The following is a 57,141-nucleotide window of genomic DNA, read 5'->3' as shown; positions in this document are numbered from 1 at the left end:
GTAATTCCAGTTACCGATCATGGATTGGCCTCCTTAGATTTCCAGCGCCTTGGGCTGCTGCGCTTCGTGCGGATGCTCGGCTTCGGCGTAAACCTTCAGCTTCTTGATCATCGCATAGCCCAGCGGACCCTTCGGCAGCATGCCCTTGACAGCCTTTTCCAGGGCACGGCCCGGGAAACGCTGCTGCATCTTGCCGAACGTCGTTTCGTAGATACCGCCCGGGTAGCCCGAATGGCGATAGTACTTCTTGTCCGTTTCCTTGGTACCCGTGACACGCAGCTTGGCTGCATTGACGATGATGATGTAATCACCCGTGTCGACGTGCGGAGTGAATTCCGGCTTGTGCTTGCCGCGCAGACGGCGTGCCACTTCGCTGGCAACACGGCCGAGGACTTTGTCCGTCGCGTCAATCACGTACCAGTCGCGCTTTACCTCATGAGGCTTGGCGGAAAAGGTCTTCATGATTTTTCCTGACTATTGGTTCGTGCCCGTAATCCGACTCGCGAAGGCTTGTGCTCGCCCCTGCAAGTCTTGTGGCCGCCACGGGGGTGGCCGGGTCCTGCTGTCTTCTTCTTCCGCGGGCATGACGGAAAAGCCCTCGATTATACTGGCGGCCGTGGCGAGCGCACAAGCAAAGACTAAGATTTTCGTCAAGATCGACGCCGATGGGCAGCGGTCCCGGGCCGTTCAAAGCACTTGTGAGGCGGGCGCGATGTGTTCAGGCGAAAAAAAACCCAAGCGTTTGAGCTTGGGTTTGAATCCACCAAAGGAGGAGGGTGGAGGAGACACCTGGAGATCGACGGAGGGACTTGCGGGCGGTGCGGCGGGCTTGGCCGGGGGCTTCGCTTTCGCACTCTGGCGCGCTGTCTGCGCCGTCGTTCAATGATTGGAATTATACCTAGGGTTTGTCCGGATGCAAGGGAAATTTGCACTGCGAAATGTGATTCCGTATTACGAAACGTTACCGGGGCTGATCCGTTGTGAATCTATTCTTTAAAAATCAACAGCTTACAGAACAAACGAACGTATCATCCCGACCACATATTAGAGGAAACCCTCAGGTTTTCTAAGGTTATCGGCCTCAATGCCCCGAACTTGACGTTGCCATATACTCGGAAAAGCAAGATTCGTGATCACGCGCTTGTGATCGCAAACCGACAAAACACAGCACAGGAACGAACAAAATGGAATGCAAAGTAACATGGATGGGCGCCGACGGCATGAGCTTCGTCGCCCAGACCGGCAGCGGCCATATCGTTGCCATGGACGGCGCCCCCGAAGGTGGTGGCCACAACCTGGCCCCGCGGCCCATGGAAATGGTACTGCTGGGCACGGGCGGCTGCACCGCCTATGACGTGGTGCTGATCCTCAAGCGCGGCCGCCAGGACGTTACGGGCTGCAGCGTGCAGCTGCAGGCCGAACGCGCCGGCGAAGATCCCAAGGTGTTCACCCGCATCAACTTCCATTTTGTGGTCACCGGCAAGAATCTCAACCCCGCCACGGTCGAGCGCGCGATCAAGCTGTCGCATGAGAAGTACTGCTCGGCGTCGATCATGCTGGCCAAGACGGCCGAGATCACGCACACGCTGGAAATCGTCGAAGGCTGAGGGAAGTTTGGACGGCCCGGTGCGCCGCGCGGGCGCCGGGCCGTGCCGATGACTGAAGCAAAGCAGGCCGATAAGCCGGATTCTGTGCGCCCCGCCCGCCTTGCGGCGCGCGGCGCGTGACAACCATTCCTCTAGGCCGGCTGTTACCAGCCGGCTCCAGCTCCCTACCCGCAGACTCAGCGGGCCGCTTCATCGCCTGCCTATTTGGGATTGCTCCAGGTGGAGGTTACCGCGTTTCACCCTTCCCGCCGGGCGAACCCGGCGGCAAGACTCGTCTCTGTGGCCCTATTCCGCACGTTGCCGTGGATGGCTGTTAGCCAACACCCTGCCCTGTGGAGTCCGGACTTTCCTCCCCCTGCACCTTGCGGTGCAGGCAGCGGTTGCCTGGCCTGCTTTGCGGCCCGCAGTCTAACACCGATTGCGCCCGCTTGCCGGGGCGTCAGCCGGCCTCCCGGTCGCGGCGCCGGCCGGGGCGGAATACGGTGGCATCGGCATAGAAGTCCGGGTCCGCGTTGTCTTCGCACCAGCCCGGGATGCCCATCACCGGCAGCGGCGCAAAGCTGCGTCCGCCCCGCAACGCGCCGGCATCGGCCGCGGACAGCAGTGACCCGGCAAGCACCGCATCGAGCGCAGGATCGCCGGGCACCAGCGGCATTGGCCAGGCATGCGCCGTCACCGACTTGTACGGCTGCACCAGCTTTTCGAGCAAGGCGTGGCCGAACGGCACCACCGCGCAGTCCCTGTCCCATCGGGACCGACCATCGACGAACAGCCGCCCCCACGCGAACCCCCTGAGCGCCGCGGTCATGCCCTGGTCGGTGCCGAGGAACAGCACCGCGTTCTCGTCGAACAGCGTCGCCGCATCGCGCACGCCGCCGCGCGTGGTCGTTACGCCATGGCGGGCGATGACATCGGCCTGGATCTGGTTGAGGGCGCGTTTGGCCTGCGGGAAATGCAGCCAGACCAGCGCGTTGAAGAAGTCGTGGAGATTGTGGCGGGTAGGGACTTCGCCAGTGGCATGGATATGCGCTTCATAGGCGCTGCCGTCCGGCAAGGCGTGCTGGGCGACAAAGCGCAGCGGCAGCCCGCGCGCATTGCGCAGGTCCAGTGCCGCGGCGCGTGCATCAAGCCCGCTGCGCAGGTCGGCACCGCCCTGCACTGCCGCCGCCAGCGCGGCGCCGTGTGCGGCAAAAGGCTGGAACCACGGCCGGGACCAGTCGATCCCGGCCAGCGCGGCGGCGAAGTGCTCGCCGGCCGCGGTCTGCTGTTTGCGCAAGGCTTCAGCGTGCCTTCCAGCGCAGCGTTTCGCCGCCGCGCAGCGGCACCAGCGTGGCGTCGCCGTAGGGCAGCTCGGCCGGCAGTTCCCAGTCCTCGCGCTCCAGCGTCAGCGTGCCGGTGTTGCGCGGCAGGCCGTAGAATGCCGGGCCGTTGAAGCTGGCGAAGGCTTCCAGCTTGTCGAGCGCGCCGGCGGCGTCGAAGGCTTCGGCATACAGCTCCATCGCATGCAGCGCGGTATAGCAGCCGGCGCAGCCGCAGGCATGTTCCTTCAGGCCACGCGCGTGCGGGGCGCTGTCCGTACCCAGGAAGAAGCGCTCGCTGCCCGAGGTGGCGGCCGCCACCAGCGCCTCGCGGTGGGTTTCGCGCTTGAGCACCGGCAGGCAATAGTAGTGCGGGCGGATGCCGCCGGTGAAGATGGCGTTGCGGTTGTAGAGCAGGTGGTGCGCGGTGATGGTGGCGCCGACCGGGCCGCTCGCGTCGCGCACGTACTGTGCCGCATCCTTGGTGGTGATGTGCTCGAAGACCACCTTCAGTTCAGGCATGTCGCGGCGCAGCGGCGTCATCACCTGTTCGATGAACACGGCCTCGCGGTCGAAGATATCGATGGCCGGGTCGGTCACTTCGCCGTGCACCAGCAGCGGCAGCCCTTCGCGCTGCATCGCTTCCAGCGCCGGATAGCAGCGGCGGATATCGGTCACGCCGGCGTCGCTGTTGGTGGTGGCGCCTGCCGGGTACAGCTTGACGCCGTGCACGAAGCCGCTGGCCTTGGCCGCCGCGATTTCCTCGGGGCTGGTGTTGTCGGTCAGGTACAGCGTCATCAGCGGCTCGAACTGCATGCCGGCCGGCAGCGCCGCCAGGATGCGGGCGCGATAGGCCTGTGCCTGCGCCACCGCGGTCACCGGCGGCTTCAGGTTGGGCATGATGATGGCGCGGGCGAACTGGCGGGCGGTGTCGGGCAGCACGGCGGCCAGCGCCGCGCCGTCGCGCAGGTGCAGGTGCCAGTCGTCCGGGCGGGTGATGGTGAGCTTCTGGGTCATGGCTAGCTTGGGGCCGGCCGCGGCGGCGGCCGGCGTTCGTCGAAATCAGAGAATCAGGATGGCGCGGTAGTCGTTGACGTTGGTGCGCGTGGGGCCGGTGACCACCAGGTCGCCGATCGCATCGAACAGGCCCCAGGCATCGTGCGCGTCCAGCTGGCGCTGGCCCGGCAGGCCGGCGGCCTCGGCGCGCGCCAGCGTGGTCGGGTCGGCCAGCGCACCGGCATTGTCTTCCGAGCCGTCTATGCCGTCGGTGTCGGCGGCGATGGCGTACACATCGGGCATGCCTGCCAGTTCGACCGCCAGCGACAGCAGGAACTCCGAGCAGCGCCCGCCGCGCGCCTTGCTGGCGCCGCCGCCGGCCGGCAAAGTGACCGTGCACTCACCTCCGGAAATCAGCGCCACGGGCGTGGCGAACGGCGCATTGTACGCGCGAATCTCGCGCACCAGCGCGGCATAGACGCGGGCCACTTCGCGCGCCTCGCCGGTCACGGTATCGCCCAGCACCACCGGCGTGATGCCGCGCCGGCGGAACAGCGCGGCGGCCGCCTCGAGGCTGCCGTGGGCGGTGGCGATCATGATGTTGTCGACCCGATCGAACAAGGGATCGCCGGGCTTGGGCGTCTCCGCCACTTCGCCACGCGCGCCGCGTTCCAGGTGCGACTGCACGCTGGCCGGCACCTCGGCGCCGTAGCGGCGCAGGATCTGCAGCGCGTCGTCGAACGTGCTCGGGTCCGCCACGGTCGGGCCCGAGGCAATCGCGCTGGGATCGTCGCCGGCCACGTCCGAGACGATCAGCGTGGTCACCGGCGCCTGGCTCGCCTGCGCCAGCCGGCCGCCCTGGATGCGCGAGATATGCTTGCGCACGATGTTCATGTCGGTGATCGGCGCGCCACAGCGCAGCAATTCCCGGGTGGTCGCCTTCAGGTCGGCCATCGGAATGCCCTCGGCCGGCAGCGACAGCAGGCTCGAGCCGCCGCCCGAGACCAGCACCAGCAGCCGGTCCTGCGGCGTCAGCGATTGCACCGCGGCCAGGATCTCCGCCGCGGCCTGCTCGCCCGACTCGTCGGGCACCGGGTGGCCGGCCTCGATCACGCGGATATGGCCGGTCGGCATGCCGTGCGCGTAGCGCGTGACCACCAGCCCTTCCAGCGTTGCCTTGCCGGCGTAGGCGCGCTCGACCGCCGCGGCCATCGACGCAGCGGCCTTGCCCGCGCCCACCACCAGCGTGCGGCCGCCGGCGTGGGGCGGCGGCAGGTGCTGCGCGACGATCTGCAGCGGGTCGGCCGCCGCCACCGCGGCGTGGAAGGTCTCGAGCAGCAGTGCGCGGGCGTCCCCCGCGAACCCGGCGGTCACAACGCCTCCGCGATGGCGCGGCCCAGGTCGGCGGTACCGGCCTTGCCGCCGATGTCGCGCGTCAGCGGCGCGTGCTCCGGCCCGGCCGCCAGCACCTGCTCGATCGCGCCGAGCACGGCGGCGCCGGCCTCGTCATGGCCCAGATACTCCAGCATCATGGCGCCGCACCAGATCTGCCCGATCGGGTTGGCCACGCCGCGCCCGGCGATATCCGGGGCCGAGCCGTGCACCGGCTCGAACAGGCTGGGGAAGGTGCGGTCCGGATTGATGTTGCCCGACGGCGCAATGCCAATGGTGCCGGTGCAGGCCGGCCCGAGATCGGACAGGATGTCGCCGAACAGGTTGCTCGCCACCACCACGTCGAACCAGTCCGGATGCTGGACGAAATGCGCGGTCAGGATGTCGATGTGGTACTTGTCGACCTTGATGCCGGGGTAATGCGCCGCCATCGCCTCGACCCGCTCGTCCCAGTACGGCATGGTGATCGAGATGCCGTTGGACTTGGTCGCCGAGGTCAGGTGCTTTTTCGGGCGCTTCTGGGCCAGTTCAAAGGCGAACTTCAGGATGCGGTCGACGCCGGTGCGGCTCATCACGGTTTCCTGCACCACGATCTCGCGCTCGGTGCCGGGGAACATGCGGCCGCCGATGCTGGAATACTCGCCTTCGGTGTTCTCGCGCACCACGTAGAAATCGATATCGCCGGGCTGGCGGCCGGCCAGCGGGCTGCGGATGCCCGGCATCAGCCGCACCGGGCGCAGATTCACGTACTGGTCGAAGGAACGGCGGAACTGCAGCAGCGAGCCCCACAGCGAGACGTGATCGGGCACCGTGTCGGGCCAGCCGACCGCGCCGAAGTAGATGGCGTCGTACTTCACCAGCGTGTCGAACCAGTCGTCCGGCAGCATCTTGCCGTGGCGGGCGTAATAGTCGCAGCTGGAAAAATCGAAGTGATCCCACTGGAAGTCGATGCCGAAACGGCGCGCCGCGGCGTCCATCACGCGGATGCCCTCGGGCATGACTTCCGTGCCGATTCCGTCTCCGGGAATCACGGCAATCTTGTATTGGCTCATCGTTCTCGGGATTGCTAGCAGGTATGGTGGCGCCATGGCTGGCGTCATTGGCACCGCGGGGGAGCGTCCGCGGTTGCTTGGCAGCGGCGCGGGCGCGCGGGATAATGCCTGCATTCTATTGCAAAGCGGCAGCCCCCTGCCGACCGGTGCCCCGACATGTGCCAGCTGCTAGGCATGAACTGCGCCACGCCGACCGACGTGACGTTCTCCTTCACCGGCTTTGCCGCGCGCGGAGGCCTGACCGACCACCACGCCGACGGCTTCGGTGTCGCCTTCTTCGAAGACAAGGCCTGCCGCCTGTTCATCGACAACCAGTCCGCCGGCACCTCGCCGGTGGCGGACCTGATCAAGCGCTATCCGATCAAGTCCAAGAACGTCATCTCGCATATCCGCAAGGCCACGCAGGGCACCGTGCTGCTGGAAAACTGCCACCCCTTCATGCGCGAGCTGTGGGGCCGGCACTGGATCTTTGCCCACAACGGCGACCTGCACGGCTTTACCCCGTTCCTGTCCGGCGTCTACCAGCCGGTGGGCGATACCGACAGTGAACTGGCCTTCTGCACGCTGATGCAGGGCCTGCGCAAGCGCTTCCCGGGCTCGCAGCCGCCGCTGAACGAACTGGGCCACGCGCTGGCCGACATCACCCGCGAAATCACGCTGCACGGCGTGTTCAACTACCTGCTGTGCAACGGGCAGGCGCTGTTTGCCCACTGCTCGACCCGCCTCTACTACATCGTGCGGCAATGGCCGTTCTCGACCGCGCACCTGATCGACGCCGACCTGTCGATCGACTTCGCGCAGGTGACCACGCCGGACGACCGCGTCGCCGTGATCGCCACCGCGCCGCTGACCGACAACGAGACCTGGACCCAGTTCGCCCCCGGCGAGCTGATCATGTTCGAGCACGGGCGCCCGACCATGACGCTGACCGTGCCGATCCCGCCCGAGGTGCAGGCCAAGAACGCGGCCAATACGGCCTGCACCTGAGCCATCCGGCACAACGAAAAAAGGGACGCCGAGGCGTCCCTTTTTATATGGCTGCCAGTCAGGCTGCCAGTCCGTTCAGTGATGCAGGATCTTCGACAGGAACTGCCTGGCGCGCTCTGAGCGGTGCTCGATATCGCCGAAGAACTCTTCCTTGTCGGCATCCTCGACGATCTTGCCCTGGTCCATGAAGATCACGCGGTTCGCCACCTTGCGCGCGAAGCCCATTTCGTGGGTCACGCACATCATGGTCATGCCTTCCTGCGCCAGCTGCACCATCACGTCCAGCACTTCGTTGACCATTTCCGGATCCAGCGCGGAGGTCGGTTCGTCGAACAGCATGCAGATCGGGTCCATCGACAGCGCGCGCGCGATCGCCACGCGCTGCTGCTGTCCGCCCGACAGCTGACCGGGGTACTTCTCCGCCTGGCTCTTCAGGCCCACGCGCTCCAGGTACTTCATGCCCTTGGCCATGGCCTCGTCCCTGGAGCGGCCAAGCACCTTCATCTGCGCGATGGTCAGGTTCTCGGTGATCGACAGGTGCGGGAACAGCTCGAAGTTCTGGAACACCATGCCGACGCGCGAGCGCAGCTTGGGCAGGTTGGTCTTGGGATTGCCCACCGAGGTGCCGTCGACCAGGATGTCGCCCTTCTGGAACGGCTCGAGCGCGTTGACGGTCTTGATCAGCGTGGACTTGCCCGAGCCCGACGGGCCGCACACCACCACCACTTCCCCCTTGGCAACCTTGGTGGTGCAGTCGGTCAGCACCTGGAAGGAGCCGTACCACTTGGAAACGTTATTAATTTCGATCATACAGCCACCTTTTTCTGATAACGCTTGACCAGCAGCGAAGCGGAGAAACAAATGATGAAGTACACCAGGCCGGCGAACAGCAGCATCTCGACGATGCGGCCATCCCGCTCGCCGATGCCGTAGGCCTGGCCGAAGAAGTCCGCCAGCGCGCTCACGTACACCAGCGACGTATCCTGGAACAGGATGATGCCCTGCGTCAGCAACAGCGGCACCATGTTGCGGAACGCCTGCGGCAGGATCACCAGCCGCATCGACTGCCCGTAGGTCATGCCCAGCGCCTGCGCGGCATACATCTGCCCGCGCGACACGCTCTGGATCCCCGCCCGGATGATCTCGGAGTAGTAGGCGGCCTCGAACAGCGCGAACGCCACCAGCGCCGAGGTCATGCGCAGGTCGGTCGCCGGCGACAGGTTGAAGATGCCCTGCAATACCTGCGGGATGATCAGGAAGAACCACAACAGCACCATCACCAGCGGGATCGAGCGGAAGATGGTCACGTACCCCTGCGCGAACCAGTTCAGCAGCCGGAACGACGACAGCCGCATCATCGCCAGGATGGTGCCCCAGACGATGCCGACCACCACCGCGGTGACGGTGATCTTGAGCGAGACCATCATGCCCTCGCCCAGCACATGCAGCGTGGCCGGGTTGATCGAGGTGAAATCGAAGGAATAAGCCATGGCGCCCCCTTACTTGCCGCCGATGAAGCCAGGCACGCGCGTGCGGGCCTCGACCCAGCGCATCACCAGCATCACGGTGACGTTGATCAGCGCGTACATCAGCGTGACCGCGATGAACGATTCATACGGACGCGCGGTGTAGTCCACCAGCTGGCGCCCCTGCGCGGCCAGCTCCAGCAGGCCGATGGTCGACGCCACCGCCGAGTTCTTGAAGATATTCAGGAACTCGGAGGTCAGCGGCGGCACGATCACGCGGAACGCCATCGGCAGCAACACGTGGCGGTACGTCTGCGGCAGCGTGAAGCCCATCGCCAGGCCGGCGTTCTTCTGCCCGCGCGCCAGCGAGTTGATGCCGGAGCGCACCTGCTCGCAGACCCGCGCGGCGGTAAACGTGCCCAGGCACAGCATGGCGGCCAGGAACTGCTGCGCGAACGGGTTCATCTGCTTGATCGCCTCGCCGCCGGGCAGCAGCTCGGGCGCGACGAAGTACCAGATAAACAGCTGCACCAGCAGCGGGATGTTGCGGAAAATCTCGACATAGGTGGCGGCGATGCCGGCCAGCCATTTGTTCGGCACCGTGCGCAGCACGCCGAGCACCGAGCCGATGGCCAGGGCAATGACCCAGGACGAAAGCCCCAGCGCGAGCGTGACCTTGAGACCGGAGATCATCCAGTCCAGGTAGGTCTCGTTCTGGGCGGCCTGTTCGAGGAAAACTCCCCAATGCCAGTTGTAGTTCATGTTGCGTCCTCAAAAAGAAACGGAAGGACGAGCCTTCCGTTTCGCAGTACTGTCAACGGCAGGTCAGTCCAGCGCCTTGTCGTTAGGCGCCTTGATCAGCGTCTTCATGTCTTCGGACAGCGGGAAGTCCAGGTTCAGGCCCTTGGGCGGAACCGGTTGCATGAACCACTTGGTGTACAGGGTGTTGACCGAGCCGTCCTTCATCATGCCGGAGATCACGTTGTCGGACAGCTTCTTGAACTGCGGATCGTCCTTGCGGATCATGCAGCCGTAGGACTCGCGCGATTGCGGCTTGCCCACGACGATCCAGTCGGCCGGGTTCTTGGCCTTGGCGCGCTCGCCGTACAGCAGCGCGTCGTCCATCATGAAGGCGACCGCGCGGCCCGATTCCAGCGTCAGGAACGACTGGCCGTGGTCCTTGGTGCTGATGATGTTCACGCCCAGCTTCTGCTCGTCGTTCATCTTGCGCAGCAGGCGCTCCGACGTGGTGCCGGCGGTGGTGACGACGTTCTTGCCCTTCAGGTCGGCCCAGTCCTTGATGCCGGCGTCCTTCTTCACCATGATGCGCGTGCCGATGATGAAGATGGAGTTGGTGAAGGCGACCTGCTTCTGGCGTTCCAGGTTATTGGTGGTCGAGCCGCACTCGATATCGATGGTGCCGTTCTGCAGCAGCGTGATGCGGTTCTGCGAGGTGATCGGGATTTCCTTGACCTGCAGGTTCGGCAGCTTCAGCTGGTCCTTGATGGCTTCCACGATCTTCATGTTGATATCGTAGGAATAGCCGACCTGGCGCACGCCGCCCAGGTTGTAGTTGAACGGAATCGACGATTCGCGCACGCCGAGCGTGATGACGCCGGTGTCCTTGATCTTTTTCAGCGTGCCCGTCAGTTGTTCGGCTGCCTGTGCCGTCCCGCACATTACACCCCCGGCAATCATCAGGGCAGCCAACTTGGCGAAATTCATAACATCTCCTTGACCATGAAGAGAAAGCGGGATTCTAAGAATAAAACCCCCACTGGTGAAACAGTATTGCGCAGCATCCGCCGCAATACAACTGGGTTTTCTCCTAGAACCCCACTTCGGGGCAATCCGTGCGCAGCGCGTCCGGATACGACAACGCGGTCTCCGGCGCTTGCCGGAGACCGCGTCTGACGGTCATGAAGCCGGGGGTCCAGGGCGATTTATTGCACTGCACCATACGAGTGCCTCGCCCCGGGCCTGCCTGCCCCGATCAGGGGTACAGGCCGCGCATTTCGCGCGCCTGCAGGATCCGCGTACAGGCCACGATGAACGCCGCCGTGCGCAGCGTCACCTTGTTTTCCTGTGCCACTTGCCAGATTGCCCGGAAGGCTTCTTGCATGATCCGTACCAGGCGCTGGTTGATCTCTTCCTCGGTCCAGAAGAAGCTGGAGAAATCCTGCACCCACTCGAAGTAGGACACGGTCACGCCGCCGGCGTTGGCAATCACGTCCGGGCAGACCAGGATATTGCGCTCGCGCAGGATGTCGTCGGCCTGCGGCGTGGTCGGGCCGTTGGCGCCCTCGATCACCAGCTTTGCGGTGATCTTCGGCGCGTTTTCGGGGGTAATCTGGCCTTCCAGCGCAGCGGGGATCAGGATGTCGCAGTCGACTTCCCAGAACTGCTCGGTACGCAGGACTTCGCCGCGGAACCCGTCGATGGTGCCGCTGTGCGAGGCGTATTCCATCATCGCCGGCACGTCCAGGCCGGCCGGGTCGAACAGCGTGGTGCGATGGTCCTGTACCGCCACCACCTTGGCGCCGGCCTCATGGAACAGCTTGGCGGCCACGGCGCCGACGTTGCCGAAGCCCTGCACCGCCACGCGCGCGCCCTTGACCTCGAGGCCGATATTGCGCGCGGCCTCGGAGCCGACCACGAACACGCCGCGGCCGGTGGCCTCGTGGCGGCCCAGCGAGCCGCCCAGCGAGATCGGCTTGCCGGTCACGACGCCGGTCGAGGTGCTGCCCGAGTTCATCGAATAGGTGTCCATCATCCACGCCATCACCTGTGCGTTGGTGTTGACGTCCGGCGCCGGGATGTCCTTGCTCGGCCCGATGATGATGTTGATTTCGCTGGTGTAGCGGCGCGTCAGGCGTTCCAGCTCGGCCTGCGACAGCGTGCGCGGGTCGACGCGGATGCCGCCCTTGGCACCGCCGTACGGCACGTTGACCGCCGCGTTCTTCACCGACATCCAGGCCGACAGCGCCATCACCTCGGACAGCGTCACGTCCTGGTGGAAGCGCACGCCGCCCTTGCCCGGGCCGCGCGACAGGTTGTGCTGCACCCGGTAGCCCTCGAAATGGGCGATGGTGCCGTTATCCAGCTCGATGGGAACGTCGACGATCAGGGCGCGCTTGGGGCGCTTCAGGGTCTCGACCCAGCGCGCCAGCGAGCCCAGGTAGGGCGTGACGCGGTCGACTTGCTGCAGGTAGATACCCCAGGGGCCGAGGTTGTCGGCGTTGAGGTAGGACGGAAGTGCGTGCTTTTGGCCAGCAATGTTGGTCGGTGCTGCGGAAGACATCGGGTGGGTTCCGGGGTGGAAGATGGGCGCAAGCTTAGGCCTGGCGGCCGCTCGGAATCCAATGCCGTTTGTTCATCGGGTTATGCAGCATACGCATAACGCTGGCTGTTTGCTCCCTCTCCCGCTTGCGGGAGAGGGTTGGGGAGAGGGCCGGAGCATCAACGAAGTGAGGGTGTCGGTATGCCAGTGCCTACCCTCTCCCCCGCCCCTCTCCCGCAAGCGGGAGAGGGGAGAAAACCATCGCTAGACCGAAGTCAACGTCCCCCACACCTGGTCCACCAGTTGCCGCTTGCGCCGTGCCCCGGCGCGCCGTTCCCCGCCGTTCTCGCCCGGCTTCTCCCGATACAACCGGATTTCCATGTCGATCGACAGCGGCAGGCCGCGCGCCGACTCGGCCCGCACCAGCCGTCCCGCCGCGACGTCTTCGCGTACCGCGCTTTCGGGCAGGAAGGCCATGCCGTGGCCGGACAGCGCCATCACCTTGAGCGCCTCGGCCATATCGGTTTCGTAGCACTTGTCGAGCTTGAGCGCCTCGGCGGTTTCGGCCAGCAGCAGGTCGACCATGCGGCCAAGGAAGGCGTTGGGCGTATAGCTGAGGAACGGCACCGGCTTCTTGTCGGTGCCCGGCAGCCGGAACAGGGGCTTGCCGGCGGCGTCCGGCACGCTGTAGGGCGACAGCCGTTCGGTACCGAGCACCAGCATGTCGTACCGCGCCGGATCGAGCTGGATGGCCTGGCGCGCGTGGTGGTAGACCATCACCAGGTCGCAGCCGCCTTCGACCAGCATCAGCACCGCGTCATGGACATTGAGCGCACGCAGCCGGCACGGCAGCGTGCCGAGCTTGCGCTCCAGCGCCTTGAGCCATTCCGGGAAAAAGGTCAGCGACAGCGTGTGCGGCACCGCGAATTCCAGCACCTGCGCGTTGGCCGAGCGCTGGCCGCGCATCAGCGCGCGGGTCTCGCTGACCTGCGCCAGCATGGCCAGCGCCTGCTCGTAGAACACCTTGCCGGCCGGCGTCAGGCTGGTGGGATAGCTCGAGCGGTCGATCAGTTCGGTGCCAACCCATGCCTCCAGCGACTGGATCCGGCGCGAGAACGCCGGCTGCGTGACATGGCGCAGCTCGGCCGAGCGCGAGAAGCTGTGCGTCTCGGCCAGGCTGACGAAGTCTTCAAGCCATTTGATTTCCATGACGCGGATTATCCACCGGCGCGCGGCGCTTCGCCAGCCGCCGCCTAGCCCCGGTGGGCCCAGCCGGTCATGCGCTTCTCGACCACCGCGAACAGCTCGTACATCGCCATCGCCATCACCGCGATCACCACCAGGCCGGCAAACGCCAGCGGCATCTTCATGGCGGAGCCGGCCGACACCAGCAGGTAGCCGATGCCCTCGTTGGCGGCATTCATCTCCGACACCGTGGTGCCGACAAAGGCCAGCGTGATCGCAACCTTGAGGGAGGCGAAGAAATACGGCAGCGCGCGCGGCAGGCCGACCTTGAACAGCACGTCGCGCCGCTTGGCGCCGAGCACGCGCAGCACGTCTTCCAGTTCCGGCTCGAGCGTGGCCAGCCCGGTGGCGATATTGACCATGATCGGGAAGAACGAGATCAGGAACGCGGTCAGGATGGCCGGGCCCGCGCCGAGCCCGAACCACACCACCAGGATCGGCACGAAGGCGGCCTTGGGCAGCGCGTTGAAGGCGGTCATCAGCGGGTAGCTGGCGGCGTAGAGCAGCCGCGACGAGCCCATCGCCAGCCCGAGCAGCACGCCCACGCCGATGGCCACGCCGAAGCCCACCATGGTGGTCCAGAAGGTGCGCCAGGCATGGCCGGCGATCACGTCCGCGTAATCCACCAGCGCGGCCACGATCGCGGACGGCGTCGGCAGGACGAAGTCGGATACGTCAAAGGCCATGCACGCGCCCTGCCATAGCAGCAGCACCGCGGCCAGCAGCAGCCACGGCACCACGCGCTGCACGCGGCGCTCCTGCGCGGAAGTCAAGGTCATCATCATCGTCGGGTCTCGGTGTTTGCCTCAGTGTTGGCGCACATGGCCGATCTTCTCGCGCAGCGCGTGCACCAGCTCGGCGAAGGGCTCGGTATAGGTCAGTTCCAGATCACGCGGCCGCGGCAGGCCGATCTCCTTGCGCATCACGATGCGGCCGGGGCGCTGGCTCATCACGTAGACCGTGTCGGCGAGGAACACGGCCTCGCGCAGGTCGTGCGTGACCAGGATCACGTTGAAGCGCTGCGCCTGCCACAGGTCGCGCAGCACGCACCACAGTTCCTCGCGGGTGAATGCGTCGAGCGCGCCGAACGGCTCGTCGAGCAGCAGCATGCGCGGCTGGTGGATCAGCGCGCGGCAGATCGACGCGCGCTGCTGCATGCCGCCGGAGAGCTGCCACGGGTATTTCTCCTCGTAGCCGCCCAGGCCCACGGTATGCAGCAGCCGCCGGGCGCGGCCGACGTACTCGTCGCGGCGCGCGCGCAGGGTCGAGCGATAGGGCTCGACGATTTCCAGCGGCAGCATCACGTTGTCGAGCGTGGTGCGCCACGGCAGCAGCGTCGGCGCCTGGAACGCCATGCCCACCTGCTTGAGCGGCCCGCTCACCTTCTGTCCGGCAACCTTGACGATGCCGCGCGTGGCGGGTTTCAGGCCGGTGGCCAGCTTCATGAAGGTGGATTTGCCGCAGCCGGACGGGCCGACGATGGCGATGAACTCGCCCGGCGCGGCCTGCAGCGACAGGTCTTCCACCGCGAACTCGCCCTGGCGCGCGAGCGTGTCGTCATAGGCCAGCCAGACCCGGTTGAAATCGACGAAGGGCTCGACGGGCGCGGTCGCAGCTGTCGCGGCTGTCGCGGCGGCCGGCATGGATTCAGCCAGGCGCGCCATCATCGCAGCACGTCCAGTTCGGCCGCGCTCGGCAGGTACGCGTCGGTCCACAGCGCATCGGCGTTGATACGGCCCTTGGTGCCGAAGGCATCGGCCACTTGCGAGGCCATCAGCGACAGGCGCGGCTTGCTGATGCGGCCAAAGCCCTCGGCCCTGGCGTCGGGCGACCTGACCACGCTGTCCAGCGCCAGCTTCAGCCGGCGCGTTTCCAGCTTCTCGTCGATGATGCCGTCGCGCGCCTTGAGCGCGCGGATGCCCTCTTCCGGACGGGCGATCACGTCGCGCGCCGACTTGCTGAAGGCACGCAGGAATGCCTTCACCGCCTCCGGGTTCTTCCTGATGAATTCCTCCGAGGCGATCACGGCGTTGCCGTACAGCTTCACGCCGAACTGCGGGTATGGCAGCACCACGATGTCGTCGTCCTTCACGCCGCGCGCATTCAGGTTCAGGACCGACGTGAACGAAAAGCCGGTAATGGCATCGAGGTCGCCGCGCACCAGCATGGTTTCGCGCAGCGTCGGGTCCATCGCCTGCCAGTTGAACGACGATGCCTGCAGGCCGTTGGCACGCGCGAAGATCGGGAAGGCGCGGCGACCGGCGTCGAATACCGGCGCGCCCAGGCGCTTGCCGGCCAGGTCCTTCGGCGCGCGGATGCCCGACTTCTTCAGTGCCAGGATGGCCGCGGGCGTGTTGTTGTAGACCATCATCACGGCCACCGGCTTGTTCTTCGCATCCGGGTTGTTGCCGTAGAACTCCATCACCGAGGACATGTCGGCGAAGCCCATGTCATAGGTGCCCGAGGCCACGCGGTTGACCACGTTGCCCGAGCCATTGCCGGCATCGATCGAGACTTCGAGCTTTTCGGCCTTGTAGTAGCCCTTCTGCTCGCCGAGCAGGAACAGTGCCGCCGGTCCTTCGAAGCGCCAGTCGAGCTGGAACCTGACCTTGGCGGCCGCGGCCTGCGCGTGGGCAGCGCCGGCGAATTGTGTCGACAGCACCAGGCTGGTGCCGAGCATTGCGCCCAGCTTCAGAAGGCGGCGGCGTGCCGGAGCACGGGACGGACCTGCGGCGGCATTACCGGCGTTCTCGCTGACAGCCGTGAAAACGCCGGGCGACACTTGCGCAGCGCGGGATTGGGGCATGGCATCTCTCCGTGGATAGTGATTTCGGAGGGATCCGTCCGCAAGGGACATGCCAGCCTTGCAGGCCCCGTTTCAGGGCGTGCCCGCGCGCGATTGTCGAACCAGAAATGGGCGCGGCGATTGCCGCAGCGGCATCGTCGGCAGCGATTGCCGACAATCCGCGCCGCGCCCTGGTGCAAGCCGGCGCGGCGGATAGCGGCTCAGGCGTCCTGGGTGGCGTCGCCCACGTCGAGTGCGAGCGCCTCGCCACCGACGGCGTCGCCGCCCCTGGCGGCGGCGCGCGCCTGGATGTCCCACATCTCGGCATAGCGCCCGCCCGCGCGCATCAGCTCGGCATGGGTGCCACGCTCGACGATGCGGCCGTGGTCCATCACCAGGATCTGGTCGGCATGGACCACCGTGGAGAGCCGGTGCGCGATCAGCAGCGTGGTGCGGTTCTGCGCCAGGCGCATCAGCTCGGCCTGGATTGCCTGCTCGGTGCGCGAATCCAGCGCGGAAGTGGCCTCGTCGAAGACCAGCACCGGCGGATTCTTCAGCAGCGTGCGCGCGATCGCCACGCGCTGCTTTTCGCCGCCGGACAGCTTCAGGCCGCGCTCGCCTACCGGGGTGTCGTAGCCCTGCGGCAGTTCGCGGATAAAGGCGTCGATCTGCGCCGCCTGCGCCGCGGCGATGACTTCGTCGCGGGTCGCTTCCGGGCGGCCGTAGGCGATGTTGTAGTAGATGCTGTCGTTGAACAGCACGGTGTCCTGCGGCACGATGCCGATGGCACGGCGCAGGCTGTCCTGGGTAATGGCGCGGATATCCTGCCCGTCGATCTCGATCGCGCCGCTGTTGACGTCGTAGAAGCGGAACAGCAGCCGCGCCAGCGTCGACTTGCCCGAGCCGCTGTGGCCGACCACGGCGGTCGTGGTGCCGGCCGCAATATTGAAATCCACGCCATCCAGAATGGTGCGGTCCGGCTCGTAGCCGAAGCGCACGTCGCGGAACCGCACCTGCGCGCCGTTGACCTTGAGCGGCTGCGCGCCTGCAGAGTCGGCCACCTCCTGGTTGGTGCCCAGCAGCACGAACATCCGGTCCATGTCGGTAGTGGCCTGCTTGATCTCGCGGTAGATCACGCCGAGGAAGTTCAGCGGGATGTAGAGCTGGATCATCAGCGTGTTGACCAGCACCAGGTCGCCGAGCGTCAGCTTGCCATCGACCACGCCCACGGTGGCGCGCCACAGGATCAGGATCAGCCCGACGGCGATGATGACCTGCTGGCCGAAGTTCAGGAAAGACAGCGAATTCTGTGAGCGGATCGCCGCGGCGCGGTAGTTGAGCAGGTTCTCGTCGTAGCGCCGGGCTTCGTATTCCTCATTGCCGAAGTACTTGACGGTCTCGAAGTTCAGCAGCGAATCGATCGCCTTCTGGTTGGCGCGCGAGTCCAGCTCGTTCATCTTTCGGCGGAAATGCGTGCGCCATTCCGTCACGACGATGGTGAAGACGATATAGCTGAGCAGCGCGCAGCCGGTGATCGCCGCGAACCAGATGTCGTAGTGCAGCACGAAAAAGCCGATCACCAGCGCCATCTCGACCAGCGTGGGCAGGATGCTGTACAGCGAGTACGAGATCAGCGACTGGATGCCGCGCGTGCCGCGCTCGATGTCGCGGCTCATGCCGCCGGTCTGCCGGTCCAGGTGGAAGCGCAGCGACAGCGCGTGCAGGTGCCGGAACACCTGCAGCGCGATCTCGCGCACCGCGCTCTGCGTGACCTTGGAAAAGAGGATTTCGCGCAACTCGGTGAACAGCGTCGCCGACAGCCGCAGCATGCCGTAGGCGACGATCAGCCCGACCGGCACCGCCAGCAGCGCGCGCGGGTCGCCGGCGGTGATGTTCATGCTGTCGATCAGGCGCTTCATCAGCACCGGCACGCCCAGGTTGGCCACCTTGGCCGCGACCAGGCACGCGAGCGCCAGCATCACGCGCCACTTGTAGTGCCAGACGTATGGCAGCAGGTTGCGCACGGTCTGCCAGTCGCTGCGGGGGGCGCGCTGGCCGGGAAAGAGCTTGACCGAGGCGGGGTCGGGGGCCTGCTCGGCGGTCGTGGAATAGCGGCGCATACGTTAGAATTCGGGCCAATGCGCGATTGTCGCAGGAATCGCATTGCGCGGCAGGCGAAGGGTTTTTCGTCGCGGCCGGCGCCCCTCTTCAGAAGTCCACCCGCATACCGTCATGAACGCTTCCCATACCGTCCCCGCCCTGCCCGCCGGCAAGAATCCCGCCCTGCGCGTGGTGCCGATGCCCGCGGACGCCAACGTACATGGCGACGTGTTCGGCGGCTGGATCATGTCGCAGGTGGATATCGCCGGCTCGATCCCGGCGGTCGAGCGCGCGCAAGGGCGCGTGGCCACCGTCGCGGTCAATTCCTTCCTGTTCAAGCACCCGGTGTTCGTCGGCGACCTGGTGAGTTTCTACGCCGACATCGTCAAGACCGGCCGCACCTCGATCACGGTCGAGGTCGAAGTCTATGCGCAGCGCATGCGGCACAGCAACGAGATCGTCAAGGTGACCGAGGCAACGCTGACCTATGTGGCGACGGACGAGTCGCGGCAGCCGCGGGTGTTGCCGACGGCTTGAGACAATAGCCTACGGTGTTCTCCCCTCTCCCTCTGGGAGAGGGGAGCAAACAAGGCGAAGTCTCAGCCCCTCACTCAAACTTCGAGAAATCCGGCTTACGCTTCTCGAAGAACGCGCTGAACGCCTCCTTCGCCTCCGGTGCCACCAGCATGCGCCGGAACACCGCGCCTTCGTCGGCCATCTGTTTCTCCACCTCGGCCTGGGCGCCGGCCTTCATCAGGCGCTTGGTCTCGCGCAGCGAAGACGCCGGCAACGCCGCCAGCTTGCGCGCCTGCGCCAGGGCAAAGTCATGCAGCTCGGCCACCGGCAGCACCCGCGTCACCAGCCCGATCTCCAGTGCCTCCTGCGCGCTGAAGGCCTCGCCCAGCATCAGCTTCTCGGCGGCGCGCTGGTAACCCACCAGGCGTGGCAGCAGCAGGCTGGAGGCGGCTTCCGGGCACAGCCCCAGCTGCACGAACGGCAGCGACAGCTTGGCGGTGTCCGAGGCATAAACCATGTCGCAATGCAGCAGCATGGTGGTGCCCACGCCGACCGCTGCGCCGCTGACCGCCGCGACGATGGGCTTGCTGGCATGGCTGATCTGGTACAGGAACTGGAACACCGGCGCCTGCTCCGCGCCCTCGCCCGCCGTCGGCGGGCGCTGCATGAAATCTTCGAGATCATTGCCGGCGGTGAAGACCTCGGGCTTGCCGCGCAGCAGGATGGCGCGCACGGCTGGATCGCTCTCGGCCGCGCGCAGCGCGTCGGCCAGATCCTGGTACATCGCCGCGGTGATGGCGTTCTTCTTGTCGATGCGGTCGAACTCGAGCGTCAGGATGCCCTGCTCGATGCTGGTACGGATGCTCATGGTGTCCTCGTCTGTGGGATTTATTCGAAAGGTGGCGGCGATGCGGAAAGATAGCTAAGGCCGAACGCGCGCGCACCGACATTCAGCGCCACCGTCAGGCTCATCGGCGCCAGCATCAGCTCGACGCCCTGGCTGCGCGCCACCTGTGCCAGCGACTGGTAGGCCGGCATCGCCCGCACGTCATCGAGGGGACCGGCGTAGCAGACCGAAATCGCCGGCACCAGCAGGTCGCCGGCGCGGATGCATTGCTCGGCATGCTCCAGCACGCGGCGTGCGCCCTCTTCCGAGCCGCGCGCCCTGGCGATCGCTTCGGTATGGCCGCGATGCATGCGCACCACCGGCCGGATCTTGAATGCGCTGCCCATCACGTAGCGGCCCCAGGTGATGCTGCCCTCGCCCTTCTGGCGCGCGCGGGTGTACATGTAAAGCAGTTCGTCCGGCACCAGGAACATGTGGGCGGCATCGCGCAGGCGCGTTTCAACAGCCTCGCGCACTGCCTGCGGGCTGGCGCCGCCGATGGCCATGCGCGCGGCCTCTCGCACGATCAGCGCCTGGCCCGGACCAATGGCACCGGTGTCGATCACGGTCAGGTCGAACAACCCTGAGCGGCCGGCTTGCTTGCGCAACCGCACGCTGCGGGCCACGGTGCCGATCACGGCGCCGCTCGCATGCGCATACAGCTTGCTGCGCGCGCTGGCGATGGTGAGCAGGATGGCGCGGTCGCATTGCGTGACCACATTGCGCAGCAGGTGTTCTTCCAGCTCGCGTTCGAGCAGCGGAATGGATTCGGCGTAATGATCCTGGCGGCCGACCAGGTATTGCCGGTAGAGCGCGGGCAGCGCGTCTTCGTCGCGCGTGTCGGCGACAAAGCGTTCGCCCGCGCGGATGCGGAACGGAATGGTGTGGACCTTCAGCGCGGCCATGATGCCGCGCGGCAAATCGCACGCGGCATCGGCCAGGATGGCTGTCTCCTGCATATTGTTGTCTCCTCCCTGCTGGTGACCCGCGCTCGCGGGCGGCAGCCCCCGGTACTGCTCTCTTCACCTGACAGAAGGGCGGGACGGTCCCCCCGGGAAACCGTCCCGCAGGCGCGTTTATACGCGCTCGAAGATGCCTGCGGCGCCCATGCCCGTGCCGACGCACATGGTGACCATGCCGTACTTCAGGTTGTGGCGGCGCAGCGCATGCACCACCGTGGCCGATCGAATCGCACCGGTCGCGCCGAGCGGATGGCCCAGCGCGATTGCGCCGCCCATGCGGTTGACCTTGGCGGGATCGAGATCCAGGTCGCGCATCACCGCCAGCGATTGCGCGGCGAAGGCTTCGTTCAGCTCGATCCAGTCGATCTGGTCCTGCGTCAGGCCGGCGGCCTTCAGCGCGGCCGGGATCGCTTCCTTCGGACCGATGCCCATGATCTCGGGCGGCACGCCGCGCACCGCGAACGAGACGAAGCGCGCCAGCGGCACCAGGTTGAACTGCTTGAGGATCTTTTCCGAAACCAGGATCAGCGCGCCGGCGCCGTCCGAGGTCTGCGAGCTGTTGCCGGCGGTGACGCTGCCCTTGTTGGCAAACACCGGGCGCAGCTTGCCGAGGCCTTCCAGCGAGGTTTCAGGCCGCGGGCCTTCATCCAGCGAGATGGTGCGCGTCTTCACGCTGACCTGGCCGCTGGCGAGGTCGGGGAAGCGCTCGACGATCTCGATCGGCGTGATCTCGTCCTTGAACTCGCCGGCCTGCTGCGCCGCGATGGCCTTCTGGTGCGAAGCGAGCGAGAACGCGTCCTGGTCCTCGCGGCTGACCTTCCATTGCTGCGCCACCTTCTCGGCGGTCAGGCCCATGCCGTAGGCAATGCCCACGTTCTCGTCGCGCGTAAAGATATCCGGCGACATCGACGGCGAGTTGCCCATCATCGGCACCATGCTCATCGACTCGATACCGGCGGCGATCATCACATCGGATTCGCCCACGCGGATGCGATCGGCCGCCATCGCCACCGCGCTCACGCCGGAGGCGCAGAAGCGGTTGACGGTGATGCCGCCCACGGTGTTGGGCAGGCCCGACAGCAGCGCGCCGATACGCGCCACGTTCAGGCCCTGCTGCGCTTCGGGAATGGCGCAGCCGACGATGGCGTCCTCGATCAGCTTCGGGTCCAGGTCCGGCACCTGCGCCACCGCGGACTTCAGGATGGTGGCCAGCAGGTCGTCCGGGCGCGTGTTCTTGAACGCGCCCTTGGGCGCCTTGCCGATCGGCGAGCGGGTGGCCGCAACGATATATGCGTCTTGCAGTTGTTTCATGATCTCGGTTCCTCGCTAGCCTGATTAGTTGCGCACCGGCTTGCCGGTCTGCAGCATGCCCATGATGCGCTCCTGCGTCTTGCCGGTTCCCAGCAGGTCGACGAAGGCCTTGCGCTCCAGCGTCAGCAGCCAGTCTTCGCTGACCAGCGAGCCGGCCTCGACGTCGCCGCCGCACACCACTTCGGCGATGCGGGTGGCGATCAGGAAGTCATGCGCGGAGATAAAGCCACCGTCGCGCATATTGACCAGCGATGCCTTGATGGTGGCGATGCCCGAGCGGCCGGCCACCGGGACCAGCGCCGGCAGCGGCGCGCGGTAGCCGGCGTCGGCCAGCGCGCGCACTTCGTTCTGCGCCACGTGCAGCAGCTCATGCACGTTGAAGACGATCTTGTCGGACGGCTGCAGATAGCCCATCTGGCGCGCTTCCAGTGCCGATGCGGATACCTTGGCCATCGCCGCGCTCTGGAAGCGGCTGGTCAGGAATTGCAGGTAGTTGGTGCTGCCTGCCGCCTGCGCGGCGCGTGCGGCGGCCAGCGCGGCTTCCTTCAGCCCGCCGCCGGCCGGGACCAGGCCCACGCCGACCTCCACCAGGCCGATATACGTTTCGAGCGCAGCCACGCGCGCAGCCGAATGCAGCATCAGCTCGCAGCCGCCGCCGAGCGCGATGCCCGACGCCGCCGACACCACCGGCACCGACGCGTACTTCACGCGCATCATCCCGTCCTGGAATTTCTTCACGAACGGCTCGATGCCCTTGGCACCGCCCATCATGAAGGCAGGCATCGCCGCTTCCAGGTTGGCGCCGGCCGAGAACGGGCCGCCCGGCGCGCCCAGCTGCAGCGAGGTCGGCTGCCACACCACCAGGCCCTTGTAGCCGGCCTCGGCCAGGTCGATGGCGCGGGTCAGGCCGTCGATCACGTCCGGCCCGATGGTGTTCATCTTGCTCTTGAACGAGACCACCAGCACATCGTCCTGGCCCTCGCCCACCCAGATGCGCACCGCATCGTTCTCTTCGACGGTGCGGCCGGCCTTGCGCGGATCCGCAGCGACGCTGCCCTGGATCGCCGCGCGGAAGGCCTGGCGCTGGTACACCGGCAGCGTGCTGCGCGCGACGAACGACTGCGTCGCGGGCGACCACGAACCGGCAGCCGCGTGCACACCCTGGTTGTCGGCAACCGGACCGGAGAATACCCACGCCGGCAGCGGCGCGCCCGACAGCGCCTTGCCGCCCTCGACGTCTTCCTTCACCCACTCGGCCACCTGCTTCCAGCCGGCCGCCTGCCAGTCCTCGAACGGGCCCGAGTTCCAGCCGAAGCCCCAGCGGATCGCCAGGTCGATATCGGCGGCCGAGCCGGCGATCTGCTCAAGGTAGACGGCGATGTAGTGGAACACGTCGCGGAACACCGCCCACAGAAACTGCGCCTGCGGGTTGGTCGACTCGCGCAGCAGCCGGATGCGCTCGGCCGGCTCCTTCTTCAGCATGCGCACCACGATCTCGTCGGCCTTCTTGCCGGCATCGACGTACTGGCCGGTGCTGGCGTCGAGCACCTTGATGGCCTTGCCTTCCTTCTTGTAGAAGCCGGCGCCGGTCTTCTGCCCGAGCGCGCCTGCGTCGACCAGGCCCTTGAGCACGGCCGGGGTCTGGTAGACCGGCGCGAACGGGTCGTCGTGCAGGTTGTCCTGCATGGTTTTGATCACGTGCGCCATGGTGTCCAGGCCGACCACGTCCGCGGTGCGGAAGGTGGCGGACTTGGCGCGGCCCAGCCTGGAACCGGTCAGGTCGTCGACCACGTCGAAGGGGATGCCGAACTTCTGGGCCTCGGCGAACACCGCCAGGATCGAGAAGATGCCGACACGGTTGGCGATAAAGTTGGGCGTGTCCTTGGCGCGCACCACGCCCTTGCCGAGCGTGGTGGTCAGGAAGGCTTCGAGCTGGTCGAGGATCTGCGGCTGCGTGGTCGCGGTCGGGATCAGCTCGACCAGATGCATGTAGCGCGGCGGGTTGAAGAAGTGGACGCCACAGAAGCGCGACTTCAGGTCCGCATCAAACCCGTCGGACAGCGCGGTGATCGACAGGCCCGAGGTGTTGGTCGCAAAGATCGCGTGCGAGGCCAGGTGCGGCGCGACCTTCTTGTACAGGTCGTGCTTCCAGTCCATGCGCTCGGCGATCGCCTCGATCACCAGGTCGCATTCCTTGAGCAGCGCGATATCGTCTTCGTAGTTGGCTGCCTGGATCAGGCCGGCCTCATCCTTGATGCCCAGCGGCGCGGGCGACAGCTTCTTCAGGTTCTCGATGGCACGCAGCGCGATGCCGTTCTTGGCGCCTTCCTTGGCGGGAAGGTCGAACAGCACCACCGGCACGCGCGCGTTGATCAGGTGGGCGGCAATCTGCGCGCCCATGACGCCGGCACCCAGCACGGCGACTTTCTTGACGATGAAATTGGACATGCGCGCTCCTAGATTAGTGAGCGTTGAGGTGAGAGTGGTTGCAGGCGCTTCCATTGGCGGTCGGTTTGCTCCCCTCTCCCTCTGGGAGAGGGGTGGGGGAGAGGGCGGCGTGTCGACGAAGTGCCTCGGCATATCGACCTCCGGCCCTCTCCCCCGCCCCTCTCCCGCAGGCGGGAGAGGGGAGCACACCGGCGGCAAAGGAAGCCGCCCCGGCAAATCAGAACAAATCCGCGTCCAGCGCCATCAGCGACGCCGAACCCGCGCGCGCCTTGCGGATTTCCGCGGCCGTTTCCGGCAGCAGCTTGGCAAAGTAGAAGCGCGCGGTGGCCAGCTTGGCGGTGTAGAACTTGTCGCCGCTGCCCTGCTTCTCCAGCGCGACCTTGGCCATGCGGGCCCAGAAGTAGGCAAACACCAGGTGGCCCACCACGCGCAGGTACGGCACCGCGGCGGCGCCGACTTCGTCGGCGTTGCCCATCGCCTTCATGCCGATTTCCATGGTCAGCTTCTGCACCTTGTCGCCCAGGTCGGCCAGCGGGTTGACGAACTCCTGCATGGCTTCGCTGGTGCCTTCGGCCTCGACGAATTCCTGCACGATCTTGCCGAAGGCCTTCATCCTGGCGCCCATGTCGCCCAGGATCTTGCGGCCCAGCAGGTCCAGCGCCTGGATGGTGTTGGTGCCTTCGTAGATCATGTTGATGCGGGCGTCGCGCACGTATTGCTCCATGCCCCATTCGGAGATGTAGCCGTGGCCGCCGAACACCTGCATGCCCTCGTTGGTGGCGGTGAAGGCGTTGTCGGTCAGGAACGCCTTGATCACCGGCGTCAGCAGCGCGACCAGGTCGCCGGCCTGCTTGCGCACGGCCTCGTCCGGGTGCGACAGCTCGCGGTCGATCTGCAGCGCGGTCCAGTAGCTGAAGGCGCGGCCGCCCTCGGCGTAGGCGCGCTGGGTCAGCAGCATGCGGCGCACGTCGGGGTGCACGATGATCGGGTCGGCGGCTTTCTCGGGCGCCTTGGGACCGGTCAGCGCGCGCATCTGCAGGCGGTCCTTGGCGTAGGCGACCGAGTTCTGGTACGCCACCTCGGTCAGGCCCAGGCCCTGCGCGCCCACGCCCAGGCGCGCGGCGTTCATCATCACGAACATGGCGTTCAGGCCCTTGTTGGGCTCGCCCACCATCCAGCCACGCGCGCCGTCCAGGTTCATCACGCAGGTGGCATTGCCGTGGATGCCCATCTTGTGCTCGATCGAGCCGCACTGGATGCCGTTGCGCTGGCCCGGGTTGCCGCTGGCATCGGGGATGAACTTGGGCACCACGAACAGCGAGATGCCCTTGGTGCCGGCGGGCGCGTCCGGCAGGCGCGCCAGCACCAGGTGGATGATGTTCTCGGCCAGGTCGTGCTCGCCGGCGGAGATGAAGATCTTGGTGCCCGTGATCAGGTAGGAGCCATCGGCCTGGGGCTCGGCCTTGCTGCGCAGGATGCCCAGGTCGGTGCCGCAATGCGGCTCGGTCAGGCACATGGTGCCGGTCCACACGCCGGACACCAGCTTGGGCAGGTAGGTCTGCTGCAGCTCGGGGGTGCCGTGTGCGTGCAGGGCCTCATAGGCGCCGTGCGACAGGCCCGGGTACATGGTCCAGGCCTGGTTGGCCGAGTTCAGCATCTCGTAGACCACGTTGTTGACCACGATCGGCAGACCCTGGCCGCCAAAGGCGGGATCGCACGCCAGCGCCGGCCAGCCGGCCTCGACATACTGCTGGTAGGCTTCCTTGAAGCCGGTGGGCGCCTTGACCACGCCGTCGCCGACGTAGGTGCAGCCTTCGCGGTCGCCCACCTGGTTGAGCGGGAACACCACGTCCGCGCAGAACTTGCCGGCTTCCTCGATGACCTGGTTGATGGTGTCCGCGTCGATGTCCGCGTGCGGCGGCATCGCCTTGAGTTCGGCTTCGGCGCCGAGCAGTTCATGGAGCACGAACTGCATGTCGCGCAACGGTGCGGTGTACTGGCCCATCAGAGACTCCTTGGAGTTGTGCGATGCCGCCACGCCGCCCGTCCCGCTTGCGCGCGACGGCCCGACCGGGCGACCTCAGGTACGGTAAGACTGAATCAGTTTGTTGAGCGCGACCATGGCAAGCTCGGCGCTGTCAGGCAGGCGCAGGAAACGGGCGTCATGATGCAAGCCTAGTTCAAGGCTATACATCTCGAACAGCATCAGGCGCGGATCGCAGTCCGCGCGCAGATGCCCCTCTTCCTTGGCCTGGTTGATGGCCCGGGTCAGCGCTGCCCGCCAGATCGTGACGCTCTTGACCAGCTCGTCACGCACCAGGCTGCCGGCACGGTCGTCGTACTCCACCGCGCCGCTGATGTAGATGCATCCCGTCGTCACTTCCTGGATGCGCTTCTCCATCCAGCGCCGCACCATCGACCACAGCCGGGGCAGTCCGCGCGGCTCCTGCAGCGAAGGATAGAACACCTCCTGCTCGAACCGGCGGTGATACTCCCGCACCACCTCCACCTGCAGGTCCTCGCGCGAACCGAAATGCGCGAAAACGCCGCTCTTGCTCATCTGCATGCGTTCCGCGAGCAGCCCGATGGTCAGACCTTCGAGCCCGTCGCGGGACGACAATTCCAGTGCGGCATCCAGAATCGCCACGCGCGTCATCTCGCCCTTGCGCATGGGCGAGGGTGACGAGGCGGCGGATTCGAGACGGGCTGACTGGTGTCGCATGTTTTTTCTCCGTTCTGCGGGGCCTGTCGCGGCTCCGCGTATGACCCTGACGTTGCATTCATTGCTTGCGGGCGGCCGGCGGATTTGCCGGTGCATACCGCGAATGCACGCAGTCTAAGCCAAAAAAGAACGGTCGTTCAGATTATTCTGGCGCGGCACCTGCCCATCAAGCTTTTAATTAGACCGCTGTTTCTAAACGGACTGCAATGCAGCATGTCCGCCAGCCGCGATGCTGCAACCGGTTTCAGCGTTGGCGTTGCCGCATGGCAGCAAACGCACACCGGGCGACGCGGCGTTTCAGTAGCGGCCGGTGACGCCGGCGATGATCACGCCGAGGCGCAGCAGCATATAGGCCGCCCAGTTGCCCAGCCGGTGCAGCGGCGAGCGCCGCGCGTGCACATCGGGCAGCACGCGCACGCTGCGGTGCGCAATGGCCCGCTCCAGCGCTTCGCGCAGTTCAGCGGCGAAGGCCGCATCATAAACGGCAACGTTGGCCTCGCGCGCGAGCAGCAGGCTGAACGGGTCCATATTGCTCGACCCGACCGTGGCCCAGGCCTCGTCGACCACGCCGACCTTGGCGTGCAGGAAGCTCTCGGCGTACTCGTAGATCTCGACGCCGGCCTCGAGCAACGAGGCATAGAGCGCATGGGTGGCGTAGTGTTGCAGCCGGTATTCGACCATGCCCTGCAGCAGCAGCCGCACGCGCACGCCGCGCTCGCGGCACGCCAGCAAGGCGCGCCGCATCTTGTGGCCGGGCAGGAAGTAGGCGTTGGCCAGGATCACGTCGTGGCGCGCCGCGCCCAGCGCGCGCAGGTATTCACGCTCGATGGTGCGGCGGTTGCGCAGGTTGTCGCGCAGCAGCAGCGCGGCGCGGATGCCGCCGGTCGCTTCGGGGCGCGGCGGCAGGTCGGTCACCAGCGGGTAGTCGGCGACCGTGGCGGCGCGCTCGCTGCCGCGCGCCTCGCGCAGCGACAGCCGCCACCACAGGCGCTCGGACGACAGCGCGATGCGGTCCACCAGCGGCCCGCTGACCTGCACCGCGAAGTCGTAGCGCGGCCCCAGGTTGGCGCCTTCGAAGGGCCCGTGGTTGTGGTCGTCGATGATGTTGATGCCGCCGACAAAAGCGATGTGGCGGTCGATCACCGCGAGCTTGCGGTGCAGCCGGCGCAGGTGGCGCCGCGCCAGGCGGAAGCCGCGCAAGGCGCGGTAGACGCGCAGCCGCACGCCGCCCGCGCGCAGCCGCCCGGCCAGCTCGGCGGGCATGTCGCCGGCGCCGAAGCCGTCCACCGTCACGCGCACCGCGACCCCGCGCGCGGCGGCACGGATCAGCGCATCGGCAACGGCGCGGCCGACCTCGTCGTCGGCATAGATATAGGTTTCCAGCATGACCTGGAACGCGGCCTGGTCGATGGCGGCAATCAGCGCGGGGAAGAAGTCCTGGCCGCCGTGCAGCAGCCGCACCGTGTTGCCGGTGGTGGGCTTGCCGCGGCGCCAGGCCCAGCGCAGCATGTGGTGGCGGTAGGTCGGCTCGCCGGTGGTGGCGGTGTCGTGCACCGGGGCGTCCTCGGCCTGGGCGGAGTGGGAGATCCGTGACATGCCGTGATTATCGGACAGTTTGCGGCGCGCAAGGCGCCGCCTGCACATTGGCGCGCGGAACTCTGCTATCGTCGATGCCGATGCGCTGCGCCGATACCGGCGTACCGGCAGACTCCCGACGCCCCTACGGAAACCATGGTGAAGGTATTCGGCATTACCGGCTCGTCCGGCAGCGGCAAGACCACGCTGCTGGACCAGCTCATCCCCTGTTTCGTCGGCGCCGGCCTGCGCGTGGCCGGCGTCAAGCACACCCACCACGGCTTCGATCCCGACACGCCCGGCAAGGATTCGTGGCGCATGCGCGCGGCCGGCTGCGCCAACGTCGTGCTGGTCGGCGCGCGTCACCTGACGCTGATGCGCCACTACCCCGAAGCCGTGCCTTCGCCCGAGCTCGACGATGCGCTCGCGGTGCTGCCGCCCGATACCGACCTGGTGCTGGTGGAAGGCTACAAGCGCAGCGATTTTCCCAAGCTGGAGGTGTTCCGCCCCGCGCTGGGACGTGCGCCGCTGTGGCACGAGGTGCCGGGCGTGGTGGCGGTCGCAACCGATGACCCCGCCACCGTCGCCGCCATGACCACGCTGCCGGTGCTGGACCTGAACGATGCACAGGCGGTGTTCGCCTTTATCCGCGACTATTCCCAGCCCGCCGGCGACGGCGGCACCGCCTGACTGCGTGCCGGACTAGGTCCTCACGCAGCCTTGTCGGCGGGCGCGTCCCGCTCCACCATTTCGCCCAGCGGATGGCCCAGTTCCGCCACCAGCGGCACGTGGTCGGAGCGTTGCGCCCAGTCGCGGCCGGTCAGCGCGTGGGCGCGCTCGATCTCGTAGCCGCGCACATAGATGCGGTCGAGCTGCCACCACGGCATATGGCTGGGGAAGGTATGCAGCCGCGCGCCGCGCGCGTGCGACGCTTCGACCGCGCCCAGCGTATTGCAGATCTGCGCATCGAGCCGGTGGTTCCAGTCGTTGAAGTCGCCGGCGATCACCAGCGGCACGCCGGCCGGCACCACGTTTTGCACCCGCTCGACCAGCGCCTCGGCCTGGCGCGCGCGGCTGCGCGCGAACAGGCCGAAATGCACGCAGATCAGGTGGGTCTCGACGCCGTGCACGTCCGCCACCGCGTGCAGCAGGCCGCGCTGCTCGAAGCGGTGATCGGAGATGTCGAGGTTTTCGGACATCAGGATCGGATGGCGCGACAGGATCGCGTTGCCGTGATGGCCGTAGTCGTAGACCGCATTGCGGCCGTAGACCGAATGCGGATAGGCGTCGGTGGCAAGGTAGTTGAGCTGGGTGTGTTCCGGATCGAACAGCGCCGCGGCCACCAGGCGGTCGTTGCGGTCCTGCACTTCCTGCAGGAAGACGATGTCGGCATCCATCGCGTGCAGGCCGGCACGCACGTTCTGGATGCGCGGGCGCCGCGCGATGCCGGTCACTCCCTTGTGGATGTTGTAGGTGACCACGCGCAGCTTCATGGCTGCCCTCCGACGGCCGCGTGGCGCCTGGCTTCGCTTTCCGTCGGGCCCGGCGCGCCGGCGCCGCCCACGCGCCACGCCAGCTGGCGGATGGCGTCGGCATTGCTGCTGGAAAAGCATTGCTGCGCCGCCTGCTGCCATGGCAGCCACTTGTATTGCAGGTGTTCGCGTGGCGCCAGCGTCACCGGCAACGCCTCGGCCACGCGCAGGCCGAACCAGTGCTCGGTATTGCGCGTCACGCCTTCGGCGTAGCGGTGGCGCCACTGCGGGTAGATGTCGTACTGGATGGCATGACCCCAGTCGGTCAGCTGGTGCTCGCCGGCGATGATGCCGGTTTCCTCGGCGACTTCACGCGCGGCGGTCAGGGCCAGGGGTTCGTCCAGGGTGTCGAGGCTGCCGGTGACGGACTGCCAGAACCCCGGGCGATCGGCGCGTTCCAGCAGCAAGACTTGAAGATCTGGCGTGTAAATCACCACCAGCACGGATTCCGGGATCTTGTAGGACATGGGTCTGGGCCAAAGGACAAACCCAAGGATAGCGCAGGCGCGCGCGCTTGCCACGGGAAAGCGCCGCGGCGCCTGTGCGCGGGCGCCGCAACTTCCGGACGGATCAGGCGGCGCTGCGCGCGCCCTGCATGCCGTGCGGGGCCAGGTAGGGCTCGGTGCTGCCGTGGCGCTGCCAGGTGTCGAACACCTGCGGCGATTCGCCATGACCCCAGGCCGCGCGCAGCTGCTCCATCAGCGGCGCCAGCGCGTGGCGGTAGCGCTTGGAGGCGGCATGCGCGTGGGTGGCCAGGGCCTCGGCGCGCAGCCGCGCTTCGCCCTGCAGCCGCGTGCGCTCCTGCGCGATTTCCTTCTCGCGCTGGCCGAGCGTGTTGTACTTCTGGATCAGGAAGCGCTGGTAATCGCCGCCATCCATGCCCTGCGCCGCCTGCGCGTTGACCTGCTCGAAGCGCAGCACGATGCTGCCGGTTTCCTGCTCGATATGGGCCACCTCGGCGTCCAGCGCCTGCAGCGCCTCCTGCACGCGCTGGGCGTCGCGGCGCAGCGCCTGCACCTGCGCGGCCTCGTCCTCGAACACGCGCTGCGCATCGAGGTAGGCCTGCACCACCGGTTGCGGCGCCACCACCAGCAGCGGATCGGCGCCGTCGGCGCGCTGGCCGGCAAGCAGGGCGTCGTCCGCCAGGCGCAGGTTGCCGAGCTCATCCAGCCAGCGCCCGCGCGTCATCACCACGCCGACGGTGTCCAGCGCCAGCCGGCGCAAGGCTTCGGCGCGCTGCATCTCGACCGGCTCGGCCGCCGCCTGGGGCGACGCCGCCTGCACCGCATGGGCGATATCCGGCACGCACGCGGCCACGGTGGTGGCCACCGATTCGGACATGGCCTGCGCCGCGCGGCGCTGGGCACGGCGCAGCTCGAAACGGGCCAGCAGCATCATGATCAGCCCCGCTGCCAGCCAGGTCAGGATGGTTTCCTGGTGAGCCAGCAGGAACTGGCGGATCAGTTCGGTATCCAGGTTCAGGTTCACGAATTTCCTCCCGAGTGCCGGGAACCTTCATGACAGGGCCCCTCGGCAAATTGCGTGTCGAATTACGGATCAAAGGGAGAAGACCGGCCTGCCGCCCCCATCGTTCCGACCGGTAACAAATCGAAACCAATGCGCCGCGCGCCGGCATTGCGCATAAAGAAAAAAAGCCGCGCAATCGCGCGGCTTTCTTGCGGCCGGGGCCACCCGGAACCGTCAGGCGTTGGGCTTGGGCTCGGCGGTGCGCAGACGGATATGCAGTTCGCGCAGCTGCTTCTCGTCGACCGAGCTCGGCGCCTGCGTCAGCAGGTCCTGGGCGCGCTGGGTCTTGGGGAAGGCGATCACGTCGCGGATCGAGTCGGCGCCGGCCATCATGGTGACGATGCGATCCAGGCCGAAGGCCAGGCCGCCGTGCGGGGGCGCGCCGTACTGCAGCGCGTCGAGCAGGTAGCCGAACTTGGCGCGGGCTTCCTCGTCGTTGATCTTGAGCGCGCGGAACACCTTGCTCTGGATGTCCGAACGGAAGATCCGCACCGAGCCGCCGCCCATTTCCCAGCCATTCAGCACCATGTCGTAGGCCTTGGCCAGGCACTTGCCCGGGTCGGTCTCAAGGTATTCCAGGTGCTCGTCCTTGGGGCTGGTGAACGGGTGATGCATCGCCACCCAGCGCGCGTCTTCCTCGTCGTACTCGAACATCGGGAAGTCCACCACCCACAGCGGCTTCCAGGCGTCCTCGAACAGGCCGTTGGCCTTGCCGAAGTCCGAATGGCCGATCTTCAGGCGCAGCGCGCCGATCGAGTCGTTGACCACCTTGGCCTTGTCGGCGCCGAAGAAGATGATGTCGCCGTCCTGCGCGCCGGTGCGCTTCAGGATCTCGGCAATGGCGGCGTCGTGCAGGTTCTTGACGATCGGCGACTGCAGCCCGTCGCGGCCCTTGGCCACTTCGTTGACCTTGATCCAGGCCAGGCCCTTGGCGCCGTAGATGCCGACGAACTGGGTGTAGGCGTCGATCTCGCCGCGCGAGATGGCGCCGCCGCCCGGCACGCGCAGGCCGACCACGCGGCCGTTGTCGCTGTTGGCGGGGCCCGAGAACACCTTGAAGTCGACGTCCTTCATCACCTCGGTCAGCTCGGTGAACTCCAGCTTGACGCGCAGGTCAGGCTTGTCCGAGCCGAAGCGCGCCATGGCCTCGCGGAACTCCATCACCGGGAACCGGGCGTCGAGGTCGACGTCGATGGCGTTCTTGAACACCGTGCGCATCATGTCCTCGAACAGGTCGCGGATCTCCTGCTCGGTCAGGAACGAGGTCTCGCAGTCGATCTGCGTAAATTCGGGCTGGCGATCGGCGCGCAGGTCTTCGTCGCGGAAGCACTTGGTGATCTGGTAGTAGCGGTCGAAGCCCGACACCATCAGCATCTGCTTGAAGATCTGCGGCGATTGCGGCAGCGCGAAGAAGTGGCCCGGGTTCACCCGCGACGGAACCAGGTAGTCGCGCGCGCCTTCGGGCGTGCTCTTGCCCAGCATCGGGGTCTCGATGTCGATGAAGCCCTGCGCGTCGAGGAACTTGCGCACTTCCATCGCCACCTTGTAGCGCAGGCGCAGGTTGTATTGCATCTGCGGGCGGCGCAGGTCGAGCACGCGGTGCGTCAGGCGGGTGGTTTCCGACAGGTTGTCGTCATCGAGCTGGAACGGCGGCGTGACCGACGGGTTCAGCACCGTCAGCTCGTGGCACAGCACCTCGATCTTGCCCGAGGTCAGGTTGGCGTTCTCGGTGCCGGCCGGGCGCGGGCGCACCTTGCCGGTGACACGGATGCAGAACTCGTTGCGGATCTCTTCCGCGGCCTTGAACATCTCGGGGCGATCCGGGTCGCACACCACCTGCACCAGGCCCTCGCGGTCGCGCAGGTCGATGAAGATCACGCCGCCATGGTCGCGGCGGCGCTGGACCCAGCCGGTCAGGGCCACTTCCTGGCCCGAGAATTGTTCGGTCACCAGACCGCAGTAGTGAGTACGCATGGAGGACATAAGGAGATTCCCGGTAAAACGCGGCTGCCCGATGCGATCGGGCAGCCCGTGATCAGTTTGGAGGCTCAAGGATCGGTCGTGCGGACCGGTTCCTCGCTGCTGGACCTGCCGGCCGGACTGGCCGCACTGGACGGGGCAGCCGGCCGGGGCGCGCTGCCGTTCTTGCGCGGCAATTCCGCCGGTGCCACCACGCCCATCGAGACGATGTACTTGAGCGCGGCGTCGACGGTCATGTCGAGTTCGATGGTGTCGGCCTTGGGCATCATCAGGAAGAAGCCCGAGGTCGGATTGGGGGTGGTCGGCACGTAGACGCTGACGTATTCGCCCTGCAGGTGGTTCTGCACGTCGCCGCCGGGACGCCCGGTCAGGAAGGCGATGGTCCACGAGCCCTCGCGCGGGTACTGCACCAGCAGCGCCTTGCGGAAGGCATTGCCCGACGACGACAGCAGCGTGTCCGAGACCTGCTTGACGCTGGTGTAGATCGGCCCCACCACCGGGATATGGCCCAGCAGCGCTTCCCACCAGCGCACCAGGCGCTGGCCGATGAAGTTATGCGCCAGCAGCCCGACCAGCAGGATAAACAGCAGCGTCAGGATCGCGCCCAGGCCGGTCACGCGCTTGCCGAACATCAGCCGGTCCGGCCGCCAGGCTTCCGGCAGCAGCGCCAGGCTCTGGTCCATCGTGCCGATGATCAGGCTCAGCACCCACAGCGTGATGCCCAGCGGCACCAGCACCAGCAGCCCGGTCAGGAACCAGGTCTTGAGAGCGGAAGTCTTCTTGGCTACCACGGGCGGGTCCGGCTCAGTGGCAGGCGCAGGCGCTGCCGCAGCCGCCGGCGGCCGGGGCCGAGGTTGCCGCAGCGGTGCCGCCCGACGACGATTCAGCCGCCGCCGGCGCGCTGGCCGCAGCCGCGGCGCCACCGGTCGCGCCGGTGGCCGCGGGCGCGCTGGCGCCGCCGCTGCCGCCGCGGAAGTCGGTCACGTACCAGCCCGAGCCCTTGAGCTGGAAGCCGGCAGCGGTCAGCTGCTTCTTGAACGCGCCGGCGGCGCCGCACGACGGGCAGTCCGTCAGCGGGGCATCGCTCATTTTCTGCAGCACATCGCGCCCGTGGCCGCAGGCGTCGCAACGGTAGGCATAGATCGGCATGGTGTTATTTCGCGAGAAAACTTGGGAATCGGTACCAGGACTGGCATCGCCCCGAGCCATGGCGGCGGTGCGGGAATATCCCGCGCGGCGATGCAAAGCCTTGAATTATAAACCGTTCCGGGGCTGCCTGATCGGCGGAAATAAGGGGGGTGGCACCCCCCGCGCCGTCAGGCGATATGGACTTCCTTGACCGGCGCGTGATCTGCAATCCACTGCGGCAGCAGTGAACCGATCACCATGCCACTGATCGAGAACAGCAGCCCCACCATCTGCGGCGGCACCACGGCATCGGCAAAGGCGATCTCGCAAGTCAGCCAGGACGACAGGCCCAGCAGGATGGCCGCCAGCCCGCCCTGGCGGGTGGCGTGCTTCCAGAACATGCCGAAGGCCAGCGGCACGAAGGACGACACCAGCGTGACCTTGTAGGCATTTTCGACCATATGGAAGATCGACAGGTGCGAATTCAGCGCGAACAGCGTCACCAGCGTGGTGAACACCAGTACCACGGCCTGCATCACGCGCAGGAACTGCTTGTCGTCGAGATGGCGGAAGTACGGGCGCAGGATGTTCTCGGCAAAGGTCACCGACGGCGCCAGCAGCGTCGCCGAGGCGCAGCTCTTGATCGCCGACAGCAGCGCGCCAAAGAACATCACCTGGGCGAACATCGGCGCGTGCTGCAGGATCAGCTGCGGCAGGATCAGTTGCGAGTCGGTGTCGATGTACCTGGCCACCATGCCCGGGTCGATCAGCGTGGCCGAGTACGCCAGGAACATCGGGATAAAGGCGAAGCCGAAGTACAGCACGCCACCCAGCACCGAGGCGCGTCCGGCGATCTGCTCGGTGCGCGACGAAGTCACCCGCTGGAACACGTCCTGCTGCGGGATCGAGCCCAGCATCATGGTGAACAGCGCCGCGGCAAAGCCGATGATCTGCACGAAGTCCAGCGCCGGCCAGAATTCGAACTTGCCGGCCGCGGCCGCGTGCGACACCACCGCGGTGACGCCGCCGGCCTGGCCGCTGACCTCGTAGCCGATATACATCATGCCGATCACGATGATGATCATCTGGATAAAGTCGGTGATCGCCACCGACCACATGCCGCCGAACAGCGTATAGACCAGCACGCTGGCCGCGCCGATCATCATGCCGGCCTCCTGCGACAGCGCGCCGTCCGACACGGTATAGAACACCAGCCCCAGCGCCTTGATCTGCGCCGCCACCCAGCCCAGGTACGAGACCACGATGCACAGCGTGGTCAGCACCTCGGCCAGCCGGCCATAGCGGTTGTGGTAGTAATCGCCGATGGTCAGCAGGTTCATCCGGTACAGCGGCCGGGCAAAGAACAGGCCCACCAGAATCAGGCACAGCGATGACCCGAACGGATCGGACACCACGCCGGACAGGCCTTCCTTCAGGAACACGGCAGGGATGCCCAGCACCGTCTCCGAGCCAAACCAGGTGGCGAAGACGGTGGCCGTGACGATGTGGAACGGCAGGCTGCGCCCGGCGACGGCGAAATCGGTGGTGTTGCGCACGCGCAGCGCCGCCCACAGGCCGATGCCGACCGAGATTACCCAGTAGATGATGACAAACCAGATCAGCATGCCGCTGCCCTATGCAGAAGGTGCCCTTGTGGCGAGAAACCGAATGCCGGGCGGCTGGGCGCGGGGTGGCGCACGGGGCCCGGAGTCCAATTCATCGGTCGGGGCCGCATATCGGGGTGCCTGGCGCTGTCCCGACGAGGCGGGCAACGCGGCGGGGGCCCGCGGTCGTAGCCGAATCAAAACGCGGATTATAGCGACGCAGACCGGCGCGGGCGAAAAAAATTCCCGGTGGCACAAATGCGCCACGTCCCGTCGTTCCCGCGCAGGCGGGAACCCAGTGACTTCAAAAGACGCTGGATTCCCGCCTGCGCGGGAATGACGGAGGAAATCGCCAAATCATCACAAAACAGGGTTCAAACCGCCGCGCCGGCGCCATACCTGCCAGCGCTCCTGCCCCTGGAACACCGGCAGCGGCGCGGCCGAGGGCCGGTCCTCGATGCGCTCGAAGGCCGGCGCCAGCAGCGCATCGAGCTCCGCCTGGGGCATCGCGAACGGCGGCCCGCCGCGGTTCTCGCCCAGGTAGAAGTAGCCAGCCAGCAGCCCGCCCGGCGGCAGCAGCTCGGCCACGCGCGCCCCATAGGCCGCGCGCAGCGCCGGCGGCAGCGCGCACAGGAAGGCGCGCTCGTAGATCAGTTCGCACGCCGGCTGCGGCGTAAAGGCAAAGAAATCGCCCTGATGCACCACCGCCCCGGCCGGCCCGAGCGCGCGCCGCGCCGACGCCACCGCCTGCGGCGAGAAGTCGATCGCCGTCACCGGCCAGCCGCGCTCGAACAGCCAGGCGGCCTCCCAGCCGTTGCCGCAGCCTGGCACCAGCGTGGGACACGGCGCGCGGCCCTCGATAAAGCGGCGGAATTCCTCGGGCACGCCGCCCAGGTCCCAGGGCGTGAAGCCCTCCTTGAAACGTTCGTCCCAGAACGCCGGATCCCCGGCATCGCGCGTGGCGAAGCTGGGCACTGGCCTGGTGGTATCGCTCATGGGTCTGCCTCCGTCCGTTGTTCTATTGACCGGCGCCTACCAGTAGCCCGACCAGCCCAGCACGTGGGTCAGCACGATGCCGGCGACAAAGCCGCCCACCAGCAGCACCGCCGTGCCGAGCAGCCGGTTGGTGCGGCGCTGCTCCAGCACCAGCATCGCCAGCAGCTTGTCCTGCTCGCCGTTGCTGGTGAGCGCGCGCCGCTCCAGGAACTGGTGCGCCAGGCGCGGGAAATCGGGCAGCATCTTGGCCCACAGCGGCGCCTCTACCTTGATCCGCTCCCACGCGCCCTGCCAGCCGACCTGCTCGTGCATCCAGCGCTCCAGGAACGGCTTGGCGGTCTTCCACAGGTCCAGGTCCGGATCGAGCTGGCGGCCCAGGCCTTCGATATTGAGCAGGGTCTTCTGCAGCAGCACCAGCTGCGGCTGGATCTCGACGTTGAAGCGGCGCGAGGTCTGGAACAGCCGCATCAGCACCATGCCCAGCGAGATTTCCTTCAGCGGCTTGTCGAAGTACGGCTCGCAGCAGGCGCGCACCGCGCTTTCGAGTTCTTCGACGCGGGTCTCGGGCGGGACCCAGCCCGACTCCACGTGCAGCAGCGCCACGCGGTGGTAGTCGCGGCGGAAGAAGGCGATGAAGTTCTGCGCCAGGTAGTTCTTGTCGAATTCCGACAGCGCGCCGACGATGCCGAAGTCCAGCGCGATATAGCGGCCGAAGGTCTCGGGCTGCACCGACACCAGGATGTTGCCCGGGTGCATGTCGGCATGGAAGAAGCCGTCGCGGAACACCTGGGTGAAGAAGATCTCGACGCCCTCCTCCGCCAGCTGGTGCATGTCGACGCCGGCGGCCTTGAGCGATTCGGTGCGCGAGATCGGGATGCCGTGCATGCGCTCCATCACGAACACCGTGCTGCTGCACCAGTCCCAGAACACCTCGGGCACCAGCAGCAGGCTGGTATCGGCAAAGTTGCGGCGCAGCTGGCTGGCGTTGGCCGCCTCGATCATCAGGTCGAGCTCGTCGTGCAGGTATTTGTCGAACTCGGCCACCACCTCGCGCGGCTTCAGGCGCTTGCCGTCGGCCCAGAAGCGTTCCAGCCAGGTGGCCATGTCGCGCATCAGCGCCAGGTCGCTGTCGATCACCGGCAGCATGCCGGGGCGCAGCACCTTCACCGCGACCTCGCGCCCGTGGCAGGGGCCGCCCTTGAGCGTGGCGAAGTGCACCTGCGCGATCGAGGCGCTGGCCACCGGCTGGTGCTCGAAGGTCTCGAACAGCTGGTCCAGCGGCCGCCCGAGCGAGCGCTCGATGATCCTGACCGCCACCGCCGAATCGAACGGCGGCACCTGGTCCTGCAGCTTGGCGAGTTCGTCGGCAATGTCCGGCGGCATCAGGTCGCGCCGGGTCGACAGCACCTGGCCGAACTTGACGAAGATCGGTCCCAGCCGCGTCAGCGCCAGCCGCAGCCGCACGCCGCGCGGCATGTCGAGCTTGCGGCCGATGGTGATGACCCGTACCAGGAAGCGGATCCTGCGGCTGTTGAAGCCCGAGAGCACCAGCTCGTCCAGGCCGTAGTAGAGGATGACGAAAAGGATCTTGCCAAGGCGCAGGAGGCGGGTCATTCGGGAGTCTTCACGGGGCCGGGCAGGCAGTCAGGGGAGGATCGGAAGGAAGCGCGGCTGGGCCGGCTCAGCGATGCGGCGACGGCAGCTTGCCGGATGGGCCGGATGGGCCGGATGGGCCGGATGGGCCGGATGGGCCGGATGGGCCGGACGGGCCGGACACGCCCGGCGTGCCGCCCCGCTCCAGGCGCTCCAGCCGCTTCTCCAGCCGCGCCAGGCGGTCGCGCAGGCGGCTTACGTCGGTGCCGAAGTCGTCCAGCGCGGCGTGGCGCACCAGGGTCGGCCGTTCGTCGAGCAGGTAGTCGGTGACGTTGTCCACCAGCGCGCGGCCCACGCGCGTGGCCTGCTCGTGGACCTGGCGCGCGCCGTCGACCACGCGCTGCGCCACGCTGTCGCTGACCGGCCCGCCCAGGATGCCGCGCAGCGCGCGCGACAGGTCCTCGGCGGCATCCCAGCGCAGGTTGCGCGCCAGCGCCGAAACGGTATTGGCCAGCTCGGCGTCGCCCTCGATGCGCACGTGGCGCATGGCGGCGGCCTGGCCGCCTTCGGCCACGTCGGCGGCCACCAGCGGCCACTGCTGCACCGGCACGCGCAGCGTCACCGCGGGCGCCTCGGCCGCGGGCGCCAGTTCCGTGCAGCCGTGCTCGGTCACCTTCAGCGACAGCTCGAAGGCGGCGGCATCGAAACGGATCACGCGTCCGGCAAACGGCGCCAGCTGGTTGCGGGCCCACGGCTCCTGCTCGAGCAGGTGGTTCAGTGCCGAGATGGCGGGCGTGGCCAGGGCGGAAGGCAGAGTATTCATGACGGCGCGGTTGGCGGGCAGGCGGCGACGCGCGGGGCTCGCGTCCCAAACAAAAAGGCCCACGCTTTCGCGTGGGCCTCCATTCTAAGCTACTCCCCCCGGCGCATCACCGCCGCGGGGTGCGGCATCAGGACTCTTGCTGGATCCCGGCCAGCAGCCAGCCGCCGCTGCCCGAGACCGGCTTGGCCAGGTTCCAGACCTCGCCGAACGGCTGCGCCGCCTCGCCCGCCTTCTCGCGGATCATGCCCGAGAAACGCACGCTGGCCAGGTGCTGGGCCGGCGCCGACTCGATGCCGAGCAGCTGGGCTTCGAGCGTGACCACGTCGGTCTTGTTGACCTCGGCGCCGCGCTCGGCCAGGTCCATCTTGATCTCGGCGAACATCTCCGGCGTGGTGAACTCGCGGATATCGTCCAGGTTGCCGGCATCCCATGCGGCCTGCAGGCGCACGAAGTGGACCTTGGCGTTGCGCAGGAACGATTCGGCGTCGAAGTCGGCCGGCACGCCCCACGGCTGCTGGGTCACCGGACCGGCGCCAGCGGCGGCAGCGGCGCCAGCAGCGGGCAGGACCGGGCTGCCCGACACATTGCCGGCAGCCGGCGTCGGCTCGCCGCGGAACATCGGCTCCGCGTTGCGGCCCAGGTTCGGCGCGCCGCCGGCACCGGCATAGGCCGGCTGAGCAGTGCGCTTGCTGCCGCGGAACTTGCGGATCAGCCAGATTGCGGCGAACGCCACCAGCGCGATCAGGATCAGGTTGGACAGGAAGGTCAGCGCCGCGCCGCCCAGGCCGAAGTGCGACAGCAGCCAGCCGATGCCCAGGCCGGCGGCGATGCCGCCCAGGATGCCGCCCCAGTTGCGCTTGGGCGCCGCGGCCGCGGCCGCGCCGGCTGCGCCGGCGGTGGCCGGCGCCGCCTGCTGTGCAGGTTGCTGCGCCTGTTGCGTGGGCGAAGTGGGCTGGGTCTGCTGGCGCTGGGTCACCGACTCAGACTGCTTGCCAATGCTGCGCGAGCCGCCCATGCGCTTGGCCTCGGCGTCGAAGGCCATGCCGACGGCCAGCGCCGTGACCAGCGACCCCACCAGGAATTTTCCACGAATTGACGACATATGCTGTTATCCCCTGTCAGTTTCACCCATATACGGGTGAGCATGGCGATTTCAAGTGTTCTATCAAGTGTTCTCAATACTTGCGTCCGACATGGAGCGCCACCACTCCGGCCGTCAGATTGAAGTATTCGACATTTTCCAGGCCCGCATGTTCCATTAAGCGTACAAGCGAAACCTGGTCTGGATGCATTCTGATCGATTCCGCGAGATAGCGATAGCTCGGGGCATCCCCTGCCACGCGCTGGCCCAGCCACGGCAGCACCTTGAAAGAATAGACGTCGTAGGCCTTCTCCAGCGGTTTCCAGACCTTGGAGAACTCCAGCACCATGACCTTGCCGCCCGGCTTGACCACGCGGCGCATCTCGGCCAGCGCGGCGTCCTTGTGCGTCATGTTGCGCAGGCCGAAGGCGACCGTGACCAGGTCGAAGTAATTGTCGGGGAACGGGATTTTCTCGGCGTCGCACAGCGCCACCGGCGTGACGATGCCCTTGTTCAGCAGCCGGTCGCGGCCCACCCGCAGCATCGACTCGTTGATATCGGTCAGCCAGACCTGCCCGGTCGGGCCGGCCTGCTTCGCGAACGCTTTGGCCAGGTCGCCGGTGCCGCCGGCGATGTCCAGCACCTTGTGGCCCGGGCGTACCCCCGCCTGCGCGATGGTGAACATCTTCCACAGCCGGTGCATGCCGCCCGACATCAGGTCGTTCATCACGTCGTACTTGCTGGCCACCGAATGGAACACGCCGGCAACCTTGTCGGCCTTTTCCGTTTCGTCGACCTTTTCGAACCCGAAGTGGGTTTCACTCATCTTTCAAGACTCCAGGATTGTCGGGGGCGGCTCAGTGATGGCCGCAGGCGTGCCCGCCGCCGGCGGCGGGCATCGGGGTGTCGCGATCGGCGCCGGCCGCTTCCAGGCGCTGCAGGTAGTCCTGCCACAGCGCGTCCTGGTTGTCGCCCAGGCGGTACAGCAGGTCCCAGGAATAGATGCCGGTGTCGTGGCCGTCGGAGAAGCGGATCTGGATGGCGTAGTTGCCGACCGGCTCGACCGCCTCGACGCCGACCTCGCGCTTGCCGGTCTGCAGCACCTCCTGGCCCGGGCCGTGGCCCTGGACTTCGGCGGAGGGCGAGTACACGCGCAGCAGCTCGAACGGCAGCCGGAAGCTGCGGCCGTTGTCGAAGCCGATCTCGAGCACGCGCGATTGCGTGTGCACCGTCAGCGCGGTGGGATGGGGGGTGTCTTTTTCCAGGCCTGCCATGGTGATCGCGGCCCGGTGACGGGCGCTTGTGAGGGTGATTGCCGCATGATGCCGCGCCGGCTGCCGCGGCAGCCCCGCATCACGCTTCGCATACGACCCGATAGCTTACCCCAGGCTCGCCGGCTTGCGCAGCCCGGGCCGCGTCGGCGTCCTGCGGCACGTAGCGCAGCCGGCGCTGGTGGAAGGCCGCCACGGTGCTGCGGTGCGCAATGCTGACGATCGCCGTTTGCGGCAGCTGCTCCACCATCAACTGGTACATGGCGCGTTCGGTGTCTTCATCCAGCGCGCTGGTGGCTTCGTCGAGGAACAGGTAGTCCGGCCGCTGCAGCAGCGCGCGCGCAAAGGCCAGGCGCTGCTGCTCGCCCGGCGACAGCCGCAGCGACCAGTTGTCGAACACGTCGAGCTGGTCCGCCAGCGCCGCCAGGCGGGTCTGGCGCAGCGCCGCCTGCAGGACGTCCTTGCTGTGCTCGGTGCCGGCGTCCGGGTAGGCCAGCGCATCGGCCAGCGTGCCGATCGGCAGGTAGCTGCGCTGCGGCAGGAACAGCCGGCGCGCGCCTTCCGGCATGGTCACGGTGCCGCTGCCGTACGGCCAGATCCCGGCGAGCGCGCGGAACAGCACGCTCTTGCCGCAGCCCGACGGGCCGCTGACCAGCCAGCGCTCGCCCGGCGCCACCGCCAGCGAGAACGGCGCCACCAGCGGCCGCTGGCCCACTGCCGCGCCGCGCGCGGCGCGCACCGGCAACGCCAGCGCCAGGCTGTCGATGGCGATGCCGTCCTGCGGCTTGCCGTCGTACCCCACCTCGATGTCGCGGCTGCCGTCCTGCGCTGCCTCCTGCCGCTCGGCCATGCGGATGGCTTCCTGGAAGTCGATCAGGCGGTTGGCTGCCGCCTTCCAGCCCACCAGCGTGGCGTAGCTGTCGACGAACCATGACAATGCACCCTGTACCTGGCCAAATGCGGAACTGATCTGCATCAGCCCACCCAGCGTCATCTTGCCGGCAAAGTAGCGCGGCGCCGCCACCAGGATCGGGAAGATGATGGCGAACTGCGCGTAGCCCGCGCTGACAAAGTTCAGCCGCCGCGTGTACAGCATCAACTGGTTCCAGTTGGCGCGGATGCGGTCGAAGCGTGCGCGCAGGCCGGCCTTCTCGGTCGGTTCGCCTCGATACAGCGCCACTGGTTCACTGTTCTCACGCAGACGCACGAGTGTGAAGCGGAAATCTGCCTCGTACTGTTCTTGCTGGAAGTTCAGGCCGATGAGCGGACGCCCGACGAAGTGCGCCACCAGCGACCCCACCACGGCATAGGCGCCCGCAAACCAAACCATGTAGCCTGGGATCACGACCTCGGTGCCCCCAAGCGCCAGACTGATCGGACCGGACAACGTCCAGAGGATGCCGACAAAGGAAATCAGCGTCACTACCGAGTTGAGCAGCCCCAGCGACAACGACAAACCTCCATCGGTGAACAGGCGCAGGTCGTCCGCAATCCGCTGGTCGGGGTTGTCCGTTGTATGGGTCTGCTCGATACGATAGTAGGCCTGGTAACCGAGCCATCGGTCCATGAACCGGCCGGTCATCCAGGTACGCCAGCGCATCTGCAGCATCATCGTGTAGTACTGCCGGGACAGGAAGGCGACGATATAGAAGCCGGCGATCCACGAGAAGCGCAGCAGCAGCACCTTGAACGAGGCATAGTCGCGCTGCTCCAGCGCGTTGTAGAACACGCGGTTCCATTCGTTGAGCAGCACGTTGATATAGACGATGCCCAGGTTGAGCACCACCACCAGCGCCAGCAGCCCCAGCCCGGCTAGGCGGTCTTCGGATTTCCAGTAGGGCTTGATCAGCGCCCAGGTCGCGGCCATGCGCAGCCGGCTCTGGATCTTGAGGGCCCGGGCGGGAACGGCCGGGCCCGGTACGGTGACGGAAGTCGGGGTCGAGGACATAGCGGCAGCTTTCTGGCCCGCCAGCGCGCTTCGTGGCCGGGCCTGTTGTTCTGGTGCCGCGGCGCAGGCGCGACCGCGGCGGCATCAGCATTCAGACGGTTGCCTGCCGGCGCGGTTCCGCGCCCGGCTTCAGGCGTCGCCCGCTTCGACCAGCGCAAGCGCCGTGCGCAGCGCCGGCAGCCGGCTGGCCAGTTCCTGCACGCGCACGGGATCCGCCGCGCGCTGCGGCGCGGCCCAGATCGCCTCGGGGAAATGCGTGTCCCAGCGGTAGCGCGGGATGATGTGCCAGTGCAGGTGCGGCACCATGTTGCCGAACGCCGCCAGGTTGACCTTGTCGGGCGCCATCACCTCGCGCACCACGCGCTCGACGCGCGCCACCAGCCGCATCAGCCAGGCCTGGTCGCCCTCGTCCAGGTCGCTCAGTTCGGCCACATGGTCGTTCCAGACGATGCGGCAGAAGCCGGGAAAGCGGTCATGCTCGACCAGGATCAGGCGGGCGCGGTCGCCCATCCAGACCAGTTCGCCGCCATCGGTTTCGCAGAGGGGGCAGTTCGGGCTCTTGATCATGCGGCGCGTTCCCTTTCGTGCTGCTTCAGCCTTTACACCAGCACCCGTTCGATCCCGCCCGCATTGGCCTTGGCCACATACTCGGGCATCCAGTTCTCGCCCAGCAGGTGCTTCGCCATCTCGATCACGATGTAATCCGCCTGCACCGACGCATCTTCCTTGTAGCGCGACAGGCCCTGCAGGCACGACGGGCAGCTGGTCAGGATCTTGACGTCGCCGGTAAAGCCGTCGGCGCGCAGCTTGTCGGCGCCCTTGGTCATCTCTTCTTCCTTGCGGAAGCGGACCTGGGTCGAGATGTCCGGGCGCGTCACCGCCAGCGTGCCCGACTCGCCGCAGCAGCGTTCGTTCTTCTCGATCTTGCCCAGGCCGGCGTTGCCGCCCATCAGGTCGTTGACCAGCTTGGTGGGATCGACCGTCTTGATCGGGGTGTGGCAGGGATCGTGGTACATGTAGCGCGTACCGGTCACGCCCTCCAGCTTGACGCCCTTCTCGAGCAAGTACTCGTGGATGTCGATGATGCGGCAGCCCGGGAAGATCTTGTCGAATTCATAGCCCGCAAGCTGGTCGTAGCAGGTGCCGCAGCTGACCACCACGGTCTTGATGTCGAGGTAGTTCAGCGTGTTGGCCACGCGGTGGAACAGCACGCGGTTGTCGGTGACGATCTTCTCGGCCTTGTCGTACTGGCCGTTGCCGCGCTGCGGATAGCCGCAGCACAGGTAGCCCGGCGGCAGCACGGTCTGCACGCCGACGTGCCACAGCATCGCCTGCGTCGCCAGCCCCACCTGCGAGAACAGCCGCTCCGAGCCGCAGCCCGGGAAGTAGAACACCGCTTCCGATTCCGGCGTGGTCGCCTTGGGATCGCGGATGATCGGCACGATCTCGTTGTCCTCGATGTCGAGCAGCGCGCGCGCGGTCTTCTTGGGCAGGTTGCCCGGCATCTTCTTGTTGATGAAGTGGATCACCTGCTCGCGCACCGGCGGCTTGCCCACCGTCGCGGGCGGATGCGCGGTCTGCTTCTTGGCGATCTTCTTCAGTACGTCGTTGCCCAGGCGCTGCGCCTTGTAGCCCCAGTCGATCATGACCTTGCGGGTCAGGTTGATGGTCTCGGGGCTGGTGGCGTTGAGGAAGAACATCGACGCCGCGGTGCCGGGGTTGAACTTCTTCTGCCCCATCTTGCGCAGCAGGTTGCGCATGTTCATCGACACGTCGCCGAAGTCGATCTTGACCGGGCACGGCGTCACGCACTTGTGGCACACGGTGCAGTGGTCGGCCACGTCGGAGAACTCGTCCCAGTGCTTGACCGAGATGCCGCGGCGGGTCTGCTCCTCGTACAGGAAGGCCTCGACCAGCAGCGAGGTCGCCAGGATCTTGTTGCGCGGGCTGTACAGCAGGTTGGCGCGCGGCACGTGGGTGGCGCACACCGGCTTGCACTTGCCGCAGCGCAGGCAGTCCTTGACGCTCTCGGCGATGGCGCCGATGTCGCTCTGCTGCATGATGATCGACTCGTGCCCCATCAGCCCGAACGACGGCGTGTAGGCGTTGCGCAGGTCGGCGCCGGGCAGCAGCTTGCCCTTGTTGAAGCGGCCCTGCGGGTCGACCTTCTGCTTGTAGGCGCGGAAGTCGCCGATCTCTTCCTCGGTGAGGAACTCCAGCTTGGTGATGCCGATGCCGTGCTCGCCCGAGATCACCCCGTCCAGCGAACGCGCCAGGTCCATGATGCGGGCCACCGCGCGGTGCGCGTCCTGCAGCATGTCGTAGTCGTCCGAGTTGACCGGGATGTTGGTGTGCACGTTGCCGTCGCCGGCATGCATATGCAGCGCCACGAAGACGCGGCCGCGCAGCACCTGCTTGTGGATCTTCTGGGCTTCGTCGAGGATCGGCTTGAACTCGCCGCCGTTGAAGATCTTGCGCAGCTCGGCGCGGATCTCGGTCTTCCACGAGACGCGGATGGTGCGGTCCTGCAGCAGGTGGAACACGTTGGCGTGCGGCTGCTGGTGCAGCCGCGCCTCGAATTCCTGGCCCAGCAGGCCCAGCCCGTGCCCGATCAGCGAGGCCTTGGCCTGCGCCAGCGGCGTGTCGAGATGGGCTTGCAGGTAGCGCCAGCGCGCGCGGATCTCGCGCAGCAGCGTCAGCGCGTGCTGCACGCGGTCTTCCAGCAGCTCGGCGCTGGGGATCTCGTTGGCGTCGTCGCTGCGGCCCAGCGGCAGGTTGCCGCGCGCGAAGAACGCTTCCAGCGTGTCGACCAGCTTGAGCTTGCTCTTGATCGACAGCTCGATATTGATGCGCTCGATGCCGTCGGTGTACTCGCCCATGCGGTTCAGCGGGATCACCACGTCTTCGTTGATCTTGAAGGCGTTGGTGTGCTTCGCGATCGCGGCGGTGCGCGAGCGGTCGAGCCAGAACTTCTTGCGGGCCTCGGGGCTGACGGCGATAAAGCCTTCGCCGCTCTTGCCGTTGGCCATGCGGATCACTTCCGAGGTGGCGCGCGCCACGGCGTCTTCATCGTCGCCGACGATATCGCCGATCAGCACCATCTTCGGGAAGGCGTTGCGCTTGCTCTTGGTGGCGTAGCCGACCGCGCGCAGGTAGCGCTCGTCCAGGTGCTCGAGGCCGGCGAGGATGGCGCCGCCCGGCTTTTTGGTCTCGGCGTCAAGGAAGTCCTTGATCTCGACGATGCTGGGGATGGCGTCGCGCGCCTGGCCGAAGAACTCCAGGCACACGGTGCGGATGTGCTTGGGCATGCGGTGCAGGATCCAGCGCGCGCTGGTGATGATGCCGTCGCAGCCTTCCTTCTGCACGCCGGGCAGGCCCGCCAGGAACTTGTCGGTGACGTCCTTGCCCAGGCCTTCCTTGCGGAACTTGCGGCCTTCGATCGCGAGCGTCTCGGTGCGCAGCATCTTCTCGCCCGGGGCGCGGTTGCCGTCCGACCACTTCAGCTCGAAGGTGGCCACCGGCACGTCGTGGATCTTGCCCAGGTTGTGGTCCAGCCGGGTGATTTCCAGCCAGTTGCCTTCCGGGTCCACCATGCGCCACCAGGCCAGGTTGTCGAGCGCGGTGCCCCACAGCACGGCCTTCTTGCCGCCGGCGTTCATGGCGACATTGCCGCCGATGCACGAGGCGTCGATCGACGTCGGGTCGACCGCGAACACCAGGCCGGCGCGGTCGGCGGCATCGGCGACGCGGCGCGTCACCACGCCGGCGCCGGAGAAGATGGTCGCCACCTTGTGCGACACGCCCGGCAGGTCGGTCTGCTCGACCGGCCCCAGCTGCTCCAGCTTCTCGGTATTGATCACCGCGCTCATCGGCGTCAGCGGCACGGCGCCGCCGGTGTAGCCGGTGCCGCCCCCGCGCGGGATGATGGTCAGGCCCAGCTCGAAGCAGCCCTTGACCAGGCCGGCGATCTCTTCCTCGGTATCCGGGGTCAGCACCACGAACGGATATTCCACCCGCCAGTCAGTGGCATCGGTCACGTGCGACACGCGCGACAGGCCATCGAACTTGATGTTGTCCTTCTGCGTGACGCGGCCCAGCACGCGCTGCGCGCGCTTGCGCAGGTCGTAGGCGGCGGCGAATTCGTTCTTGAAGTCCTCGATCGCCTGCTTGGCGAACGCGACCAGCTGCTCCACGCGGTGCGAGCGGTCCTCGGCGGCGGGCTCGGCGTGCTCGGCACGGTCGGCGGCGCGGCGCTTCTCGATCTCGTTCAGGCGGTGGTGCAGCGCGCTCACCAGCATCTGGCGGCGCTTGGGATTTTCCAGCAGGTCGTCCTGCAGGTAGGGGTTGCGGCGCACCACCCAGATATCGCCCAGCACCTCGTACAGCATGCGGGCGGAGCGGCCGGTGCGGCGCTCGCTGCGCAGCTCGTCCAGGATGCGCCAGGCTTCCTCGCCGAGCAGCCGGATGACAATCTCGCGGTCCGAGAAGGACGTGTAGTTATAGGGGATTTCACGCAGGCGCGGCGGGGCGTCCTGCGCGGCGAGCTTGGCGTCGAGCACGAGTGGGGCGTTCATTGGGGGACCGCTTCCTGCTGCGCACGGGGACAGTGCGCGAATCGTTCATTAAAGGGCGATTGTACTGCAAGCCCTGCTTTCGCCGCACCGCAGCATGACGGAATCCTTGTCGGAACAAGGGATTAGCGTGTGTCCGGGGCGCCGGATGCGCCCCGCATAACGGTCCCGGCCGTGGCCGGAATCAGAACCAGGCCTTTACCGTGTGCGCAATGTTCTGCCAGAAAGTGTCCGGAATCCACATCAGCCCGGCGGTCATGACCAGGTAGCGCAGGAACTTGCCGACCGCCATCCAGGCCAGGCTGGGCCAGAACGAGAGGCGCAGCCAGCCCGCCAAAGTGCACAACGGATCACCAACGCCGGGCAGCCACGACAGCAGCAGCGTGGGCGGGCCCAGCCGGCGCATCCAGCGGAAGTAGCGGGCATCGAGCTTGGGCTTGGGCGGCTTGCGCGCGTGCGCGCGGTGCTCCAGGTGCTCGGCCTCGTGCTCGCGCGCGCGGCGCCGCTTGTGGTAGCGCACCAGCGCCAGCTTGGCGGCGTAGCCCAGCCACCAGTCGATCGCGCCGCCGACGGTATTGCCGGCGGTGGCCACCAGGATCGCCGGCCAGAACATCTGCGGATTGAGCTTGACGTAGCCGAACACGGCGGGCTCGGAGCCGAGCGGCAGCAAGGTGGCCGACACCAGGCTGACCACGAAGATCGCGGGCAGGCCTACCTTGGGCAAGGCAATGGTTTCAAACAGCCAGTCGAAGAAGGCTTCCATGTAAGGGGACAGGGCCGGTGGCGCGGCTCATTCTAGCGGGCCGTGCCCCAAACGGGGCGCGGGCAAACCACATGGCACCTGTGCGGGATTTGTGATTAACTGTTAGAGCCTGTCGCGGCCAAACGTTCGCCGGCCGTGCCGATGCGCCGGCCGCAAGGTTCGCTGGCGCACCAACAGCAGTTGCAGCGGCAGCACCAATATCACGAATTAGCCGTCCTATAGCCGTCTTAAGCGGCAGTACCGCGTCGTGGCCAGTCCCGCGCAGTTGCCTTGGGATCTGGGTATTGGTCATGCGCGTCCACCCCACATGGAGACAAGCATGGCGATTCCGATCCGCCTGACGGTCAACGGCAAGCCCGTTGACGCGCAGGTAGAACCCAACACCCTCCTGGTCCAGTTCCTGCGCGAACAGCTGCGCCTGACCGGCACCCACGTCGGCTGCGACACCGCGCAATGCGGCGCCTGCACGGTCCACCTGGACGGCCGCGCGGTCAAGTCGTGCAACCTGCTGGCGCTGCAGGCGGACGGCGCCACCGTGACCACCATCGAAGGCCTGGCCGGGGACAAGGTCGGCAACGGCCTGCATCCGATGCAGGAGGCCTTCCGCGAATGCCACGGGCTGCAATGCGGCTTCTGCACCCCCGGCATGGTGATGAGCGCGACCGCACTCGTCCAGGAACATCCCGATGCCGACGCCGCCACCATCCGCAAGCACCTGGAGGGCAATCTGTGCCGCTGCACCGGCTACCACAATATCGTGCGCGCGGTGCAGCAGGGCCAGGCCGGCATGCAGTCCAGCGCCGAATGAGGGAGACCGCCATGAACGCACCCGAGAACCAGCGCCTGGTGGGCGCCTCCGTCAAGCGCAAGGAAGACTATCGCTACCTGACCGGCAACGGCCAGTACACCGACGACATCGTGCTGCCGCAGCAGAGCTACGGGTACTTCCTGCGCTCGCCGCACGCGCACGCGCGCATCCGCGCCATCGACACGAGCGCGGCGCAAGCCGCGCCCGGCGTGATCGCGGTGCTGACCGGCGCCGAGCTCGCCGCCGACAAGGTCGGCGGCCTGCCCTGCGGCTGGCTGATCCACAGCATCGACGGCACGCCGATGAAAGAGCCGCCACACCCGGTGATCGCCCACGACAAGGTGCGCCACGTCGGCGACCAGGTGGCGCTGGTGATTGCCGAGACCTTGCAGCAGGCGCGCGACGCCGCCGAGCAGATCGACGTCGACTACGAAGAGCTGCCGGCCGTGGTCGGCGCCGCCGATGCCGCGTTGGCGTCGACGCTGGTGCACGACGACGTGCCGGCCAACACCTGCTACACCTGGGGCCACGGCGACAAGGCCGCCACCGACGCCGCCTTCGCCAGGGCCGCGCACGTGACCACGCTGGAGATCGTCAACAACCGGCTGATCCCCAACGCGATCGAGCCGCGCGCGGTCAACGCCAGCTATGCGCGCCAGGACGACAGCTACACCGTCTACGTGGCCAGCCAGAACCCGCATGTCGAGCGCCTGCTGATGGGCGCGTTCGTGCTGGGGCTGCCGGAATCGCGGCTGCGCATCATCGCGCCCGACGTCGGCGGCGGGTTCGGCTCCAAGATCTTCCTGTACCCGGAAGACGTGGCGCTGACCTGGGCCTCGAAGAAGGTGGGGCGGCCGGTCAAGTGGACCGCGGATCGCAGCGAGTCCTTCCTGACCGACGCGCATGGCCGCGACCACGTCACCACGGCCGAGCTGGCGCTCGACGCCGACGGCAAGTTCCTGGCGATGCGGGTGCATACGGTCGCCAATATGGGCGCCTACCTGTCGACCTTCGCCAGCAGCGTGCCGACCATCCTCTATGCGACGCTGCTGGCCGGCCAGTACGCCACCCCGGCGATCTATGCGGAGGTCAAGGCGGTGTTCACCAACACCGCGCCGGTCGACGCCTACCGCGGCGCGGGGCGGCCCGAAGCGACCTTCGTGGTCGAGCGCCTGGTCGAAACCGCCGCGCGCGAGCTGAACCTCGATCCGGCCGAACTGCGCCGCAAGAACTTTATCCGCCAGTTCCCCTACGCGACCCCGGTCGGCCTGACCTACGACACCGGCGACTACGAGCCCTGCCTGGCGCGCGCGCAGGAGCTGGCCGACGTCAAGGGCTTCCCGGCGCGGCGCGACGAGGCCAGGCAGCGCGGCAAGCTGCGCGGCCTGGGTTATTCCTGCTATATCGAAGCCTGCGGGCTGGCGCCTTCCAACATCGCCGGCGCGCTCGGCGCGCGTGCGGGCCTGTTCGAGGTGGGCGAGATCCGCGTGCATCCCACCGGCACGGTGACCGTCTTCACCGGCTCGCACAGCCATGGCCAGGGGCACGAGACCACCTTCGCGCAAGTGGTGGCGGACCGCCTCGGGCTGCAGCTCGACCAGGTCGAGATCGTGCATGGCGACACCGGGCGCGTGCCGTTCGGCATGGGCACCTACGGCTCGCGCTCGCTGGCGGTGGGCGGCTCGGCCATCGTCAAGGCGCTCGACAAGATCGAGGCCAAGGCCAAGAAGATCGCCGCGCACCTGCTGGAGGCGTCGGACAGCGACATCGAGTTCAGCAACGGCGTGTTCCGCGTGGCCGGCACCGACCGCACCAAGACCTTCGGCGAGGTCGCGCTGAGCGCCTACGTGCCGCACAACTACCCGCTCGACAAGCTGGAGCCGGGCCTGAACGAGAACGCCTTCTACGACCCGACCAACTTCACCTACCCGTCCGGCGCCTATGTATGCGAGGTGGAGGTCGATCCCGACACCGGCGCGTCGCAGGTGGTCAAGTTCACCGCGGTCGACGACTTCGGCAACATCATCAACCCGATGATCGTCGAGGGCCAGGTGCATGGCGGCATCGGCCAGGGGCTGGGCCAGGCCATGCTGGAGCAGTGCGTCTACGACAACGACAGCGGCCAGCTGCTGACCGGCTCGTACATGGACTACGCCATGCCGCGCGCCGGCGACCTGCCTGACTTTACCGTGGAGACCGCCAGCGGCACGCCGTGCACGCACAACCCGCTGGGCGTGAAAGGCTGCGGCGAGGCCGGCGCGATCGGCTCGCCGCCGGCGTTCATCAACGCGCTGGTCGATGCGCTGTCGCCGCTGGGCGTGAAGGACGTGCAGATGCCCGCCACGCCGCATCGCGTGTGGCAGGCGATCCAGGCCGCGCAGCCCCAGCCCTGAGCCACCGCACCGCAAAGGAAACCGACATGTACGCATTCAACTTTGAACGCGCCGCGGATGCCAAGGCGGCAGTCGCCAAACTCAAGGCCGATCCCGACGCCAAGTTCCTCGGCGGCGGCCAGAGCCTGCTGGCGGCGATGAAGCTGCGGCTGGCATCGCCGTCGACGCTGGTCGACGTCGCGCGTATCCCCGGCATGGCCGAGATCCGCGTCGAAGGCAAGGAGATCGTTATCGGCGCCGCCGCGCGCCATGCCGACGTCGAAGCCAACGCCGAGGTGCGCCAGCGCATCCCGGCGCTGGCGGCGCTGGCCGGCGGCATCGGCGACCGCCAGGTGCGCGCGATGGGCACCATCGGCGGCGCGCTGGCCAATGACGATCCTGCGGCAGACTACCCGGCCGGCGTGCTGGGACTGGGCGCGACCGTGGTCACCGACCGTCGCAGCATCGCGGCCGACGACTTCTTCAAGGGCCTCTATGAGACCGCGCTGGAAGCGGACGAGCTGATCACCGCCGTACGCTTCCCGATACCGGACCAGGCCGCCTACACCAAGTTTGCCAATCCGGCGTCGCGTTTCGCGCTGGTGGGCGTGCTGGTGGCGCGCACTGGCAACGCGGTGCGCGTCGCGGTCACGGGCGCGGCGGACAGCGTGTTTCGTTGCCAGCCGCTGGAGCAGGCGCTGTCGGCGAATTTCACCGCGCCGGCGGCGCGCGGGGTGAAGGTCGATGCGGGACGTCTGAACAGCGACCTGCATGGGTCGGCGGAATACCGGGCGCATTTGATTCCGGTGCTGGCGGCGAGAGCGGTGGAGGCGGCGCTGAAGGGTTAGCGTTTCTCCACTGCCGCATGTTGTCTCCCCTCTCCAGCGCGCGGGAGAGGGGAGCAAACCGACGGCGCGTTTGGTTGCGTCGGCAAACAAGAACGCCCCATGCTCCCCACCTCCATCGACGACACCCTCGCCCAGCTCGAACACCAGCAATACTTCGCCGACCGCGAAACCGCCACGGTGCTCTACCTTGCCCTGCGCATGCAGCGGCCGCTGTTCCTGGAAGGCGAGCCCGGCGTCGGCAAGACCGCACTGGCGCAGGCAATGGCAGGCGTGCTCGGCACGCGGCTGCTGCGGCTGCAATGCTATGAGGGCCTCGACGCCGCCAGCGCGCTGTATGAATGGGACTACCCGCGCCAGATCATGGCGCTGCGGCTGGCCGAAGCCCGCGGCGAGCGGCCGGAGGCGCAATCGCTGTACCACGACGACTACCTGCTCAAGCGCCCGCTGCTGGAGGCGCTGCTGCCCGACCCCGCCGCGCCCGGGGTGCCGCGCGTGCTGCTGATCGACGAGATCGACCGGGCCGACGAACCCTTCGAAGCCTTCCTGCTGGAGATCCTGTCCGAATTCCAGGTGTCGATCCCGGAAATCGGCGTGATCCGCGCCGAGCGCCCGCCGCTGATCGTGATCACCTCCAACCGCACGCGCGAGGTGCATGACGCGCTCAAGCGCCGCTGCCTGTACCAATGGGTTGGCTATCCGGAGCGCGAGCGCGAGCTGCAGATCGTCGCGGCGCGCGCGCCCGAGGCCGCGGCCGCGCTGCAGGCGCAGGCGATCGATTTCGTGCACCGGCTGCGCGGCATCGACCTGTTCAAGGCGCCCGGCATCGCCGAGGCCATCGACTGGTGCCGTGCGCTGGCCGCGCTGGGCACCACCGAACTCGATCCGCAGTCCGTGCGCGATACGCTGGGCGTGCTGCTCAAGTACCAGGACGACCTGGCGCGCGTCGACGGCCCCACCGTGGCGGAATTGCTGGCGGGCGCCACGCCCGGAGGCTGAGCCGTGCCGATGCTGCACGCTGGCGCGCGCAGCGGCGGTCCGCCCGCGGGACTGCCGGTGCTGGCGCGCAACGTCACCCACTTCATGCGCCTGCTGCGCGACGGCGGCTTTGCGCTGTCTCCGGCGCACGCGGTCGATGCCCTGGCCGCGCTGCGGCTGGTCGATATCGGCCAGCGCGACGAGGTGCGCGCCGCGCTGGCGGCGCTGGTGCTGTCCGGCCCCGACCAGCGGCCGCTGTTCGATGCGGCCTTCGACCTGTTCTGGCGCGACCCCGACTGGGAAGGCAAGCTGCGCGCGCTGCTGCTGCCGCGCGTCGACGCGGGCGCGCCGCCGCCCAAACGCAGCAACCGGCTGGCCGATGCGCTGGCCGCGCGCCAGCCAGAAACGCAGTCGCGCCCGGCGCAGACCGAGGCCGAACGCATCCACGTGCCGCTGACCTTCTCCGAACAGGAGCGCCTGGCGCAGCGCGATTTCGAGACCCTGACCGCACAGGAATGGCGCGCGCTGCAGCACCTGGTGCGCACCCGCCGCGCCCGCCTGGCGCTGCAGCGCACGCGCCGGCTGCGCGCCGCCACCTGCGGCACCCACGCCGACCTGCGCGCCAGCGCGCGCCTGGCGGTGCGCCAGCATGGCGAGTGGCTGCGCTGGAAATTCCGCAAGCATGCCGAGCGCAAGCCGCCGCTGGTGCTGCTGCTCGATATCTCCGGCTCGATGAGCCAGTACTCGCGCGCGGTGCTGTACTTCTGCCACGCGCTGATGCAGTCGCGCGAACGGCTGGCGGTATTCCTGTTCGGTACGCGGCTGACCAACATCACCCGCTCGCTGCGCGAACGCGACCCGGACGAGGCCGTCGCCGTCATCACCGGCCAGGTGCGCGACTGGGCCGGCGGCACCCGCATCGGCGCGGCGCTGGCGAGCTTCAACCGCCACTGGGCGCGGCGCACGCTGTCCGGGCGCGCCACCGTGCTGCTGGTCACCGACGGCCTCGACCACGAGCAGATCGACCTGCTGGGCGAAGAGATGGCGCGGCTGCGCCGCTTTGCGCACCGCATCGTCTGGCTCAATCCGCTGCTGCGCTACCCCGGCTTCGCGCCGCAGGCGCGTGGCGTGCAGACCATCCTGCCGCACGTCGACGCGCTGCGCCCGGCCCATAACCTGGACAGCCTGCTGGCGCTCGAGACGCTGCTGTCCGACCACGGCGGCCCGGCCCGGGCCGCCGCTCCCGCCACGCCCCACAAGGAAGCCCCGCCATGGAAATGAACCAGAGCCAGCGCCTGCCGGTCCCGCAGCAGGTGGCATGGGAAGCGCTCAACGACACCGAGCTGCTCAAGCAATGCATCCCCGGATGTGAGAGTATCGAGCCCGACGGCGACCACGCCTACCTGCTGGCCATGACGGCCGCGGTGGGCCCGGTCAAGGCGCGCTTCAAGGGCCGCATGGCGCTGGAAGACATCCAGGCGCCCGACAGCTACACCATCCGTTTCGACGGCCAGGGTGGCGCGGCGGGCTTCGGCAAGGGCAGCGCCCGGGTCCGGCTGGAACCAGACGGCGATGAAACTGTCCTGACCTATACCGTCAACGCGCAGGTGGGGGGCAAGATCGCACAGATCGGCTCGCGGCTGGTGGACGCCGCGGCACGCAAGATGGCTGACACCTTCTTTGCGCGCTTCACCGAAGCCGTCACCCCTGACGCCACAGACAGCACGCCAGCGGCCGAGGGCGCCCCCGCCGCAGCCGCCGGCGATAACGAACCGACAGAGCAAGCGAAGCGGAAACGATCATGGACAGCGTGGATCTCGAAGTCCTGAAGAACAGCCTGCAGTGGCAGCAGCAAGGCCATCGCGTGCTGCTGGTAACGGTAGTGCGCACCTGGGGCTCGTCGCCCCGGCCCGAGGGAGCGATGCTGGCGGTGCGCGACGACGGCGTGGTAGTGGGCTCGGTCTCGGGCGGCTGCATCGAGGACGACATCATCGACCGCGTGCGCCGCCAAGGCATCACCTCGGACCGCCCCGAAGCGATCAAGTACGGCATCAGCGCCGAGGAGGCGCACCGCTTTGGCCTGCCGTGCGGCGGCACCATCGAGCTCGTGGCCGAGCCGCTCAAGCCGGCCAGCGGCATCGCCGAATTGCTCGATGCCGTGGAAAACGGCCGGCTGGTCGCACGCACGCTGGACATGACCACGGGCGTGGCCTCGCTGGGCCCGGCCAACGCCACCGACGGGCTGGCGTTCGACGGCAAGACCCTGCTGACCATCCACGGCCCGCGCTACCGCATGCTGGTGATCGGCGCCGGGCAGCTGTCCAAGTACCTGTGCCAGATCGCCGTCGGCCTGGGCTTCCAGGTCACCGTCTGCGACCCGCGCGAGGAGTACACCGAGACCTGGGACATCCCGGGCGTCACCATGGTGCGCACCATGCCGGACGACACCGTCACCGACATGAAGCTGGACGAGCGCTGCGCGGTGATCGCGCTGACGCACGACCCCAAGCTGGACGACCTGGCGCTGATGGAAGCGCTGCGCACCCGCGCGTTCTATGTGGGCGCGCTGGGGTCACGCCGCAACAACCAGGCGCGCCGCGAACGGCTCAAGGAATTCGACCTCACCGAGCTGCAGCTGGCCCGCCTGCATGGGCCCGTGGGCATCTATATCGGCAGCCGCACGCCGCCGGAGA

General features: G+C 67.3%; 51 protein-coding genes and 1 other RNA gene (2 of these 52 only partly in view). 11 read left to right on the top strand and 41 right to left on the bottom strand.

What is annotated here, in order from left to right; genetic code table 11:
- Both rpsI and rplM read right to left on the bottom strand, forming a co-directional pair.
- Positions 1-21 carry the start of a 30S ribosomal protein S9 gene (rpsI, locus tag FHX60_RS15630; RefSeq protein WP_012351769.1) on the bottom strand. It extends 372 nt beyond the left edge of the window, so the window shows 21 of its 393 coding nt (coding positions 1-21); the start codon lies at positions 19-21; its stop codon lies off the left edge, out of view.
- 12 nt (positions 22-33) lie between these two features.
- Positions 34-462 carry a 50S ribosomal protein L13 gene (rplM, locus tag FHX60_RS15625; protein ID WP_010813907.1) on the bottom strand — a complete coding sequence of 143 codons (429 nt, stop codon included), beginning with the start codon at positions 460-462 and terminating at the stop codon, positions 34-36.
- A gap of 722 nt (positions 463-1,184) precedes the next feature.
- On the opposite strand from rplM, the gene FHX60_RS15620 reads away from it, so the two are divergent.
- Positions 1,185-1,607, top strand: coding sequence for an OsmC family protein (locus tag FHX60_RS15620; RefSeq protein ID WP_018008793.1), 423 nt, complete (start codon positions 1,185-1,187; stop codon positions 1,605-1,607).
- Between the two features lie 55 nt (positions 1,608-1,662).
- On the opposite strand, the gene rnpB is transcribed toward FHX60_RS15620, so the two are convergent.
- The 5 genes from rnpB to FHX60_RS15595 all read right to left on the bottom strand — a co-directional run bounded on the left by rnpB (position 1,663) and on the right by FHX60_RS15595 (position 6,345).
- Positions 1,663-2,003, bottom strand: an RNA gene (gene rnpB, locus FHX60_RS15615) — RNase P RNA component class A.
- 43 nt (positions 2,004-2,046) lie between these two features.
- Complete coding sequence (locus tag FHX60_RS15610) at positions 2,047-2,883, bottom strand: DUF3025 domain-containing protein (RefSeq protein ID WP_183283869.1); 837 nt, start codon at positions 2,881-2,883, stop codon at positions 2,047-2,049.
- A 4-nt stretch (positions 2,884-2,887) separates the two neighbouring features.
- Positions 2,888-3,922 carry a dihydroorotase gene (gene pyrC / locus FHX60_RS15605; RefSeq protein WP_183283868.1) on the bottom strand — a complete coding sequence of 345 codons (1,035 nt, stop codon included), beginning with the start codon at positions 3,920-3,922 and terminating at the stop codon, positions 2,888-2,890.
- A gap of 45 nt (positions 3,923-3,967) precedes the next feature.
- Positions 3,968-5,275 (bottom strand): glycerate kinase type-2 family protein, encoded by a 1,308-nt coding sequence (locus tag FHX60_RS15600; protein ID WP_183283867.1) that lies wholly within the window; start codon positions 5,273-5,275, stop codon positions 3,968-3,970.
- Positions 5,272-6,345: a tartrate dehydrogenase gene (locus FHX60_RS15595; protein ID WP_183283866.1), complete on the bottom strand. Its 1,074-nt coding sequence runs from the start codon at positions 6,343-6,345 to the stop codon at positions 5,272-5,274. The genes FHX60_RS15600 and FHX60_RS15595 overlap by 4 nt, the downstream gene beginning before the upstream one ends.
- Before the next feature lie 156 nt (positions 6,346-6,501).
- Here FHX60_RS15595 and FHX60_RS15590 point away from each other — a divergent pair, with 156 nt between their 5' ends.
- A complete protein-coding gene (locus FHX60_RS15590; RefSeq protein ID WP_062796820.1) occupies positions 6,502-7,332 on the top strand; it encodes a class II glutamine amidotransferase in 831 nt (276 codons plus the stop codon).
- 75 nt (positions 7,333-7,407) lie between these two features.
- Here the strand turns inward: FHX60_RS15590 and FHX60_RS15585 are convergent, their stop codons facing one another.
- The 10 genes from FHX60_RS15585 to FHX60_RS15540 all read right to left on the bottom strand — a co-directional run bounded on the left by FHX60_RS15585 (position 7,408) and on the right by FHX60_RS15540 (position 18,228).
- Positions 7,408-8,142 carry an amino acid ABC transporter ATP-binding protein gene (locus tag FHX60_RS15585; protein ID WP_092307689.1) on the bottom strand — a complete coding sequence of 245 codons (735 nt, stop codon included), beginning with the start codon at positions 8,140-8,142 and terminating at the stop codon, positions 7,408-7,410.
- Positions 8,139-8,822: a glutamate/aspartate ABC transporter permease GltK gene (gene gltK / locus FHX60_RS15580; protein WP_112773770.1), complete on the bottom strand. Its 684-nt coding sequence runs from the start codon at positions 8,820-8,822 to the stop codon at positions 8,139-8,141. The genes FHX60_RS15585 and gltK overlap by 4 nt, the downstream gene beginning before the upstream one ends.
- A 9-nt stretch (positions 8,823-8,831) precedes the next feature.
- Positions 8,832-9,560: an amino acid ABC transporter permease gene (locus FHX60_RS15575; RefSeq protein WP_112773771.1), complete on the bottom strand. Its 729-nt coding sequence runs from the start codon at positions 9,558-9,560 to the stop codon at positions 8,832-8,834.
- A gap of 63 nt (positions 9,561-9,623) precedes the next feature.
- On the bottom strand, positions 9,624-10,523 hold the full coding sequence (locus tag FHX60_RS15570; RefSeq protein WP_112773772.1) for a glutamate/aspartate ABC transporter substrate-binding protein: 900 nt from the start codon (positions 10,521-10,523) through the stop codon (positions 9,624-9,626).
- A gap of 268 nt (positions 10,524-10,791) precedes the next feature.
- Positions 10,792-12,099 carry a Glu/Leu/Phe/Val family dehydrogenase gene (locus FHX60_RS15565; protein WP_112773773.1) on the bottom strand — a complete coding sequence of 436 codons (1,308 nt, stop codon included), beginning with the start codon at positions 12,097-12,099 and terminating at the stop codon, positions 10,792-10,794.
- A 243-nt stretch (positions 12,100-12,342) separates the two neighbouring features.
- A complete protein-coding gene (locus FHX60_RS15560) occupies positions 12,343-13,287 on the bottom strand; it encodes a LysR family transcriptional regulator (RefSeq protein ID WP_183283865.1) in 945 nt (314 codons plus the stop codon).
- 44 nt (positions 13,288-13,331) lie between these two features.
- Positions 13,332-14,105, bottom strand: coding sequence for an ABC transporter permease (locus FHX60_RS15555; RefSeq protein WP_183284047.1), 774 nt, complete (start codon positions 14,103-14,105; stop codon positions 13,332-13,334).
- A gap of 24 nt (positions 14,106-14,129) precedes the next feature.
- Positions 14,130-14,990, bottom strand: coding sequence for an ABC transporter ATP-binding protein (locus FHX60_RS15550; protein WP_183283864.1), 861 nt, complete (start codon positions 14,988-14,990; stop codon positions 14,130-14,132).
- Positions 14,987-16,129, bottom strand: coding sequence for an ABC transporter substrate-binding protein (locus FHX60_RS15545; RefSeq protein WP_183283863.1), 1,143 nt, complete (start codon positions 16,127-16,129; stop codon positions 14,987-14,989). Before FHX60_RS15545 ends, FHX60_RS15550 begins: the two co-directional genes overlap by 4 nt.
- A 200-nt stretch (positions 16,130-16,329) precedes the next feature.
- Entirely contained in the window at positions 16,330-18,228 is a 1,899-nt protein-coding gene (locus tag FHX60_RS15540) for an ABCB family ABC transporter ATP-binding protein/permease (protein WP_183283862.1), read from the bottom strand.
- 112 nt (positions 18,229-18,340) lie between these two features.
- Between FHX60_RS15540 and FHX60_RS15535 the strand changes: the two genes are divergently transcribed.
- A complete protein-coding gene (locus FHX60_RS15535) occupies positions 18,341-18,745 on the top strand; it encodes an acyl-CoA thioesterase (RefSeq protein WP_112773777.1) in 405 nt (134 codons plus the stop codon).
- Positions 18,746-18,815: 70 nt separating this feature from the next.
- Here FHX60_RS15535 and FHX60_RS15530 read toward each other — a convergent pair whose 3' ends face one another.
- From FHX60_RS15530 to clsB, 7 genes are all read right to left on the bottom strand, one after another.
- Complete coding sequence (locus FHX60_RS15530; RefSeq protein WP_183283861.1) at positions 18,816-19,592, bottom strand: enoyl-CoA hydratase; 777 nt, start codon at positions 19,590-19,592, stop codon at positions 18,816-18,818.
- 20 nt (positions 19,593-19,612) lie between these two features.
- Positions 19,613-20,569 (bottom strand): DegV family protein, encoded by a 957-nt coding sequence (locus tag FHX60_RS15525; RefSeq protein WP_183283860.1) that lies wholly within the window; start codon positions 20,567-20,569, stop codon positions 19,613-19,615.
- Between the two features lie 117 nt (positions 20,570-20,686).
- Positions 20,687-21,886, bottom strand: coding sequence for an acetyl-CoA C-acyltransferase (locus FHX60_RS15520; RefSeq protein ID WP_112773780.1), 1,200 nt, complete (start codon positions 21,884-21,886; stop codon positions 20,687-20,689).
- A 21-nt stretch (positions 21,887-21,907) separates the two neighbouring features.
- A complete protein-coding gene (locus FHX60_RS15515) occupies positions 21,908-24,331 on the bottom strand; it encodes a 3-hydroxyacyl-CoA dehydrogenase/enoyl-CoA hydratase family protein (protein WP_183283859.1) in 2,424 nt (807 codons plus the stop codon).
- Between the two features lie 217 nt (positions 24,332-24,548).
- Positions 24,549-26,336 (bottom strand): acyl-CoA dehydrogenase C-terminal domain-containing protein, encoded by a 1,788-nt coding sequence (locus FHX60_RS15510; RefSeq protein ID WP_183283858.1) that lies wholly within the window; start codon positions 26,334-26,336, stop codon positions 24,549-24,551.
- Between the two features lie 75 nt (positions 26,337-26,411).
- Complete coding sequence (locus FHX60_RS15505) at positions 26,412-27,002, bottom strand: TetR/AcrR family transcriptional regulator (protein ID WP_025583452.1); 591 nt, start codon at positions 27,000-27,002, stop codon at positions 26,412-26,414.
- 348 nt (positions 27,003-27,350) lie between these two features.
- Positions 27,351-28,697, bottom strand: a complete 1,347-nt coding sequence (gene clsB / locus FHX60_RS15500; RefSeq protein ID WP_183283857.1) for a cardiolipin synthase ClsB — start codon at positions 28,695-28,697, stop codon at positions 27,351-27,353.
- A gap of 90 nt (positions 28,698-28,787) precedes the next feature.
- On the opposite strand from clsB, the gene mobB reads away from it, so the two are divergent.
- The gene (gene mobB, locus FHX60_RS15495) at positions 28,788-29,318 is read left to right on the top strand and encodes a molybdopterin-guanine dinucleotide biosynthesis protein B (RefSeq protein ID WP_183284046.1); all 531 of its coding nucleotides are present in this window, start codon (positions 28,788-28,790) and stop codon (positions 29,316-29,318) included.
- 20 nt (positions 29,319-29,338) lie between these two features.
- Here mobB and FHX60_RS15490 read toward each other — a convergent pair whose 3' ends face one another.
- The 17 genes from FHX60_RS15490 to FHX60_RS15410 all read right to left on the bottom strand — a co-directional run bounded on the left by FHX60_RS15490 (position 29,339) and on the right by FHX60_RS15410 (position 49,445).
- A complete protein-coding gene (locus FHX60_RS15490) occupies positions 29,339-30,121 on the bottom strand; it encodes an endonuclease/exonuclease/phosphatase family protein (RefSeq protein WP_062796766.1) in 783 nt (260 codons plus the stop codon).
- On the bottom strand, positions 30,118-30,627 hold the full coding sequence (gene nudB, locus FHX60_RS15485) for a dihydroneopterin triphosphate diphosphatase (RefSeq protein ID WP_112773784.1): 510 nt from the start codon (positions 30,625-30,627) through the stop codon (positions 30,118-30,120). Before nudB ends, FHX60_RS15490 begins: the two co-directional genes overlap by 4 nt.
- 103 nt (positions 30,628-30,730) lie before the next feature.
- Positions 30,731-31,642, bottom strand: a complete 912-nt coding sequence (locus FHX60_RS15480) for a hypothetical protein (RefSeq protein WP_092308380.1) — start codon at positions 31,640-31,642, stop codon at positions 30,731-30,733.
- Between the two features lie 219 nt (positions 31,643-31,861).
- Positions 31,862-33,670: an aspartate--tRNA ligase gene (aspS, locus tag FHX60_RS15475; protein ID WP_112773785.1), complete on the bottom strand. Its 1,809-nt coding sequence runs from the start codon at positions 33,668-33,670 to the stop codon at positions 31,862-31,864.
- 65 nt (positions 33,671-33,735) lie between these two features.
- On the bottom strand, positions 33,736-34,458 hold the full coding sequence (locus FHX60_RS15470; RefSeq protein WP_092307655.1) for a DUF502 domain-containing protein: 723 nt from the start codon (positions 34,456-34,458) through the stop codon (positions 33,736-33,738).
- A 13-nt stretch (positions 34,459-34,471) separates the two neighbouring features.
- Entirely contained in the window at positions 34,472-34,816 is a 345-nt protein-coding gene (locus FHX60_RS15465) for an FmdB family zinc ribbon protein (RefSeq protein WP_183283856.1), read from the bottom strand.
- Between the two features lie 167 nt (positions 34,817-34,983).
- On the bottom strand, positions 34,984-36,420 hold the full coding sequence (locus FHX60_RS15460) for a high affinity choline transporter 1 (protein ID WP_183283855.1): 1,437 nt from the start codon (positions 36,418-36,420) through the stop codon (positions 34,984-34,986).
- Positions 36,421-36,759: 339 nt separating this feature from the next.
- Positions 36,760-37,395, bottom strand: a complete 636-nt coding sequence (locus FHX60_RS15455) for a methyltransferase domain-containing protein (protein WP_112773788.1) — start codon at positions 37,393-37,395, stop codon at positions 36,760-36,762.
- A gap of 36 nt (positions 37,396-37,431) precedes the next feature.
- Positions 37,432-39,009, bottom strand: coding sequence for a ubiquinone biosynthesis regulatory protein kinase UbiB (ubiB, locus tag FHX60_RS15450; protein WP_183283854.1), 1,578 nt, complete (start codon positions 39,007-39,009; stop codon positions 37,432-37,434).
- Positions 39,010-39,076: 67 nt separating this feature from the next.
- The gene (locus FHX60_RS15445) at positions 39,077-39,811 is read right to left on the bottom strand and encodes a ubiquinone biosynthesis accessory factor UbiJ (protein WP_183283853.1); all 735 of its coding nucleotides are present in this window, start codon (positions 39,809-39,811) and stop codon (positions 39,077-39,079) included.
- A 127-nt stretch (positions 39,812-39,938) separates the two neighbouring features.
- Positions 39,939-40,913, bottom strand: a complete 975-nt coding sequence (locus FHX60_RS15440) for a Tim44 domain-containing protein (RefSeq protein WP_183283852.1) — start codon at positions 40,911-40,913, stop codon at positions 39,939-39,941.
- A gap of 73 nt (positions 40,914-40,986) precedes the next feature.
- The gene (gene ubiE, locus FHX60_RS15435; protein ID WP_092307641.1) at positions 40,987-41,718 is read right to left on the bottom strand and encodes a bifunctional demethylmenaquinone methyltransferase/2-methoxy-6-polyprenyl-1,4-benzoquinol methylase UbiE; all 732 of its coding nucleotides are present in this window, start codon (positions 41,716-41,718) and stop codon (positions 40,987-40,989) included.
- A 31-nt stretch (positions 41,719-41,749) separates the two neighbouring features.
- Complete coding sequence (locus tag FHX60_RS15430; protein WP_092307640.1) at positions 41,750-42,166, bottom strand: gamma-butyrobetaine hydroxylase family protein; 417 nt, start codon at positions 42,164-42,166, stop codon at positions 41,750-41,752.
- 79 nt (positions 42,167-42,245) lie between these two features.
- Positions 42,246-44,111, bottom strand: coding sequence for an ABC transporter ATP-binding protein/permease (locus FHX60_RS15425; RefSeq protein ID WP_112773792.1), 1,866 nt, complete (start codon positions 44,109-44,111; stop codon positions 42,246-42,248).
- Positions 44,112-44,240: 129 nt separating this feature from the next.
- The gene (locus tag FHX60_RS15420; RefSeq protein WP_062796744.1) at positions 44,241-44,678 is read right to left on the bottom strand and encodes an HIT family protein; all 438 of its coding nucleotides are present in this window, start codon (positions 44,676-44,678) and stop codon (positions 44,241-44,243) included.
- A 32-nt stretch (positions 44,679-44,710) separates the two neighbouring features.
- Entirely contained in the window at positions 44,711-48,685 is a 3,975-nt protein-coding gene (locus tag FHX60_RS15415) for a DUF3683 domain-containing protein (protein ID WP_112773794.1), read from the bottom strand.
- 181 nt (positions 48,686-48,866) lie between these two features.
- Entirely contained in the window at positions 48,867-49,445 is a 579-nt protein-coding gene (locus tag FHX60_RS15410; protein ID WP_092307636.1) for a YqaA family protein, read from the bottom strand.
- A gap of 319 nt (positions 49,446-49,764) precedes the next feature.
- Between FHX60_RS15410 and FHX60_RS15405 the strand changes: the two genes are divergently transcribed.
- From FHX60_RS15405 to FHX60_RS15375, 7 genes are all read left to right on the top strand, one after another.
- A complete protein-coding gene (locus FHX60_RS15405) occupies positions 49,765-50,253 on the top strand; it encodes a (2Fe-2S)-binding protein (RefSeq protein WP_112773795.1) in 489 nt (162 codons plus the stop codon).
- 11 nt (positions 50,254-50,264) lie between these two features.
- Entirely contained in the window at positions 50,265-52,646 is a 2,382-nt protein-coding gene (locus tag FHX60_RS15400; protein WP_183283851.1) for a xanthine dehydrogenase family protein molybdopterin-binding subunit, read from the top strand.
- A 26-nt stretch (positions 52,647-52,672) separates the two neighbouring features.
- The gene (locus FHX60_RS15395) at positions 52,673-53,473 is read left to right on the top strand and encodes an FAD binding domain-containing protein (RefSeq protein ID WP_183283850.1); all 801 of its coding nucleotides are present in this window, start codon (positions 52,673-52,675) and stop codon (positions 53,471-53,473) included.
- A 99-nt stretch (positions 53,474-53,572) separates the two neighbouring features.
- A complete protein-coding gene (locus FHX60_RS15390) occupies positions 53,573-54,469 on the top strand; it encodes an AAA family ATPase (protein WP_116369461.1) in 897 nt (298 codons plus the stop codon).
- A 9-nt stretch (positions 54,470-54,478) separates the two neighbouring features.
- Positions 54,479-55,729, top strand: a complete 1,251-nt coding sequence (locus FHX60_RS15385) for a vWA domain-containing protein (protein ID WP_183284045.1) — start codon at positions 54,479-54,481, stop codon at positions 55,727-55,729.
- Positions 55,720-56,277 (top strand): SRPBCC family protein, encoded by a 558-nt coding sequence (locus FHX60_RS15380; protein ID WP_092307626.1) that lies wholly within the window; start codon positions 55,720-55,722, stop codon positions 56,275-56,277. Before FHX60_RS15385 ends, FHX60_RS15380 begins: the two co-directional genes overlap by 10 nt.
- A protein-coding gene (locus tag FHX60_RS15375; protein WP_183283849.1) for an XdhC family protein crosses the window boundary here: on the top strand, positions 56,250-57,141 show its 5' portion. The gene runs 146 nt beyond the window's last position; 892 of the gene's 1,038 nt are visible here — the first part of the coding sequence; it begins with the start codon at positions 56,250-56,252; its stop codon lies beyond the right edge, outside the window. The genes FHX60_RS15380 and FHX60_RS15375 overlap by 28 nt, the downstream gene beginning before the upstream one ends.

This window comes from Cupriavidus alkaliphilus (assembly GCF_014191175.1).
GTDB classification, from domain to species: domain Bacteria; phylum Pseudomonadota; class Gammaproteobacteria; order Burkholderiales; family Burkholderiaceae; genus Cupriavidus; species Cupriavidus alkaliphilus.
This window is presented reverse-complemented; position numbering and strand designations above follow the sequence as displayed.

Excerpts from the sequence above, each read along its gene's own strand:
- rplM (WP_010813907.1), bottom strand. The coding sequence starts at position 462 with ATGAAGACCTTTTCCGCCAAGCCTCATGAGGTAAAGCGCGACTGGTAC.
- FHX60_RS15620 (WP_018008793.1), top strand. The coding sequence starts at position 1,185 with ATGGAATGCAAAGTAACATGGATGGGCGCCGACGGCATGAGCTTCGTC.
- pyrC (WP_183283868.1), bottom strand. The coding sequence starts at position 3,922 with ATGACCCAGAAGCTCACCATCACCCGCCCGGACGACTGGCACCTGCAC.
- FHX60_RS15595 (WP_183283866.1), bottom strand. The coding sequence starts at position 6,345 with ATGAGCCAATACAAGATTGCCGTGATTCCCGGAGACGGAATCGGCACG.
- FHX60_RS15590 (WP_062796820.1), top strand. The coding sequence starts at position 6,502 with ATGTGCCAGCTGCTAGGCATGAACTGCGCCACGCCGACCGACGTGACG.
- FHX60_RS15585 (WP_092307689.1), bottom strand. The coding sequence starts at position 8,142 with ATGATCGAAATTAATAACGTTTCCAAGTGGTACGGCTCCTTCCAGGTG.
- gltK (WP_112773770.1), bottom strand. The coding sequence starts at position 8,822 with ATGGCTTATTCCTTCGATTTCACCTCGATCAACCCGGCCACGCTGCAT.
- FHX60_RS15575 (WP_112773771.1), bottom strand. The coding sequence starts at position 9,560 with ATGAACTACAACTGGCATTGGGGAGTTTTCCTCGAACAGGCCGCCCAG.
- FHX60_RS15570 (WP_112773772.1), bottom strand. The coding sequence starts at position 10,523 with ATGAATTTCGCCAAGTTGGCTGCCCTGATGATTGCCGGGGGTGTAATG.
- FHX60_RS15565 (WP_112773773.1), bottom strand. The coding sequence starts at position 12,099 with ATGTCTTCCGCAGCACCGACCAACATTGCTGGCCAAAAGCACGCACTT.
- FHX60_RS15560 (WP_183283865.1), bottom strand. The coding sequence starts at position 13,287 with ATGGAAATCAAATGGCTTGAAGACTTCGTCAGCCTGGCCGAGACGCAC.
- FHX60_RS15555 (WP_183284047.1), bottom strand. The coding sequence starts at position 14,105 with ATGATGACCTTGACTTCCGCGCAGGAGCGCCGCGTGCAGCGCGTGGTG.
- FHX60_RS15550 (WP_183283864.1), bottom strand. The coding sequence starts at position 14,990 with ATGATGGCGCGCCTGGCTGAATCCATGCCGGCCGCCGCGACAGCCGCG.
- FHX60_RS15545 (WP_183283863.1), bottom strand. The coding sequence starts at position 16,129 with ATGCCCCAATCCCGCGCTGCGCAAGTGTCGCCCGGCGTTTTCACGGCT.
- FHX60_RS15540 (WP_183283862.1), bottom strand. The coding sequence starts at position 18,228 with ATGCGCCGCTATTCCACGACCGCCGAGCAGGCCCCCGACCCCGCCTCG.
- FHX60_RS15535 (WP_112773777.1), top strand. The coding sequence starts at position 18,341 with ATGAACGCTTCCCATACCGTCCCCGCCCTGCCCGCCGGCAAGAATCCC.
- FHX60_RS15530 (WP_183283861.1), bottom strand. The coding sequence starts at position 19,592 with ATGAGCATCCGTACCAGCATCGAGCAGGGCATCCTGACGCTCGAGTTC.
- FHX60_RS15525 (WP_183283860.1), bottom strand. The coding sequence starts at position 20,569 with ATGCAGGAGACAGCCATCCTGGCCGATGCCGCGTGCGATTTGCCGCGC.
- FHX60_RS15515 (WP_183283859.1), bottom strand. The coding sequence starts at position 24,331 with ATGTCCAATTTCATCGTCAAGAAAGTCGCCGTGCTGGGTGCCGGCGTC.
- FHX60_RS15510 (WP_183283858.1), bottom strand. The coding sequence starts at position 26,336 with ATGGGCCAGTACACCGCACCGTTGCGCGACATGCAGTTCGTGCTCCAT.
- FHX60_RS15505 (WP_025583452.1), bottom strand. The coding sequence starts at position 27,002 with ATGCGCAAGGGCGAGATGACGCGCGTGGCGATTCTGGATGCCGCACTG.
- clsB (WP_183283857.1), bottom strand. The coding sequence starts at position 28,697 with ATGTGCAGGCGGCGCCTTGCGCGCCGCAAACTGTCCGATAATCACGGC.
- FHX60_RS15490 (WP_062796766.1), bottom strand. The coding sequence starts at position 30,121 with ATGAAGCTGCGCGTGGTCACCTACAACATCCACAAGGGAGTGACCGGC.
- nudB (WP_112773784.1), bottom strand. The coding sequence starts at position 30,627 with ATGTCCTACAAGATCCCGGAATCCGTGCTGGTGGTGATTTACACGCCA.
- aspS (WP_112773785.1), bottom strand. The coding sequence starts at position 33,670 with ATGTCCTCCATGCGTACTCACTACTGCGGTCTGGTGACCGAACAATTC.
- FHX60_RS15465 (WP_183283856.1), bottom strand. The coding sequence starts at position 34,816 with ATGCCGATCTATGCCTACCGTTGCGACGCCTGCGGCCACGGGCGCGAT.
- FHX60_RS15460 (WP_183283855.1), bottom strand. The coding sequence starts at position 36,420 with ATGCTGATCTGGTTTGTCATCATCTACTGGGTAATCTCGGTCGGCATC.
- FHX60_RS15455 (WP_112773788.1), bottom strand. The coding sequence starts at position 37,395 with ATGAGCGATACCACCAGGCCAGTGCCCAGCTTCGCCACGCGCGATGCC.
- ubiB (WP_183283854.1), bottom strand. The coding sequence starts at position 39,009 with ATGACCCGCCTCCTGCGCCTTGGCAAGATCCTTTTCGTCATCCTCTAC.
- FHX60_RS15445 (WP_183283853.1), bottom strand. The coding sequence starts at position 39,811 with ATGAATACTCTGCCTTCCGCCCTGGCCACGCCCGCCATCTCGGCACTG.
- FHX60_RS15440 (WP_183283852.1), bottom strand. The coding sequence starts at position 40,913 with ATGTCGTCAATTCGTGGAAAATTCCTGGTGGGGTCGCTGGTCACGGCG.
- ubiE (WP_092307641.1), bottom strand. The coding sequence starts at position 41,718 with ATGAGTGAAACCCACTTCGGGTTCGAAAAGGTCGACGAAACGGAAAAG.
- FHX60_RS15430 (WP_092307640.1), bottom strand. The coding sequence starts at position 42,166 with ATGGCAGGCCTGGAAAAAGACACCCCCCATCCCACCGCGCTGACGGTG.
- FHX60_RS15425 (WP_112773792.1), bottom strand. The coding sequence starts at position 44,111 with ATGTCCTCGACCCCGACTTCCGTCACCGTACCGGGCCCGGCCGTTCCC.
- FHX60_RS15420 (WP_062796744.1), bottom strand. The coding sequence starts at position 44,678 with ATGATCAAGAGCCCGAACTGCCCCCTCTGCGAAACCGATGGCGGCGAA.
- FHX60_RS15415 (WP_112773794.1), bottom strand. The coding sequence starts at position 48,685 with ATGAACGCCCCACTCGTGCTCGACGCCAAGCTCGCCGCGCAGGACGCC.
- FHX60_RS15410 (WP_092307636.1), bottom strand. The coding sequence starts at position 49,445 with ATGGAAGCCTTCTTCGACTGGCTGTTTGAAACCATTGCCTTGCCCAAG.
- FHX60_RS15405 (WP_112773795.1), top strand. The coding sequence starts at position 49,765 with ATGGCGATTCCGATCCGCCTGACGGTCAACGGCAAGCCCGTTGACGCG.
- FHX60_RS15400 (WP_183283851.1), top strand. The coding sequence starts at position 50,265 with ATGAACGCACCCGAGAACCAGCGCCTGGTGGGCGCCTCCGTCAAGCGC.
- FHX60_RS15395 (WP_183283850.1), top strand. The coding sequence starts at position 52,673 with ATGTACGCATTCAACTTTGAACGCGCCGCGGATGCCAAGGCGGCAGTC.
- FHX60_RS15390 (WP_116369461.1), top strand. The coding sequence starts at position 53,573 with ATGCTCCCCACCTCCATCGACGACACCCTCGCCCAGCTCGAACACCAG.
- FHX60_RS15385 (WP_183284045.1), top strand. The coding sequence starts at position 54,479 with ATGCTGCACGCTGGCGCGCGCAGCGGCGGTCCGCCCGCGGGACTGCCG.
- FHX60_RS15380 (WP_092307626.1), top strand. The coding sequence starts at position 55,720 with ATGGAAATGAACCAGAGCCAGCGCCTGCCGGTCCCGCAGCAGGTGGCA.